The following is a 57,671-nucleotide window of genomic DNA, read 5'->3' as shown; positions in this document are numbered from 1 at the left end:
TATTCTTAAGCAAGACGTTAATACCCCCGAAGTAAGTTCCGATCCACATATTGTCGTCCTTATCAGATAAAATTGTATAAACAGCATTGTCATTCAATTTATTATTGTCCACAAAGTCTTGTTGAAGTATCTCCGAAGTGCCATTACCATTAAGTACCGTAACTCCTTTTTCTGTCCCAAGCCAAATCCGACCTTTTTTATCTTCTGTTATTGTACGCACTGTTCCATCGGACAATATGGATAAATCAGGAATATTAATCGAATCTGATTTCAAATCAATATTCATTACCCCCTTTCCATTTCTTCCGATCCAAAGGACTCCTTTGGAATCAAAGAACAAAGGAATGATAGCATCATTCTCCGGAAGGAATTCTGAAAAATAGGCCGGATTTATCTGAGTCGTCTTCGAAAAGGAAATATCATAATAAAAGATAGAATGGCTGGTCGATATAAAGAGCCTGTCTTCTGTATCTACAGCCATCGATATAATAAAATGAGGGTCTTGTCGTGGCTGTAATACAAATTCATCCGTCTGCTCATTATATATATATAGTTGGTCTCCTCCGCAAATAATCTTTCCAGTACTGGTTTCAACAATAGAAAAAACTTTCGGACCGGACAAACTGTAACATTTGAAGTCATCCGTAGCAGGTTGATATCTGCATATTCCTTCGTATGTACCAATCCATATCCGCTTCTTGCTATCTTGATACAATGCTTTAATAAAATTATGACTCAGTGAGTAGGGATTGTCTTTTTGATTAAAATAACTGACAATATTATACCCATCATAACATGACAGACCATTGCGTGTTCCTATCCATAATCTTCCTTTATCATCCTGCATTATCTTTTCAATTTGTTGATGTGGAAGTCCCTCTTTGCTCGTGATGTGCATAAAACGATTACTTGCTCCCAGCGTTAGTTGCATAGAGACCGAAAAAAGAATAAGAAATAACAATCTGTACATATTGCCAGCTATTAATAATAAAACAAAAGTCTAACACCTACTTTATACTAACTTTAATGAACGATACCGCTTGCATAACCGGATTATCCGGTACAGACGATACCAGACGATAGGTTACCCCATTGCTAAAGTCAACCATAGACACTCCCGATATCTGCTCCACATCTCCGATATATACTTTGTCTGTAGCTGAATACATTGTAAATTCGGGTACAAGCGTGCGAATATCCGTGCCTACTGGAAGGGTCACATTCATTTCGAACATATTATAATCAAATTCTGAACGGGAAAGTACCCCCTTAACACCAGCCAATGAAAAGCCATTGAACTCTGGATAATATAACGTATATAATTTATAAGGACGGACAGTTCCGTAATTCGATTTCACCTCAATATCAATTGGAGAAGCCAGATCGTACTTAGCGACAGCCGAATACTCTTTTCCATTGAGAGAAACCTTCGCCGAGTCTGAAGGTATATAAAAACGTAATCTCTGTGAAAGAGATATGGAAGGAGTAGATGTACTATATTTCACTTTGCGCGGAAGCGTCATCAACCATTCATCATTCTCCATTCTTTTGGCAAAAACTTCATCATACAATACTTGTGGACATGATAGTCTTTCGATCTCGGTTTCGTCATCAACAACCGTAACTATATAAGAACAGGTATCCTGCTTTAAATCCGTAGCAAGATCCGTGTAAGTAGAAGCTACGCATACTACTTTGTATACCCCAGGTACAGAATAGGCATATGTAAACAAATCCTTGTTCATCACAAATCCGGTATTGCTCTGATCACGAAGGTTATAATCATGCATATCATCACCCGTATAAACAACAGCCTGATCGGCCGTACCGGTAAAGTTGACAACCATTGACTCGTTGATCATCAGTTGTAATTTATTGATATTAATTTCAGCACGAGGTAGACGGGCAGTCTCCTCCTCACAGGAAACCATGAATAGAAAGAGACACATACCCAACAATAGTTTTATACTTATCTTCATTTTACAATAGATTTAATTAATAGCCAGGATTTTGTTTCACAACTCCATTAGAAATATCAATCTCGCTCTGCGGTATCGGAAATAACTCATTAACTCCTTCCCGGAAAAAATAACCGCGTTTATTGGACTGTTTAGCACCAAATGTTTTAAGTATACTTGCCGCTCTTTTCTGACGAACCAAATCAAAAAAACGATCCCATTCGTAACTGAGTTCAATACGGCGTTCTTTCCATATCTGATCTCGCATATAACCATAGCCTCCGCCGATATAGAGAGTAGCACTGTTATTTATAGTATTAGCCTGCGCCTTACTCTTATTCAGTTGAACTAACGCTCGTGCACCTTGATGACACTCATTCAATGCTTCCGCATACATTAGTACAACCTCTACATATCGAATCAAACGCCTGTTTTTACCATTATCACCACCGTATTGTGGACGATCCTTTAGAGGCGTATACCATTTCAGCGAAACAATCTTGCCCGGACCACAATTGTTTATTTCACCATCGGGAGCATAGTCCTGATGTGCACTAACACTTGCGATACGAGGATCATTGCCGAATAATTCTGCCCTTATATCACTTTTTATCCACAACATGGTACTTGGGACAGCATAAAGTTTGTTGTATATAGAGGAGCCTTCATTCGTATCACCCGTAGAACCATCTGCAGATTCTTTAAATACAACTTCAAAAACAGATCCTTTACAAAACTCGCCAACCTGATAAAACTGATCATGATAGGCGATAGCATTACCATAATAGTCCTTATACTCCAACGAATAAGCATTTTGCAGTGATACCAGCTCTGTGTCTACAGTTTCATAAGGGTCTGTCTGAGCATTCAATTCTTTCGGCATAAACCAAAGACGTTTACGAAGTGCTTCCCAATCCTCCTTTGATGCATCAAATTTAAGTATTTCTCCAAAAGTCATCTTTTTACCTTCTACAAAATATTCACCCAAACTCACCATTTCCTGCCACTTCTCAGATTCTACTCCTGGAGTGGCCTGATACATAAGCACCTTCATCAATAATGCAACAGCCGCGCCACAACTTGCCTGTCCTGCATCTGTCCCCATATAGCGTGCCGGCAACATGATAGCAGCTTCTCTCAAGTCTTTCTCGATATAAGCATATACTTCGGCAGCAGAACTACGAGGGATGACAAAATGATCCATTGTCTCTACCTCTTCACGGATAGGCACTCCACCATATGTCTTCACTAAATTAAAATAGAACAAAGCTCTCAGAAACTTTGCCTGCCCCAATATCTCGCGTACAGCTTTGTGAGAGGCATAATCATAAATCGATAACTTCACTCGATGCGCATTTGCTATTACTTGATTGGCACGTTGCACTCCTTTATAATTAATCTCATACCTATTTTCTATCCAAGTGTTAGATGTATTAAATCGGAACTGGACCAATTGTCCCATTTGGGTACTCAGACTTTCGTCACCTCCAATCACATCATCACCACAAGCCTCACCAAAACGACATTCACATTCATTGAAAAGATCCATTTGTAGCACATCATAAGTTGCATTCAAAGCAGCTTTCAATTTATATTGTGTATCATAAAAATTCTCGTCCGTAGGGTTTCCGAGAACCTCTTTTTCCAAAAAGTCACCACACCCAGTCAGAAATACCGACGAAAAGCTTAGGATAAACAGTATATTCAATAAATTCTTATTCATAAGTCAACAGTTTATAGTTACAAAACAATTTTAAATCCTATCGTAAATGTGCGTGCTTGCGGATAGTTTCCATGATCTACTCCCATATTGAGATTATTACTTTCCGTTCCCACTATCTTACCGACCTCCGGATCAAATCCATTATATCCTGTGAACGTCACCAAATTGTAAGCTCCTACATACAGGGACAAATTCGACAGATACAACCGAGAACATACTGCTTCCGTAAAATTGTATGTAAAACGAAGTTCCTGAAGACGAATGTAAGAACCGTCTTTTACGTAAAAATCAGATGCCCTAAAATTACGAGGCATATCATTAGGATCAAGATCAGGCACAGAGGCATCAAGATTTCTCGGAAAGAATTTCCTGTCATCTATCAATTGACCAGACCAATGTTTGTTTCGTATATCCGCATAAACATTACCCGAACTCGCGTTATTCAGATAGTAATCCATCACGTTAAATATCTTATTTCCCGCCTGTCCTTGAAAGAAAAGACTTAAGTCAAAATTACCATAACTGAAAGAAAGTGGAATTCCGAAAACGAAATCGGGAAGCGGAGATCCCAGATATGTCCGATCTTCTGCCGTAATACGGCCATCACCGTTCAAATCTTTAAAACGGAAGTCACCCGGGCGTGTGATCTGATCGAGAGCATTCTTCCCTGGCTCATATTGTGCACTTGCCTTTACCTCTTCGTATGTGTTAAAAATCCCATCAGTTACATACCCGAAGAAACTACCAATCGGTTTTCCCACAGCCGTTTTAGTTACAAAGTCAACAATACTCGATTCATCTAAGTGAGCTCCGTAAATAGGTTCGTTACCTGTGCCTAAACTCGTGACCTTATTCTTAATATAAGATACGTTAAATCCCACTTCATATCTGAATTTGCCAATGTTGTTTTTATGATTAACAATCAACTCCACCCCCCGATTCTGCACAGAACCAGCATTTGTCATCGGAGCATCGTCAAGTCCAGCCGATAAAGTAACAGGAACACGCAGTAGCATATCGGTAGTCTGTTTATTAAAAAATTCCAACCCGATGGTCAGTTTATTTTTAAAAAGCCCCATATCAAGACCGATATTAACAGTTTCCGTTTTTTCCCAACGAATATTAGGGTTTCCAATAGCCGTAGCAGTAATACCCGGATAAAGAATATGATTGCCTATGCCATACGGATAATTATATTGTGTATTCAGCAATGTATAACGAGACATTTCATCAATTCTGTTATTCCCTAACTGTCCCCATCCTACGCGTAGTTTACCCAATGTAAGCCAATCGACATTTTTCATAAAAGATTCGGATGAAAATTTCCATCCTAAAGAAACAGAAGGGAAGAAACCCCATCTTTCTTGTTTTGCAAAGATGGAGGAAGCATCGGTACGGAAATTCGCTTGAAACAGATAGCGATCCAAAAAATTGTAATTTACACGTCCGACAAAACCCAATGCACTCCAATGCCGATCGCGTCCATAAGTTTTATCACCTGTATAGGCACTCGACAAATACCAAAGATCAGACGAGTTGCTTACAGTACCTTTTCTGTTCGATTCCTGAAAACTATAGCGGTATCCCTCGGCCGTCTGACCGACCATGAGTGTAAGATCATGTACTTTATTGTTCCAAATAAATGTGAGTAGATTATTGATCTCCCACTTATTAGTCAGATTCTGACGTCTATACACGGTAGTGAGATCATTAGGCATCTGAAAGTCTTCCTCTAGTTTATTCACTTCGTAAAAGTTAGAAAGTGTTTCAGGAACAATATAGTCTGATACTTTGAACTGATAAGTCAATCTTTTTAAAATTTGAGTTGTAAGACTTAAGTTCATATCTATACGATGTCTGCTCATTTTATTATGATTACGTTCCAATACGGCAATCGGATGGTTTTCGGAAAAATATCCTTTCGAATCGTACGTATAAATCATCGGATTTTGAAACAGTGCTTGTTTTAGAATACTACTTTTTCCTTCGGGAACAATTTGACGGTTTTCATTTGTATACAAGATATTCGCATTCATACTTAACCAGGATGTCAATTTGCTATTCATGTTAATACGTGTATTGAAACGCCTGTATCCGGACGTCTTTACGATGCCATTTTCATCATAAAAGCTTCCACTGACCATGTATTTATGTTTATCACTCCCTCCGGACACCGAAAGGTTATATTGTTGTCTAAATCCGGTTTGGGTAACTGCATCCCACCAATTAGCAGGAGAATTGTTTCTGATTGTGTCAACAAGGAAATATTTGTATTTATCGTAATAAAGTTCCCCTGATGAATTTTTGGAATAATACAGTTGTCCTTCAACGGAATAGTTAGATAATCCGTTAATATAGTCTTGCATAAGGGCATATTGTTCTACATCCATCACTGATATTTTCTTCCAAGGTGCAGAAACTCCGACAAAGCTATCAAATGAAATTTTCATGCCTCCCTTTTCACCGCTCTTGGTAGTTATCAAAACAACGCCATTGGCACTACGTGCACCATATACAGCACTTGAAGCTGCATCTTTCAATATTTCAACATTGGCAATATCATTCGGACTTAAATGATCTATCCTGTCAACAATAAATCCGTCCACTACATAAAGTGGATCAGCATCATTGACCGTACCTGTTCCTCGGATCTTAATGGTTGTATTACCTCCAGGTGCTCCGGTATTTTGAATAATGTTCACACCGGAAGCTTTTCCTTGTAAAGCTTGAAGTGCCGATGCAACCGGCACACTGTTTATCGCATCTCCTGAAACGGAAGAAATAGCTCCTGTTATATCACTCTTTTTCTGAACACCATACCCAACCACAACCACCTCGTCCAATAGCCTACTTTCTTCTTCCAACAATATTGTTAAGTATTGATTATTGGTAACAGTAATTTTCTTACTTGTGTACCCCATGTAACTGACACGTAGAATGGCATTAGATGCTACTTTTAAAACGAACTTCCCGTCCAGATCTGTTGCTGTACCGTTTGTAGTACCTTCTTCCACCACAGTAACGCCTATAAGCGGTTCTTTGTTTTTACTATCCAATACGGTTCCTGATAGCGAAATAACATTCTGCCCATATAAAACAAGCGTAAAAAACAAGACTACAAAAAGCGCCGTCATTCTGGAAAATTGATGCTTATCCATTCAATAATTAAATTTTAAATAATAATTCATCTAATAGACTAATATAGCTTTTACCACAGAGAACATCCGAGAACTCTATGTCCTCTGTGGCGGAAACTAAACCAAAACAATTGTTACTTATTTAGTTTACAAGTAACTTAGAAACAAAAGAACCTTCTGTACCAGTGAACAATACTTGATAAACTCCTTTGGGAAGAGAAGATATATCAACCGTATTTTCAGTCAACTGTGTTTCCTCTTTTAGCAACCGTCCAGACACATCATATATTTTTACACTTATTATTGTTCCATGAATATTGAAACTAAATTTTTCAGATGCAGGATTCGGATATATAACTGTTTCTTCTGCTATTGGAGTCGTTTTAATACCTGTTCCTTCCATTTCTGCACGAGTTCTGAACTCTAAACATTTATCCAAATCATCAGCATCTTTTATTGGATCAAAACCTTCTTTACGATAATGATAAATATACAATGCCTTATTTTCATCATTCGTAGCAAATAAAAGATCACCATTCAGATTACGTAAAGTATGAACTTTATCGCCGGCCGGATTAAAATTAGTAACACGAACCGGAAATTGCTCCTTATTGTCTATCCTAAACAGCTTTTCTTTATCTTCAGCTACTGCACCACCTGCATTCCACCAGTACAAACTACCGGAAACCACAGTAAGATCCTTTACCCAGTGACTTAATGAACCAGGAGCTCTATCTGATTGCATAGTAACTGTTTTGCCATCGGTATAATGCAATTCTCCACCGAAATTATTCGGTTTTGCCGCATCGTTACCGGTATCGGCACAAAACATATATACTCCATCAAATTCAGTACCGGGATCTGCAAAACCATTCTTCTCATTCGTTGGCTCGTTCACATTTATATCAAAAGTGATATAATCTTCTTTCTCCAGATTGGTACATGCCAATTCGAATCCTTTTGCCGGATCATAGCCACGATAATATACTTTTCCGTTATACGGATATACACCTGGGCAAGAAACTCCTCCACTACGAGGTTTTGAATTTGCATCTAATGAAGGGTCTGTGTCTTTAATTTCATACGTACCTTCGGGAGTACCGTCACTAGCCCATGGCTCAGCACCGTGCTCAATAGACCATGCTTTAAAAAATAATTTCTCATTATAGAAATTAACAAGATTATCAAGAGCAGAACCGGCTGTTCCGGTTGTTAATACTTCCGTATTGATATCCATAACCAATTTAGTACCTTCGCGAGTACCGTCTGTTACCCAAAGTTCTTCACCTATGGTACCATCCATATTATCGGCTTTAAAAAAAACCTTTCTTCCAACGCGACAATAAGGGGTGGTCCAAGTAGTTCCATAAGACTGTCCGGGGAATCTTGTATCACACTCGTAAATTAATTCCGTTCCTTCCTCAGTTCCGTCACTGACGTACAGCCACCATTGTGGACCTCGAGCTGTATCATAGTTCTCGCTATCAAAATTTTTAGCTCCGAAAATAAATTGGGTTTCATTGACTTGCGTAAATCCACGTGGATCAGAAGAAGCAAACTCATGTACATTTTTCACCATATAGGTTCCTTCTGCCGTTCCGTCCGAAATCCATAATTCCATACCATTTTCACCATCATCAGCACCAAAAACAACTTTATCATTGAAGCGCGTCAAATAATTCACATTTGATCCAGAACTTCCCGGCCAGATATCTTTCACCATGTGGGTACCTTGTTTCGTTCCGTCAGTCACCCATAATTCTTCGCCATTAACCGCATCCGAAGCTGCAAAAAAGGCCTTATAACCTTTTGATTTTTCACCTGCAACTACCAGATCTTTCTTTTTACTACCTTTCTGTTCAGTCGCAATATTTGCCTTTACTCCCTCGGGGAGAAGACTCGTCATACCTTCCGGAAGAGTTTGTGATACCGCACCTCCTGCTACCAATATAGTAGTCAGAAGTAAAAAAGTACTCTTTTTCATGTTTTAATTAATTTAAATGTTAACAATTCGATTTTATATAAAATAATCCAACTTTTCTATACTCGTGTGAACTTATTTGTTATTTTCATATTTAGAAACTCTTTCATCCAGCATCTTTTTGACCTCCTTTTTAGCTTGGTCACGGGGTTTTGAAAATATCTGCCGGATACGTTTCATATCGAACTTTTCATTCCGGTCATACGTATAAATTCCATTTTTCTCCAGTTCTACATCAACAATCTGTGTGTAACAGAATCCTGTGATATGGTCAAGACTCAGAATAACATTAACTTGCTCTTCCAACCTTTGATAAAATTCTTCTAAGGTCTTGGGAGGAACACCATATCCCCAAAACTTCTTTTGGTCACTGACCTCTGATACTTCCATCTCCTTAATCCACTGTATCCCCCCAAACTCATCAATCATATATGCCTCACCTTTATAAGGAGCACTTTTATCGGGACGAAACACATAAGGATAGCCCTCTTCATTTAATGCCAACTGTTTATATAGCTGAATAGGATCCTGAACATAAGTGTGTTCTGCATAAATATCGGTAAAACCAGTATGGTATCCACCACTTGCAGTTACCACAGGACGAGTACGGTCCATACGTTTCGTAGTAAAATAAAGATCGTTCGTCAAACGGACCCGTTGGCCATCAACATCATCTTTCCAAGTTTCATTTAAAGGCGACCAAGCTACGAGAGACGGAGCATTATAGTCGCGATATATACACTCTTCCCATTCGGTTATCATATTACGAGCTGCCACTTGGTCTTCCCATTTCACCCCCCAACTGGCAGATTCTCCCCAAGTAAGATATCCCAGTTTGTCAGCCCAATAGAAGTATCGTTGTTCAAATACCTTCTGGTGCAGACGGGCACCATTGAATCCAGCTTTCTTACTCAATATGATATCCCTTTTTAATTGAGTGTCATTAGGAGCAGTCCATTGCCCGTCAGGATAGTATCCTTGATCAAGAACCAAACGTTGATAATATGGCTGATTATTAAGATAAAATGTTTTCCCGCGAAGTTCTACCTTTCGCATCCCCGCATATGAATTTACTCTGTCAATAACTTGTCCTTGAGCGTCCAATACAGTAAATTCAATATCATAAAGGAAAGGGGATTCAGGCGACCATGTCTTTACATTTTTCAGTTTAGCGATAATGAAAGAACTTTGGCTTGAAGGAACTTGTTGCACGAAAACTTCTTTCCCATTATCAAAGATACGAACTCTAAACGAAGTTTTTTGATCTATATTATAGAATACTGGTTCAAAAACAAACATTTTGTTATCCAAATCAGGAGTAATGTAACAGTTTTTCAAACCTTCTTTTGCTATAGCTTCCATCCAGACAGTTTGCCAAATACCGGTAACACGCGTGTAACGAGAGCCATAAGAATTCAGGCGAAACGATTGCTTTCCAGCCGTTTGTAATCCTTGTCGCAAATTATCTTCCACATATACCACCAAATTACTTGTAGAACCGGGATTAACATAAGAAGTAATATCTACAGAAAAAGAAGAAGATCCTCCATAATGAACAAAAACTTGTTGCCCATCAATATATATAATTGATTTATAATCCACCCCACCGAAGTTAAGCAGAATGCGTTTTCCTTTCCAGACAACCGGTATGGAAATTTTACGCTGATACCACATTGCATGAATGAAATCCTTATGACCGACTCCAGAAAGCGAACTTTCCGGACAAAAAGGAACCATAATAGTCTGCCCGAATCCCTCGGAAGCATATAGAGAGCGTTCCATACCACTTTTAGAAAAATCAAATGTATAGCTCCATATTCCATTTAAATTTATCCAGTCTTTTCTTTCAAATTGTGGACGGGGATATTCAGGACGGGGAATGTCCATTGCATAACAGAATGGAATAATTACAGGAAAAAATAATCCCAAAAACAGAACAATTTTTTTCTTCATATTTTAGTGCTTTACATTATAAATATTAGATATCATATCAACTAAATCATACCGCAAATATAGCGTCAAAAAACTCTTTGCACAGGTAAAAATGTACTGAAAAAAGGGACTATTGTCTTAATGATCATTTTACAAAAGACCTAATAATCACATTTACCATTTTTACGTGCAAAAGAAAAAATATCCTTCTCCCTTTGCTCGAAATATAGAAGATTCAATCCACTAATATCAGCCATACTACCAACAAGTAATAATTGATGAATTGGTTAAAAGCAATACACCCAAACCTTTGGCATGCCATTTGATTTTTTATAGATGAGATGTCACAGCAAAGAAGAGTCTACTAATTGTATAATCCGCTTTATAACAGCATTTTTCGATTATAGTTCGAAAATAAGAAACATCTCTCCCTCCTTTTCATTTTGATAAAAACGAACTGAAATGAAAAGGTGGTTATGAAAATAAAAACAAGAATAACCGTATTAAAAAACAAGAAACAATGAAAGTCTGTAAATTTGGTGGAACCTCTGTCGGTTCTGTAGAAAGAATGAAGAATGTAGCAAATCTGATTAGTGATGATCATCCTAAAATAGTTGTACTCTCCGCCACAGCAGGCACCACAGACCATCTGGAGAAAATAGTTTCGTACATCTTCAACAGAGAAATAGACGAGGCTCACAACGAAATCACTAAGCTTGAATTCTATTTTGTGGATTTTGCCAACAAATTATTAAAAGATGATTGTATAAAGCGACAAGCCATAGATCATATTCTGGATCGCTTTCGCTTACTTTGGAATTTCACCCGCAACTCATTTACAGTTGCCGATGAAAAAGAAATAGTTGCACAAGGCGAACTCATCAGTACAGCATTAATGAGCTTTTATTTGAAAGAACAAAAAAAAAGCAATGTACTCCTTTCCGCTTTCGACTTTATGCGTATAGGCCCCGATGGTGAACCGGATATGGAATACATTGAAAAACATTTGTCGGAACTAATAAAGAAATACAAAGGAATTCCACTATTTATCACCCAAGGGTTCATCTGTAAAAACGCCTACAACGAAACAGATAACCTCAAACGGGGTGGAAGCGACTACACCGCTTCACTCATCGGAGCAGCTATCAATGCTGAAGAAATTCAAATATGGACTGATATAGACGGTATGCACAATAACGACCCGCGTATCGTAAAAAATACCACTCCCATAAAGAAACTGAGTTTTGAAGAAGCTGAACGTCTGGCATACTTCGGAGCAAAAATCCTCCATCCTTTTTGTATTGCACCGGCCCGTCAAAAAGACATTCCGGTACGATTGCTCAGTTCGATAGAACCTCAAGCCGAAGGCACACTTATTTCCAAAAGCCAAGACGATCGTATTATAAAAGCCATTGCCGCAAAGGACTCAATATTCTATCTTAAATTCGAATCCAATCATGCCTTGCGCCCTTATCTGTTCACCAGTAAGGTTTTCGACACATTTGCCAGATACCAGACATCATTGTGTCTGCTCACCTCCTCCAGTACCGATATTTCTATTGCGACGGACAACAACGAAGCATTGCCACGCATCATCCGCGAATTATCGAAATATGCAAACGTCACAGTAGAAGATCATATGTCCATCATCTCCGTCGTAGGTAACATGAAATGGCAATATACCGGATTCGAAGCAAAAATTATGGAAGCATTGAAAGACATCCCGCTACGCATGATCTCTTATGGGAGTACCAACAACGACGTATCCGTTGTTGTGAAAACCAGTGATAAGAAAAAAGCGCTACAAGCTCTCAGCAATTCTTTATTTGAGGATAAAATGCTTGTGTAGTTGGAAGTTGAAAATTGAGAGTTGGAAGTTAAGTGTTGGGAATTGAAAGCCGAGAACCTAAAAATTAGGGATCGAGAGCTGAAAGCTGAAAGTATTTTCCGTAGTTCATGAACTTTTTATATTTATTGAACGTTATTATTTCCAAAGGAAACTATTTACAATTAAAATAAATATGAAAATTATCATCATTGGAGGTGTAGCAGGTGGAGCAACCACTGCCGCCCGAATCAGAAGAATGGACGAAACATCGGAAATCATTCTCCTTGAAAAAGGTAAGTACATTTCTTACGCTAACTGTGGATTACCTTATTATATCGGAGATGTGATAACCGATCGTGAAAAGTTATTCGTACAGACTCCCGAAGCCTTTTCCGTACGTTTTCGTGTGGATGTACGTACAGAAAATGAAGTTATCTTTATCGACCGCAAGAAAAAAACAGTGACCGTACGTCTCAACAGTGAGGATACATACGAAGAAAGTTACGACAAATTATTGATCTCTACCGGTGCAATACCGGTCAGACCACCTCTGCCGGGGATCGATTCCGACGGAATCTTTACACTCAGAAATGTCTATGATACGGACCGGATAAAAAAATATATCCATGAACACCCTGTTCGTAAAGCAGTGGTTATCGGGGCCGGATTTATCGGTCTGGAAATGGCAGAAAACTTACATGCGTTGGGAGCTAAGGTCTCGATCGTAGAGATGGCCAATCAGGTAATGACTCCTATCGATTTCTCGATGGCTTCCCTCGTACATCAGCATCTGATGGATAAAGGGGTGAATTTATATCTGGAACAAGCGGTTGCCTCCTTTGAGAGAACAGGAAAAGAACTGAAAGTAATATTCAAAAACGGGCAATCGATTCAGGCGGATATCGTCATACTCTCCATCGGCGTACGTCCGGAAACGACATTGGCACGTGCTGCCGGACTGACAATCGGAGAAGCCGGCGGTATTGCCGTAAATGACTTCCTGCAAACCTCAGATGAAGCGATCTATGCAATCGGCGATGCCATTGAATACCACCATCCGATCACGGGAAAACCCTGGTTGAATTACCTCGCAGGCCCTGCCAACAGACAAGGCCGTATCGTTGCCGACAATCTTTTAGGAGCAAAAATCAAGTATGAAGGAGCTATCGGTACTTCCATTGCCAAAGTATTCGACCTCACCGTAGCGACCACCGGATTGCCCGGTAAACGCCTGCGACAAGCAGAAATAGCCTACGCCTCATCAACTACTCATTCTTCTTCACATGCCGGTTATTATCCGGATGCTACCCAGATGAGTATCAAAATCACGTTTGATAAAAAAAGCGGTAAACTATACGGTGCACAGATTGTCGGCTACGACGGAGTTGACAAGCGTATCGATGAATTTGCACTTATTATCAAACATCAAGGCACCATCTACGACCTGATGCAAGTGGAACAGGCATATGCACCTCCGTTCTCATCGGCCAAAGATCCGGTAGCCATTGCAGGTTACGTGGCCGAAGATATCATTGCAGAAAAAGTGAAGCTTGTTTATTGGCGCGATCTGCGCGATATCCGGCTGGAACACGAATTTCTATTGGACGTACGGACATCCGACGAATTCTCTTTAGGATCATTGCCGGGCGCAGTCAACATACCATTGGATGAAATACGCGACCGCATTGACGAAATTCCCAAAGACAGACCCGTATACGTGTTCTGTGCCGTCGGCCTAAGAGGATATTTAGCCTACCGTATACTTTCTCAGCATGGATACGATAAAGTGCGCAACCTTTCCGGCGGATTAAAAATTTATAAGGCGGCTACCGCACCCATTGTTCTGAACGAAGAAAATGACATTCAACACACTGATAATAAGGTAACTCCTACTACCGTCACCCCTTCTCCGCAGCCGTCAGCAAACACCGATTCATCAGCACGTGTCATTCGGGTGGATGCCTGTGGTATGCAGTGTCCCGGACCTATCCTGAAAATGAAAAAAACAATGGATACACTCACTCCCGGCGAACGGGTAGAGGTCATTTCCACTGATCCCGGTTTTGCGCGCGATGCGTCTGCATGGTGCAATTCTACAGGGAACAAACTGATTTCTAAAGAAAGTTCAGGTGGAAAATCGGTGGTGATTATTGAAAAGGAGGAACCGAAAGCCTGTAATCTGGTGACTTCCTGTGAAGGTAAAGGCAAAACTTTTATCATGTTCAGCGATGATCTTGATAAAGCATTAGCCACCTTTGTGCTGGCAAACGGTGCAGCAGCAACCGGACAAAAAGTAACTATCTTCTTCACCTTTTGGGGACTGAACGTTATAAAACGGCTTAGCAAGCCCAAAGTAGAAAAGGATATTTTTGGAAAAATGTTCGGTATGATGTTACCTTCCAGTTCACTAAAGCTGAAATTATCCAAAATGAGTATGGGAGGCATAGGAGGAAAAATGATGCGGTCCATAATGAAGCACAAAGGCATAGACTCACTGGAATCTCTGCGCCGGCAAGCATTGGAGAATGGTGTGGAATTTATTGCTTGTCAAATGTCTATGGACGTAATGGGAGTGAAAAAAGAAGAATTATTGGATGAAGTAACCATTGGCGGAGTAGCCACGTATATGGAACGCGCCGACAATGCGAACATTAACCTGTTTATATAAAAAAATAAATGAAAACAATATGCATAATGCGCGATATTTACAAAGCCCTCGCGGGCTTTGAAGCGCAGTTTGAAGAAGTATACGGTTTATCACTTAATGAAGCAATGATACTGTGTGCCCTGCAGGAAGCCCAAAAGGAGATGACATCCACAGATTTGTCTGCCCGTACTGAAATGGGAACTTCCCACACTTCTAAAGTCATCAGAACCGTGGAAGAAAAGGGATTGATAAAAAGAGCCTTAGGGGAAACGGATAAAAGACAAATGTATTTCAGTTTGACCCCGGAGGGGAAGAAACAATTGGAAGCCATTAACCTCGAAAAAGTGGAAGTGCCGAAAATACTCAAACCTCTTCTATAAATAATTTAAACTGGCTCTGAAAGCATGAGTGTAAACAGTAAAAATAGCACACATTCCATCATTTTTATAAGTCATTGTATATCAATATACTAAGACACGTCTTCTTTTTCTCTACGAGGAACTTACCGTTCCTCGTAGAGTTTCCCTTCGTTTTTCGTAGAGGAACAACGCCTTCCTCGTAGAGGAACACGACAAAGACTCATAAAATACAACAAAACGAACAAAAAACATCTATTCGTCCAGCCACTTTTGTATCTGCGAAATCACATGCATTCTCATGCTCTCCGGTAATGTGCTGATCCGTGCCAAATGGCTTCCACCGGGTTGAACAAACACCGACACATTTTTCTTCCCTTTTAGCCAAGTCACACCGGCGGCTGTCCAAGGATCATTTTGCCCGTAGATAAATATCATCTTCGGATCATTGTCCTTCAGAAAGTTCACTATTTTCCGACCAAGCTTTTTATGAAATTTCATATGCCGTAATTCTTTCGGAAGCATCAACCTCCGCAAATAATGCTTGCTGCTTTTAATAGAAAGATATTCTCTGAACGGTTCGATATCATAACCGTAGTATCCCAATTCACGGGCCGCTTGTACAAAGAAAGAAACATTCGGACTATCGCAAGTAAAATAAGACGGGTCACTGACATCCAACAAATGCCGGAATATCTCTTCGTCCGATGCCGCAGAGGAAGGGATATTACTCACTTCCGTCCCCCATTGCCAGAGTGCAAACGAATACTCCAGCACACAAAAATCATAAATTTCATCTAACGGGGCACGAAAGACATACTTCTTTTCAGTGCAATAGGTTTCGAAACGGGGTAATAACCTGCTTTTTCGTTTCAACACTTCCAACTGGAAATCTTCGACCTTTTTCCGCTCTTCGGCCGTAGAAACCTGCTGCAGAAACGGCTCATGCCTGCCGTCTTCCACGCCATAACAAAGCGGTGCTACATAAGGAACCGAAATATCCACATCGTCCGGAAAAAAAGCACGATACAATAAGGAAGTCTGCCCTCCTTTGCTAATACCCGTGCTTATCCATTTCCCCGGATACATCGTCTTAAATGCAGCAGTCACGGCATGCAGGTCTTTGGCAGAATTTTCGGCAGTCAGATACTTCCAGTCTCTCGGTTCCGGAGTAGACTCCAGAAAAAAGCGATGTTCTACAAATATCATATTTGCATTAAACAAGCGTGATAACTCCTCACGATAGCCCGGACGCATGGCATAAGCGGCTCCATATCCCTCGGTAACGATCACCGTAGGACGGTCGAATCCGACGTGTGCCACAATAACACGTTGATGAAACGAACCTTTTTTCGGATGACGATGATCCAGAGGTTGAGAGAAATAAATAACGTATTTCTCTACAAATTCAGTTGTTTCCAACGGTTTCACACGATCGACAAGAGCCATATTTTCCACTTTTTCCAGTAAACCGGCCTGTGCCGATAAACGGGCGGACAGAAGCAAAAGTGAAAAAAACCAAAGTACTGCATAGCAGCGAGGTAACTGTTTCATACGTATCCGATTTTTAATTTCGTACAAAGATAACCCCTTTCCGGAGATAATCCGGCCCATACTTTAACATTTTAACATTCACCTCTGCGAACCTTTTATAACAGAAGTTGTTGTTTCTATCAAAAGCCTAAGGTACCAGGGCAGGATTTTTTTATTTAACCTAAACATTATAAAAGATATGAAGAGATTAATTCCTATTTTATTGGCGGTCTTTGCGTTCGCTGCTTGCGAAAAAGACCCCGACATGGACAAATTGGACAATGATTATTTGGTGTATACCAATTACGACAAGAAGGCTAACTTCAAAGAGTTCACCACTTACTACTTGCCGGACAAAATTCTCGTGATCAGCGATAAAGAAGAACCGGAATATCTGGAAGGAGAAGCTGCACAAGAAATTCTCGCCGCTTATAAAAGCAATATGGATCAAAGAGGTTACACAATGGCGGCTTCTAAAGAAGAGGCTCAATTGGGTATACAAGTAAGTTACATCAAAAGCACCTATTTCTTCACCGATTACGGACAACCGGAATGGTGGTGGGGCTATCCCGGATACTGGGGCTCAGGCTACTGGGGCAACTGGGGTGGCGGATGGTATTATCCATACGCAGTGAACTATAGTTATAGCACCAACTCATTCATCACGGAAATTGTAAATCTGGATGCACCGGAAGGACCAAAGGAAAAACTGCCTATCTTATGGACAAGTTACATGACCGGCTTGGTTTATTCCAGCAATATGAACAAAGCACTCGCTGTGAAAGGTGTTAACCAGGCATTTACACAATCACCTTATCTTACTAACAAATAACAACTAACATTAGAAACGTTATGAAGACAATAAAATATATTTCCTTCAGAGTGTTGGCCATCGCAGCCCTCGCTCTCGTCTTTGCCATGCCGGCAAAGGCACAATTATCAGATAATGGATATGCGAATATCGACTGGCAATTTAATGTACCGTTAAGCAATGGATTTGCAGATGATGCAAGTGGCTGGGGTATGAACTTCGAAGGTGGTTATTTCGTAACCCCCAACCTGGGATTAGGCCTCTTCCTAAACTATCACACCAACCATGAATATGTAGGCCGTGAAACCTTTTCGGTAAATGGCGGTAGCATGACCAGTGACCAGCAACACACCATCTTTCAGTTGCCTTTCGGTGCAGCAGCACGTTATCAGTTCAACCGTGGTGGAGCATGGCAACCTTATGCCGGTGTAAAACTCGGTACAGAATATGCCAAAGTCCGCTCTAACTATAACATCTTTGAATCCAGAAACGAAAACTGGGGTTTCTACGTATCACCGGAAGTCGGTTTGAATGTTTACCCATGGGCTTATGGTCCGGGATTGCATCTGGCCCTGTATTATAGCTATAGCACCAACAAAGCCGACAACGTATTGACTTACAATGTGGACAAACTGAACAACTTCGGTTTCCGTATCGGATTGTCGTTCTAAATAGTGATAAATGATTAGTAATTAGTGATAAGTGATTAGTACCCTGCAGCATCATCGCGCAGCCCACTAATCACTTATCACTTTATCACTAATTGCTTATCACTAATCTCTTATCACGAACCACCACTTATTTGTCTACTTCATCGCCTTATAAAGTACTTCCTGTATTCGAGGACGAATATCCAACTCCATTAATTTGCGGTTTGTTGCATCAGGATAGGTACGATTACTTAAAAAAACATAGATCAGTTCATTATCCGGATCGACCCAGGCACAAGTACCTGTAAAACCGGTATGCCCATATACAGAGGCCGGTGCAGATTTTGTACAAGGACTTTTATCAGGAGTTTTCATATCCGGCTTATCAAAACCAAGCCCGCGACGGCTGATTTTAGAGACCTCGGTAGTAAACAACTTACAGGTTTCGCGGCTCAAATAACGATGCCCATCCAATTCTCCTTCATTCAAAAGCATCTGATAAATACGAGCTATCTCACGGGCATTAGAAAATAATCCGGCATTACCGCCGACTCCTCCCTGAAATGCGGCACACTCATCATGAACAAACCCCTGCAGTACACTTTTTCGCAAAAACCGGTCATTGGCCGAGGGAATAATCTCTGACTTCGGAAGACGGCGCAAAGGAAGATACAACGTACGTTCCAATCCCATTGGCGCATAAAATTCTTTCGCTAAATATTCATTCATCGGCATATCCGCCAACCGGTCCACCAAAAAACGCAAAAGGATAAAGCCGATATCACTGTAACGATATTGTTTGGTTTTCAACGGTATCTCCGATATCTTTTCCTGTAAAACCTGTACGAAAGACTTATTAAGCCATAAACTGTCACTAATCTGCAAACGGCATTCGGAAGTACGAACTTTGGAAGTCATTCCCGGCAAAAAACGGAAATTAGGATTCGCCCATGTAGTAGCTCCCAAGCGCAATGGGTGCAGTGCATCCCGCCGTGCAGAAAACAGACGTCCTTTATAACTCTCTTTATCAATAGCTTCGGGATAAAGAACGATTCCGGCAGGTAATCCGGATTGGTGCAAGAATATTTCACGAATAGTTATGTCCTTTTTATCGGTTCCCTGTAACCACGGTAAATAATCGGAGAGCTTATCCGATAAATTAAAACGTCCCTTATCATAGAGCTTCATCAAAGCTAACAATGTTCCGGTTGTTTTTGAAAGTGAAGCAATGTCATACACATCGGCCGAATGCACCGGCGCACTGCCTTTTCCTGCATGAGTACCAAAACAGCGGTCATACAAAATCTGCCCCTCTTTCATCACCACAATCTGACAGCCGGGATAAGCTCCTGCTTTTATTCCCATCCGGGCAATGGAATCAATACGATCGAGCATTACAGAAGACATGCCGTATTCTTCCGGTTTAAAATGAGGAGGGGTATGCAGAGTAATCGTCACCCCGGCTCCCGTAGCAAATAATCCGCCAAGACTGGCAGAAAGCCGGCCGTCTGCCGAAGCACGGGCAAAAAGGATATCGGCTACCTGCCGTTGTACATCCTGCCCCGTAGAATGTGCCAGTACAACGGCTTGTGCCGTCGAAACAGCACGATGTATCTGCAACATCATCTTTCCGGGAGTAAAGAAAAGATAAACCGTCGGGGGATTTTTTTTATCAGTAGCCAATCCGGCAAAAAAGTTCTGAAAAGGAGCCAGCCGTTGTTCGCTTACCGCAACAATAACACGGCGATAACTGGAAAGCGAGTCTCTCAAAACCCTTTCCTGCGCTTCTGTCATCCCTTTACGAAGACGGAAACGCACCAGTGACGTATATTTTCCCAACCTGCCGGCAAGTGCATCCGTCTCTCCGGCATCGCCCACTTCCAGCAGAGCCATAGGCGGCATTTCTTTATCAGCATGAAGCGGCAGGATGTGTTCTTTATTATTCAAAACAGTTATGGCAGCCAGATTCAAGCGGCGGATCAGATCACGCGTCTGAGGTGTGTTGATCCGGGTTCCCAAACCGGAAAGCTGTATATTCGGTTTTCGGCTAAGTCCAAGGGCATATTTATAAGTAAGTACTTTCCGGCATTTACGATCCAATTCCTCACGCGAAAATTCACCACGCTCTACCGCTCCGATCACGGCCGGTACTTCTGCTTTCAAGTTTCTCGGAGCGAGAACCATATCATTCCCTGCCTTCAAAGCCTGCAAACAAAGATCGGCATTACCCGAAACGCCTTTCATTGCAAGCGCATCTGTAAAAATCAACCCTCTAAAGGCTAATTCTTCCGTCAATAAGCCATATACCACATTACGCGAAAGGGATGAAGGCAACCCACTCAAAGGCTCGATAACAGGCACTTGGAGATGCCCTACCATCATACCGCTCAACCCGGCCCGTATCGCTTCTTTAAACGGATACAGTTCCACGCTATCCAAGCGTTCACGCGTAAAAGGCAAGACAGGCAATGCCTTATGAGAATCCACATCCGTATCTCCATGTCCCGGAAAATGCTTACAAACAGAAAGAACACGTCCACTTTCCAAACCACTGGCATAAGCAATCACCTTATCCGACACACGCACAGGGTCCTCACCAAAAGAACGATTATTGATAACCGGATTTTGCGGATTGATATTCACATCCGCCACAGGGGCAAAATTGACCTGTACACCAAGCTCATGGCATTGACGAGCCATTTCACGGCCATACTCATAAATCAACTGATTATCCTGTATACATCCCAATACCATATTGCGCGGAAAAAGCGGAGTACCGCGAAGGCGCATCGACAATCCCCATTCCCCGTCAAAAGTAATCATCAACGGAAGACGTGCCATACGTTGCGCCTGATTGGTGAGGATAGCTTGTGTTTGCATTTTTCCACCGGAAAATAAAAGACCGCCTACTTTATAAGTATCCACCGCTTCGCGCAACAGTGCCTGATTGGCCTTGGTATCTACCGGAGCAATGGTATAAATAAACAGTTGCCCTACCTTCTCTTTCAAGCTGAGCCGGTTCATCACCGAATCCACCCATTGCCGGCAATGCGGATCTTGTTCTGCTTTATAAAGAAGAAGAGGATGTACATTTGTCTGACCGTACAAAAACTCACCGAAGCAAAAAAGCAGTAGAGGTATCAGGTATTTCTTCATCTCATCTAAATATATGATTGGCAAATTATCAGTTTAGCATCCGTTCCCTTATTCCCGTTCAAATGTCAAATCTATTTTCCCGACAAAAATGCCATTCTTACCCGTATGCGATACAGGGATTGATTCACCGTCCAGATTTTGGAAAAAGACCGGCTCCTGCATAAAAGTATGGGAATGGCCGCCAAGTACGACATCGATATTTCGTGTTTGATGTACCAGCATCTCATCTTCTTTTATTCCAAGATGCGACAAACAAACTACAGCATCACACCCTTCCACGTCTTTCAACTTCGCAGCCACCTCATTCGCCACCGATACGGGATCTTTGAACACTACGCCTTCGCACTTATCGGCCTGTACGAGCCCCTCCATTTTTGCACCAAGCCCGAATACTCCTATTTTCAACCCGTCACGTTCCAATATGACGTACGGCTTCACAAGACCTTCGAGCGCAGTACCCTCCATGCCATAATTGGCACAAACGATTGGAAAATCAGCCATTTTAAACAAATGCGCCATGTTTTCCAAACCAAAATCGAACTCATGATTACCGATAGTGGCTGCATCGTATTTCATCAGGTTCAACATTTTAATTTCCACCTCTCCCTTAAAAAGGTTGTAATAGGGTGTACCTTGCGAGAAGTCTCCGCAGTCGAACACTAAAACATCGGGATTATTTTCACGGAACTGATCCAACAGGGCAGCCCGACGCACAAAACCACCCATGCCGGCATATTTGTCGGCAGCGTGTACATCGATCGGCTCGATGCGGCTATGGGTATCACTGGTTTGCAACAATGTAAGTGTTTTAGTCTGCTGTGCAAATCCCGGAAGAAGCGCACATAGCAGAAAGAATATGGTTATTGATAATTGATACCTTTTCATTATCTGGTTATTTTGTAAATTCGTTATTCATGATCATTTTACTGTAATTCTTCCTTCCATACGAGAAGTAATCTTCTTTCCGGCCTTTGTCTGCTGCTCCACATAATCCATGAACAGTCCACGTAAAGTAGCTCCGGGAGGACACTCTCTGTTCTCGGCTTTCACCAATGGGGTCATTCCGTCATTTCCATCGGCCAAGTAATCGATGGTAGCTATCGTGTACAGCTTGTTATCATCCACCGGTTTTCCTCCGATAGTACCGTTCAGCAGTTCACCGTCTTTAGTAATATCCAGGCGAACCCCACTTACTCCCTCACCCCGGCAGGCAGCAATGGATGCAAACAGTTCCTTCAAGACACTCCCTTTCACTGTCACGACACAAAGGGAGTTTTCGAAAGGCAATATTTCATAAATGTTTCCACAAGTGATTTCACCTTCCGAAAGTATATTACGTAACCCGCCCATATTCATCAATCCCATATCGGCAGGCTTACCCAATACCTGTACGGCAGCTTCTCTCAACACATCCGCCACCAGATTGGATAACAAACTCTCCGGCGCTCCTTTGTCCATCGTCATTTCACTCGTACCTACCACCCGGTACATCATGCTATCTACCGAAGCCTTATACGGAGCTAACAACGCCACAGCGTCCGTATCCGGATGTACGTCCCATATTGAATCGATTGTAATCATGCTTCCATCAATTCTTGCCAGTTTATAAGGTGACTGACAGGAAGCAAGCATCAGAAGCCCCGTTAGGGCCACTCCCGAAAAGAGCTTTGCATAAGTTTGTTTCATATACTGTTTTTTTAATCGTTCTACAAATATAGATAAAAATGTTGGTAGTGTGCCAAAAAATTCGTTACTTTGCACCGCTTTCGCGCAATCGCTGTTAGGAGAGAGTTGCCTGATATGTTGCGTTGTAACGATAAAACAATTTAATAATAACAACAATGGATTTAATTAAAATTGCAGAAGAAGCATTTGCTACCGGTAAACAGCATCCGAACTTCAAAGCAGGTGACACAGTAACCGTAGCATATCGTATCATCGAGGGTAACAAAGAACGTGTACAGTTGTACCGTGGTGTTGTTATCAAAATTGCTGGTCACGGTGACAAGAAGCGTTTTACAGTACGCAAAATGTCTGGAACAGTAGGTGTAGAAAGAATTTTCCCGATCGAATCACCGGCTATCGACAGCATCGAAGTGAACAAGGTAGGTAAAGTTCGTCGCGCTAAATTGTATTATTTGCGTGCACTTACCGGTAAGAAAGCCAGAATCAAAGAAAAAAGAGTTAACGGTTAATTCCGATAATCTCCAATTCGAGATAAAAAAGAGAAAGTTCCGTAAGGAATTTTCTCTTTTTTATTTTCCAATATTACAAGATAATGAATGTTAGTATTACAATTATGGCTTCGCGGTTATTGTTCCAGTTGCGAAGTCCAATTCCAATGTCGCAGTAGGCGCGTCTTTCAGCAATATACCCAATACATCACCTTGCCAATACACGAACAAGGCTTCAAAAGCAGGAATATAATGCTGTATACCCGCTACGCTCGAATTCCATTGACGTTGGGTTTCCCATGCTTTCTCTAAAACATCCAACTCCTCTTCCAAATCACCGGAAATAGTATATTTAAAATGATCTGTTCCCTCCAAATTATAGAAATTATTGATCATCTTATCCCTGTTTTTAAGTAGGAAAGTCACCACGCAGCCTTGCCTGACTGTATTAAGCGTTATTGTCTTTTTACTATCAACCACAACACCATCCATATAAGCTACACCAAAAGCATTATAAACACCTACATTTTCCACACATATAACTGAGAATCCTTTAGTCTGAGTATCAAATGCCAACCAATTAAATTCTTTATCTCCCCTCACAAAATCACTCACAACTACAACCCTATATTCTCCCGGCTCCAATTCTCCGGTGGTATAAGAGGCTACATCTTTTACGTTAGAAACATAACGAGTATCCTTCGCAACAATAGAAACTTCTTCTTCACCTTGCTTCAAGACCAAATAAGTAAAGCGAAGTTGAAGCCCATCTGTCAACTCACCTGTAAAAAGCAGATTCCCATCCACACTTTTCAAACCTTTCACAACATCATAAGCCGATGTATTAACAGTCAGCTTGATCGCGTTATCCTCCTCGTCTTCACAAGACACCAAGGAGATGCACACGCATAGACATAGGAACAAATAAAATAATCCTTTCATTTTTCTTTTTTTCATTGTATTAGATATATTAGTTCTACATAAAAAAATTGTTATCTAAAAATGCCCGGGCAGCCGCTCTTTCAAAGCAGACTAACGCACCATTGAGTTAAAAAACACCTCATATTTATAAACAATAAAAGGATCCATTTATTGTTATGGGTACAAATAAAATCCCCGGACAAACAAACAGTTCACCCGGGGCTTTAGCTATATGATATTGAATAATAACCCGCTTATTTTGAAGTTACCTTGCCGGTTGCAAAATCCAATTCAAGAACCACATCTTTTCCATTGCCCAATTTTATTTTATAAGTATCGCCTTGCCAACCCAACGTCATGGGGTCTATTACCGCTCCGGTAGCAGCACAATAATGCTGAACAGCTGTCATGCCGGCAGTCCACTTGTGTTGCATCGCTTCTGTTCTGTAGCTAAAATCGTCACCAAATTTCCCATAAGCCGTATAAGTAAACTTTTCCATAGTCAAAGTATATGAATCATCGGTCATCTTGTCCGTATTTTTAAGCAGGAAAGTAACCAAACCGCCTTTTCGCACTGTATTAAGCGTTATTTCTTTTTTGCTATCCATCACGATATCACTCATATAAGCTGTACCGAAAGCATTATAGACTCCTGCACTTTGCAGACACTCAACCGACAGGCCCTTATACTGTTTGTTGATCGAGACCTGGTTATATTCAATATTTCCCTTTACAAAATCACTCGTAACGATCACACTATAATCACCCGGTTCCAATTCTTCTGTCGTATACGAAGCAATAGCACTTATATTAGAGAGATAACGGCTATCGTTCGCAACAATAGAGACGTCATTGCCTGCCTGCTTCACAACCAGAAAAGAAACACGAATCCGGAGACCGTCGGACAACTCATCCGTGAAATACAGATCGCCTTTCGCATCTTTCAAATCTTTCACTACATCGTATACCGATGTGTTGATTGTCAGCTTGATCGCATTATCCTCTTCTTCACACGAAACCAATGATACACAAGCATATACAAGCGCAAACAAATAAAACAACTTTTTCATTTTTACTTCTTTATAATGTTAATAATATTACTTCGCCATATAATCCAGCACTGTGTAAGGCTTCCATTTGCCCTCTTTATCCTTTATCAGTTCCATGGTTTCATTTTCTATCGCTATATCTCCCTCTTTAAAATTTTCCAAGATTTTGCCAAACGGAGTGATGTTGGTGAGAACAACTGTATAGTGAGCATATCCTTTATTTTCCCCGACATACTCCTTGCTAATCACCTTGCCCACCTTCTCATTGGCTCCTCTCATCGCAACAAACGCCACGCTTCCCTGCTTTAAAGGTGTGCCTTTCAGGTATTTTTCACCTTCTGGAGTCAAGCCGACAATGATACGATAAATCGCTCCTACCCGTTCCCTCTGCTCCACAGTAATCAAACCTGCTTCCTGCAAAGCTAAAAACTGTTCCATTTTCAGATTGCGCTCTCCCACAGATCCGTATTTAATGGTAGCCGATTCATCGAAAGTTACATCCCCTATCGGAAGATAGGCTGCTTTATACGCGGCTTGATCCGGTGTGGTACCTCCCAAAGTTAAAAGTGCATTTCCAGTATCTTCTATTACCCGATCAGATACTTTACCATCTCCACAAGATACCAGTAGGTAGAAACCTGCCAGCATCAACAAATAATTAACTGCTTTCATAATTTACAATTATCAGATTAAACAAAGATCTTATCAAGCTCTAAACAAATGCTTTATATCCTATTAAAGCATTGATAATATCATTAATTTATTTTAAAATAGGATATTGCAAAGATAGTATATAAGCAAACACTGACCTGTCACCCAAAAGGGTGTTTTTATTACCTAAAAAGACAAATACATCATAAAGTCCATACATACAAAATGACAACAAAAGCCCCGGACAAACAAATGTTCGCCCGGGGCTTTATTACCTTTATATAATAATGAAGTAGACTCTTAAAAAGATTACAAGTCTTTCAACTCCCAAGCCAATGCACTGGCACCCAGCACAGCAGCATCAGAATCTTTTAATTCGGAAACCAATAGCTTGGTTTTACCTTTATAGATATTAAGCAAATTATCTTCCATTGCTTTATGGATCGGTTTCATGATATAATCACCCGATTTTGCAAGACCACCGAACAACACAATTGCCTCCGGACTGGAGAATGCAATGAAATCTGCCAAAGCCTCACCAAGTATAGTACCTGTGAACTCAAAAATCTCCTGTGCCAATTTATCACCCTGCACTGCTGCATCATATACATCTTTGGAAGTAATGTTTTCTGCAGGAATATTACGCAAAAGGCTGGCATCCGTGCGTGCAGCCAAGAATTCACGAGCCGTACGGGCTACACCTGTAGCCGAGCAATACGTCTCCAGACAACCTTTACGTCCGCAACCGCACATACGTCCCGTACCGCGACGAACAATCACATGGCCCAACTCACCGGCAAAACCATCGTGACCATAAACCATCTGTCCGTTAATAACAATACCGCTACCGACACCTGTGCCCAATGTAATCATGATAAAATCCTTCATACCACGCGCAGCTCCATAGGTCATTTCACCTACACCGGCCGCATTGGCATCATTAGTCAAAGCCGTAGGGATGCCAAGACGTTCTTCAAACATGGCAGCCAAAGGAATAATACCTTTCCAAGGCAAGTTAGGAGCGAATTCGATTGTTCCGCTATAATAGTTTCCGTTAGGAGCACCGATACCGATACCTTTTATTTTTTCAACGCCACCTTGTGAGATGATAAGAGGAAGAAGATTTTTACATACTTCATCTACATATTCTTCTACTGTTTCATAAGCCTGAGTTTTTACAGAGCCGCTTGCAATAATAGTACCGCGTGCATCTACAATACCAAAGACAGAGTTTGTTCCGCCTATGTCAATACCTACTACGTAGGGTTTTTCCATGTTTGAATTCATGATAGTTCGTTTAAAAGGGTTAGCTTATTAATAATTTATTGCACACAAATTACGTAAAGAAGATTGAGTCTACAAAATGTTTTTTTAAAAAACTTCACTCTGTTTGCAACTTTTCGTATCTTCCGTGCGTCTAATAGGAGAAATTATAAGAAAAGCCAAACTAAATAAAAGAAATTGTGATACACCTCAAAGACATTAACAAGACTTACTACAATGGAGCTCCCCTCCATGTGCTCAAAGGTATCAACCTCGACATAAAACGTGGAGAGTTCGTTTCTATCATGGGAGCATCAGGATCGGGAAAGTCTACCTTACTAAACATACTGGGCATTCTTGACAACTATGATACCGGTGACTATTACCTGAATAACGTACTGATAAAAGACCTCAGCGAAACCAAAGCTGCAGAATACAGAAACCGGATGATAGGATTTATCTTCCAGTCCTTCAACTTGATTTCTTTTAAGAATGCTGTGGAGAATGTAGCCCTGCCACTATTCTACCAAGGAGTAAGCCGCAAAAAAAGGAATACCCTGGCATTGGAGTATCTGGATAAGTTGGGGTTGAAAGATTGGGCGCATCACATGCCAAACGAGATGAGTGGCGGGCAAAAACAACGCGTTGCCATTGCCCGCGCATTGATCACCCAACCCCAAATTATCTTGGCTGACGAACCGACCGGTGCGCTGGACAGCAAGACTTCCGTCGAGGTAATGCAAATATTAAAAGACCTCCACAAAACGGGAATGACCATCGTAGTAGTGACACATGAAAGCGGTGTAGCCAATCAAACGGATAAAATTATTCATATCAAGGACGGAATCATCGAACGGATTGAGGAGAACCTCGATCATGATGCATCTCCTTTCGGCCAACACGGAATAATGAAATAAGAAAAAAGAAAGGATTTACGATTAGACAATTGGCAATTTCCGATTAAAAATAGTCTTTGTTTGTTCATCTCTTTCCCATCTCAAAATATAAACCGATAATATCAATCGTAAATCGTAAACGTACCTATGTGTTCAAAGATTAAACAATGGTCATGACCGTAGGGAATAAATCTAAATAAAATCATGTTTGACATTTGGCAAGAAATATATGGTACCATCAAACGGAACAAATTGCGCACATTCCTCACAGGATTTGCCGTAGCATGGGGCATCTTTATGCTTATCGTACTGTTAGGGGCAGGCAACGGGCTGATCCACGCGTTCGAACAATCGTCTTCGGAACGGGCCTTGAATTCTATCAAGATATTTCCCGGGTGGACTACCAAATCGTATGAAGGGCTGAAAGAAGGACGAAGGGTTAAGCTGGATAACAAGGACTTAGACATAACCAAAGAACAGTTCCAAGAAAATGTAATCGAAGTCGGTGCAACCTTATATCAAAATAGTACCAATCTAAATTTTGGTAAAGAATATGTCAACCTAAGACTAACAGGAGTATTCCCGAATTTCCCGGAAGTAGAAACGGTAAAACTATCCAAAGGACGGTTCATTAATGAGATAGACATACGACAATGCAGGAAGGTGATTGTTCTCAATACCAAAACAGCCGAAATCCTTTTCGATAAAACTCATACAGAACCTATCGGACAAAACGTAAAAACAGGGGGGATTATCTATCAGGTAGTAGGGCTGTATAAAGACCAAGGAGACAACAGTTCAAGTGATGCATATATTCCTTTTACAACTCTACAACTCATTTATAATGAAGGAAATAAAGTAAACAATATCATTTTCACCACCAAAAATCTGAAGTCAATAGAAGACAACAAGGCTTTTGAAACTCAATACCGCAAAGTATTAGGAGCCCACCACCGCTTCGATCCTACTGACGAAAGTGCCATCTGGATATGGAACCGGTTTACCAATTACCTGCGCAACATGGGAGCCATGAATATGCTTCGGATAGCTATTTGGGTGATAGGTATCTTCACACTGCTGAGCGGAATTGTAGGAGTCTCGAATATCATGCTGATTACCGTAAAAGAACGAACCCGGGAATTCGGCATCCGCAAAGCATTGGGAGCAAAACCACGGTCTATCTTATGGCTCATTATCGTAGAGAGCGTTGCAATCACTACTTTTTTCGGATATATAGGAATGGTCAGCGGCATTGCAGTAACCGAATGGATGAACAGCGCTTTCGGAAACCAGCAAATGGATAACGGTATGTGGTCGGAAACCGTATTCTCTAATCCGACGGTAGATTTGGGAATTGCCATACAAGCCACTCTGACATTAGTCATAGCAGGCACTTTAGCCGGATTCTTCCCTGCCCGGAAAGCAGTAACCATCAGCCCGATAGAAGCGCTCAGAGCAGACTAATAATGTGCCAATTATTCAATGTGCCAATATGCCAATGGAAAAAATTGGGAAATTAGGAAATTGAATAATTGAATAACAAATTAAATAACTAAGTAATTAACCGTGCGCAGCCAATTGACACATTGGCACATTAGCACATTGGCAAATTATTCAAGATGCGAATAGACATAGACACGTGTGAGGAAATCCTTATCACGATAACAAGAAACAAAACCCGGAGCCTGCTTACGGCATTCGGAGTATTCTGGGGTATTTTCATGCTCGTGGCACTCATTGGAGGCGGACAGGGTATGCAAAATGCCATGCAGGTGCAGTTTGAAGGATTCGCCACAAACTCCGGTTTTGCATGGCCGCAGAAAACAGGCGAGGCCTACAAAGGATTCCGTAAAGGACGCTGGTGGAGCTTAAATATCGACGACATCGAACGTATACGCAAAAATGTAGACGGGATCGAGCTTATCACCCCTTCCATTGCCCGTTGGGGCTCTAAATCGGTATATGAAGACAAAAAATTCGATTGTATCGTGAAAGGACTACATCCCGAATATGAAAATATCGAAGCACAAGATATTTCCCTCGGGAGATTTATAAATGATGTGGATATACGCGAAGCGCGCAAAGTATGTGTCATCGGGAAACGTGTGTATGAAAGCCTGTTTACACCGGGCACCGATCCTTTGGGAAAATACATTCGCGTAGACGGAATTTACTATCGTGTCATCGGATTATCGGTGGCAGAAGGAAATATCAGCATCCAAGGGCAATCATCCGAATCTGTTATATTGCCTTTTACAACCATGCAACGGGCTTATAACCTGGGACGTAACATAGAGTTGGCCTGCTTTACTGTCAAACCGGGTTTGAAAGTGACAGATATACAGCCGGAAGTAGAACGTATTATCAAAGAAGCACACTTCATATCACCGGATGACAAACAAGCCATCATGGTATTAAACACAGAGGCTATGTTTTCAATGATGGATAACCTATTCACAGGTATACGCATTCTTATCTGGATGGTAGGATTGGGTACTCTGTTAGCAGGAGCCATCGGGGTATCAAACATCATGATGGTAACAGTGCGCGAACGTACTACCGAAATCGGTATTCGCCGTGCGATCGGTGCCCGTCCCAAGGATATACTCCAACAGATTCTTTCTGAAAGCATGGTGCTTACCACAATAGCCGGAATGATGGGAATCTCATTTGCCGTATTAGTACTTCAAGTGATGGATATGACCATCACCAGTGACAGTGGGAGGTCTTTCGGCTTCCAGGTTACATTCGGTTTGGCTGTGGGCACTTGTGCATTATTAATCACATTGGGCATGCTGGCAGGACTGGCACCCGCCTACCGGGCAATGGCCATTAAACCGATTGAAGCCATCCGTGACGAATAATCACAATTGGCAAATCAAAGAGAGATAAAAAAGAAAAATATAAAATCAAAAAATAAGACTAAGATGAAAAAGTTTCTGAAAATCACATTGCTGGTAGTCCTAACAGCCGGTATCATAGGGACATTTGTATTCCTGTGGATGAAATCAAGACCGAAAGTTGTTGTATACGAAACAGTAAACGCCGAGATCACCGATCTACAAAAAACAACAGTGGCCACGGGTAAAGTAGAGCCTCGCGATGAAATCCTCATCAAGCCTCAAATCTCGGGTATCATTGACGAAGTATACAAAGAAGCCGGACAGAGCATCCGCAAAGGTGAAGTGATTGCCAAAGTAAAGGTAATCCCGGAGTTAGGACAGGTAAACTCTGCCGAAAGCCGTGTACGCCTGGCGGAAATTAATGAGAAACAGGCACAGACGGATTTTGACCGCGTAGAGAAGTTGTTCAAAGACAAACTCATCAGCCGCGAAGACTTCGAAAAAAGCGAAGTGGCACTGAAACAGGCGCGTGTAGAAGTACAGACGGCTAAAGATGCACTTGAAATTATCAAAGAAGGGATTACTAAAAACAGCGCTTCACTCTCCAGTACTTTAATCCGTTCGACAATAGACGGGCTGATATTGGATGTCCCGGTAAAAGCCGGTAACTCCGTAATTATGAGTAATACGTTCAATGACGGAACAACCATCGCTACGGTGGCCAATATGAATGATTTGATTTTTAAAGGTAAGATAGACGAAACGGAAGTCGGACGTATTCACGAAGGAATGCCTGTAAAACTAACCATCGGCGCATTACAAAATCTGACATTCGATGCCAAACTGGAATATATTTCTCCTAAAGGGGTGGAGGAAAACGGCGCTAACCAATTTGAGATAAAAGCAGCAGTATCCGTGCCCGACAGCGTACAAATCCGTTCAGGCTATTCGGCAAATGCAGAAATTGTGCTTCAACGCGCCCAACAGACCTTAGCAGTGCCTGAAAGTGTTATTGAGTTCAGTGGCGACTCCACTTTTGTCTATGTAATGACAGATTCGGTACCGGAACAAAAATTCCAACGCAAACCAGTAACTGCCGGCATGAGCGATGGTATCAAAATAGAGATAAAAAGCGGCGTGACAGCGAAAGATAAAATCCGTGGGGCAGAAAAGAAAGATAAATAATAAAATCAATAACAGGAAATTATGAAAAAAGGACTTATTATATTCTCTCTTGCCACACTCTGCGTCACCAGCCAGGCGCAGGAAGGATGGACGCTACGCCAATGTATCGACTATGCCATCGAACACAATATCGAAATCCAGCAGACAGCCAATGAAGCTGAACAAAATGCCATAGAAGTAAATACGGCAAAATGGGCAAGGCTGCCGAATCTGAGCGGTTCGGCAGGGCAAAATTGGAGCTGGGGACGTTCACAGTCACCCAAAGACAATACATACAGTGATGTAAACAGTGGCAGTACACAATTCGGACTTAATACCAATGTTCCGTTGTTCACCGGACTGCAACTGCCCAATCAGTATGCACTTTCCAAACTGAACCTTAAAGCGGCAATCGAAGACCTGAACAAGGCTAAGGAGGACATTGCTATCAATGTAACTTCCTCTTATCTACAGGTTTTGTTCAATATGGAACTCAGTAAGGTAGCAGCCAGCCAGACGGAACTCAGTAAAGAACAATGCAAACGTATCATCCGCCTTGCCGAAGTAGGAAAGGCTTCGTCTGCCGAAGTAGCCGAAGCTAAAGCCCGTGTGGCACAAGACGAAATGAGCCTGGTACAAGCTGAAAACAATTACCAGCTGGCTCTGCTGGATCTAAGTCAGTTATTGGAACTGCCTACCCCCGAAGGATTTACACTCGCACAACCTGATACTGTAGTAAACTTCGTTCCGTTGACAGCACCGGACGATATATATACGGAAGCATTGAGCAATAAACCCGGTATCCGAGCTGCGCAATTCCGCTTGGAAGGAAGCGAAAAAAGCATACGCATAGCTCAAAGTAATTATTATCCACAACTTTCTTTCGGAGCAAGTATAGGAACAAATTTCTATACATTGAACGGTTCTGCCGAACACAGCTTCGGTTCTCAATTGAAAAATAATCTGAATAAAGGCATCGGATTCAATCTGAGTGTGCCATTATTCAACCGCTTGGCTACCCGTAACCGTGTTCGCAGTGCCCGGTTGCAGCAAACCAACCTTGCCCTGCAACTGGACAACACCAAGAAGGTGCTTTACAAAGAAATTCAACAGGCATGGTACAACGCTGTAGCTGCCGAAAGTAAATTCAATAGCAGTATGGCAGCCGTTACCGCCAATGAAGAATCTTTCCGTCTGATGAGTGAGAAATTCGATAACGGGAAAGCCACTTTTGTGGAATACAATGAAGCCAAACAAAATCTAACAAAATCATTATCAGACAAAATACAGGCAAAATATGACTACCTGTTCCGCACCAAGATTCTCGACTTCTACAAAGGAAAAGCAATCGAATAATCAATAATATCAGTTATCTTTGCTTCATAAACTAAAAAAGACAAGTATATGAAGCAAAGATTTGAAAATAGCCAGTTTCAACTTAAACTTTTATATATCGGACAGTTCCTTATGGAATTCCCAATATGGTGCAGCCAATCAAGCCGAGTTCACAAGGCAACGTACAAAAATCCTTGCCGCCCTTAAAGCCATGAATGCAGATATATATGCTCTTTGCGAGGTTGGTGAAGGAAGAACGGCCGTACAAGATATAGTAAACGGACTAAATGAAGCAGACGGAACGGATAAATATGCTTATATAGATAGCGGAGATAGCCACGAAAGTACCTACACTAAAAATGTATTTGTTTACAACACAACCAAAGTAACACCCTACAAAGAATTCCGTACCATCGGCTCGTACCTTAAACTCCGCCATGTGGCACAAGCTTTTGATCTGAAAGAGAATCAGGAAAGATTGATAATCTCATTAAATCACTTCAAATCAAAGTCAAGCGGTAGCGGAAGCAATGCCGATCAATACGACGGGCAAGGAAGCTCAAATATTCAACGGCAATCCGAGGCTCGTACACTCGTCAATGAATTGAATGCCCTGATCAGCTATTACGAGGATCCGGATATATTGATATTGGGTGATTTAAACGCATACTCAAAAGAAGACCCCATCCGAATATTAACAAACGCTTCTTTGATAAATCTGCTCGAACAATTCTCTCCCCGGGATTATAGCTATGTTTATAACGGAGCTACCGGTTATCTGGATCATTCAATTGCTTCTATCAGCATGAGTAAACAAGTAACAGATGCATTCCCCTGGCATATTAACGCAGATGAACAAAGTAAATTCGGTTATAAATATGCTGCAGATTATTCTCCGGACCCATACCGTTGTTCCGACCATGATCCGATCATCACAACCTTGATGTTAGGACAAACAACAGGAAACGGTCATCAGGAAGCCACCGCCAAAAACAGAATTCAAATCTTCGGTAATCCCCGCGACGGTTACTTAACCTTGAAAGGAGAAAATATAAATAAGGTAGAAGTTCTTTCTGTCAACGGACAAATCATTGTCACGAATACGGTTCACCCATCCGAAAGTTATTTTATTCTGCCAACAGATGTTTTAGCTGAAGGATTCTATTTAATACGTGTATATAATGGAGGATCGTATACCACGCTTAAAATTATAATTCCATAATAAAAGGCTTCGTATAACCTTTCGGAAATACGAAGCCTGACATTTCTTTCTATTTTTATTACAATATAGTTTAATAAGCAATGGCTATCAGTTCAAAATCATTGTCGCATTTATTCAAAGTATTCAAACTCCAGTCTTTCCCTGCTTCATTCCACTTGTAATTTACATATGCCACCGGCATATTATCCGCATTAAGCTCATAAACACTTTTCTCTACCGAATCAATGTAAGCTTTATGACGTTCATTCCAGCGGGCGTATTCCATAGTTATTTCATTGCCGCCATATAAATAAGTTATCTTAAAATAAGGCACCCATTTATCACGACTTCCATCCCATTTAAATGCTTCTTTAGCAGTCATTCTCTTCTGGTTATCATAAGAAAAATCGTATTTCATATGTCTGTAAAGAGAACCATCCATTCTATAAATCACTTTTGAAGTAACAAGATCACCATCTTTAATTTCATTAGTTACGAAGTTTTCTTCCTGAGCTTTCAACTCTGCATTTGTAATGCCTATAACTGCCATAGCTGCCAAAACAATCATTCTGAAAAATACTGTTGCTTTCATAATCGTATCTATTTATTTAGTTAAACTTTTTCCCATTTATACATTAGACGTATCTATTCATTCAAAGGTTGCATCATTTTCTGTTTTTTTTCTACTCTTTTTTGATGCTTGTCTTCATGTGTATGAATGCAAGTAATATGCCAAAGCAATAACACACTGGTTATCAGCAATTAATCAAAAATCTAATATGTACGAAAATGAACACATGTACGCTTATATGCGGACAGTATACTATTTTTAATTATCTTTGTCTCCCGCTTTATGGAACAACAAAAAGAATATAGAAGTATCGTAAAAACCACTGCCCTCTTTGGGGGAGTGCAAGCTTTTCAAGTTCTGCTAACTTTGGTACGTACCAAAGTGGTAGCATTGCTTCTTGGAGTAGACGGTGTAGGATTATTAGGACTGTTGAATAATACCATAAGCATGGTGCAAAGCATTACAGGATTGGGGATTAATCAAGGTGGAGTAAAAAGTATATCTGCCGCAGGCAATCCCCAGAAGGCGGCACAAACAGCTTCTTTGGTGAGACAAATGAGTTTGTATGCCGGACTATTCGGCTCAGCAGTGATATTAACTCTTTCCCCATGGTTATCACAGTGGAGCTTCGGTAACCGGGATTTTACAGGAGCTTATATGTGGTTAGCCTGCACATTACTATTTGATACGCTAACGAAAGGCGAATTGGCCATCTTCCAAGGCTTCCGGCGTCTCCGGATTCTGGCACAAGCCAATTTAATCGGTGCATCCGCAGGCCTGTTAATCTCCCTACCTATATATTACATATGGAGAACAGATGGCATTGTAGCCGCCATTATCCTTTCCTCTATCTGCGGTTATTTCGCTACTTTACTATTTCGTGACAAGCAAAAGACTCCTCCCCTCCCCATCTGCCAAGAAGGTAAAAGCATCATTACCATCGGAGCGATACTCACAATCAGCGGTTTTGCCAGTACATTAGTCAGTTATTTATTTAATATTTACCTCAGAAGTCATGGTGGTCTGCAAGATGTAGGTATCTATCAATCCGGGTTCGGGTTAATTGATAAGTATGTAGGTCTTATTTTTGTGGCAATGAGTACAGACTATTATCCGCGTCTGGCAGCAGTCCACACCCAAAACACGAAATTAAGTTCCATCATGAATCAACAGACAGTAGTATCATTATTGATATTATGCCCGGTAATTGCCATCTTTCTGCCTACCGCTCCTTTAATCGTACAGTTACTCCTTACAAAGTCTTTCTTACCAGTCATTCCCTTTCTGTCATGGGCTATATTGGGAATGATTTTCAAAGTAACTTCAACCTGTTTAGGATATATACTTATCGTTAAAGGAGCACATCGTTTATTTCTCGGTACCGAACTATTATCTTCAATAATCATTTTAAGTAGCAATATTATAGGATATACTTTAGCTGGAATCAAAGGTATTGGCATTGCTTTCCTTATTAGTTATATTTGTTATTTTATTGTAGTAGGCAGCATTTGCCGCTACAAATTTAACATTAAATTCAACAAAGAAGTTATTAGATTGTTTTTTTTCACAATGACAACTTCAATAGTCAGTTTTATTACAATCTATTATGGGATACCAATAAATCCATGGGCAGGATATACATTCTGCAGTTTATTAATATTAATAAACTGTATTTTTTCTCTTAGAAGACTATGGCTACATATTAAATAAAACAATTATATTTGTATTCATGAATCCTCAATTAAGCATCATTATCCCATTCTATGGAAAAGCTGACAAGACTTTGTTGCAGTACTGTATCGATTCCATTAACAATCAAGCTATACCATTAGAAAAATATGAACTGATTATTGCAGATGGTAATGGAAAAAATTTAGGTGCAGGTGCAGCCCGTAATAATGGTATTCTTCAAGCTAATGGAGAATATATTCTTTTCGTAGATGCAGACGACTATTTATTTCCTAATTCTTTACTTCATTGTCTCGATTTCTTAGAAAAAGAACATCCTGATGTCTTATCTTTTAAGTTCCAAAAAGTAATACAAGCCAATCAATCTCAAAAAAAGAAAAAGTGTCGACACACAATATACACATCAGGAGCAGAATTTATGGCTAAATGCAATTTTATGGGAGCCGCCTGTATCCATTTTGTGCGAAAGGAACTATTAATAAAACATCAACTTTTTTTCCCAGAAAATACATATCATGAAGATGAGGCTTTTGTTGCTTTGCTATATTTTTATGCTCAAAAAACGATTATTACCAATTGGCATATATATGCATATTTTCAACACCCTCAATCTATTACTTATCAAAGAGACGAGGAACAAGGGCTAAAGCACGTAAAAGATTTCTACAATATTTTATCCTATTTACGTAGCTTTTTAGAAACAGAGTACAAGGTGACTCCGCTTCAGCAAAAAGCTCTACAACGAAGAATACATTTTTTAACAATAGACTATATACAGCAACTTATACTTAACCGGCGTTCACTCTCTTTTATTCTGTCTGAAATAAAGAAACTTGCAGTAGACAAATATATTCCACTTCCAGCGAATAAATATTCTTGGAAATACACCATTGCTCAAACAATTATTAATTTATTAACGCATTTATGAAAATACTACTTCTCGGAGAATTCAGTAATTTGCATTGGACACTAGCGGAAGGACTTCGTAAGTTAGGACACGAAGTATGTGTTGTCTCCAACGGAGACCGTTGGAGAAATTATCAACGTGATATTTCTCTCACAAGACAATCTGATAGTATATTAGACGGCATACAATATGTACTACAATTACTTCGTGTTCTTCCTCTATTAAAAGGATACGATGTGGTGCAATTAATCAATCCATGTTTCCTACATCTAAAAGCTCAAAAATGTTTGTATATCTACCAATACCTGCGTAAGCACAATAAAAAAGTTTTTTTGGGTGCTTTTGGAAATGACTTTTATTGGACCAGTTTATGTATGAAAACAAATGCCCTTCGCTATTCAGAATTCAAAATCGGAGATAAAGAACGCTATACTGCAAACAATCACAATATCCTTCAAGAATGCCTTTATGGGAATACAGCTTATACAACAAAAGAAATTGCCCAAACCTGTAACGGCATTATAGCTTGCCTATGGGAATACTATGTAGCCTATATTCCCTATTTTCCCGATAAAACGACTTTTATTCCCCTCCCTATCGATTACTCCAACATTACGAGCCGTGTACGGACAGAGCCTGAGAAAGTAAACTTTTTCATTGGCATCCAGTCTGCACGGAGCGATATAAAAGGAACGGATATTATGTATCCCGTCTTAAAAGAGATACAAAAAAAATACCCGGACCAATGTCGTATCACAGAAGCGATCGATGCTCCGTACGCGATTTATCAAAAATTAATGGATGATGCTGATGTACAATTAGACCAGCTCTACTCATACACTCCTTCCATGAATTCATTATTAGCCATGGCAAAAGGAGTGATTGTGCTGGGCGGCGGAGAAGAAGAAAATTATGAAATAATAAATGAAAAAGAGCTACGTCCCATTATCAATGTATATCCCTCCGAAGAAGATATCTTCCAAAAATTAGAATACATCGTATTAAACAAGGAACGTATTCCGGAATTATCAGCGCAAAGTATCGAATATGTAAGAAAACATCATAACTATGTAAAGGTGGCACAGCAATATGTTGATTTTTGGGAAGCACATTAAAAAACTGTACTCTTTTTCTTACACAAACCGGTTCAGTGCGGCAATTACCGTATCGACCTCTTCATCCGTCATCAGCGGAGACATCGGCAGACTGAGTTCTTCCCGATGTATTCGTTCAGTCACCGGCAATGACAGAGAGCTATATTCGGTAAAGGCTTCCTGTTTATGCGGAGGTATCGGATAGTGTATCTGTGCCTGTATTCCCTCCGCTGCAAGAAAGGCTTGCAATCTGTCACGACAAGAAGAAAAAACCGGAAAAATGTGAAATACATGTTGTTTCCAGTCATCGACAGACGGTAAAGTCAACAGAGGATTTTTAATTCCATCAAGATATCGGCAGGCAATATTTCGGCGTCGCTCATTATCGACATCCAGACGAGCCAATTTAAGCCGAAGCACAGCAGCCTGCAGCTCGTCAAGGCGACTGTTAATTCCCTTGCAAAGATGAACATACTTGGCAGAAGAACCATAATTGGCAATAGAACGTATCATCGCAGCAAGCTGTTGGTCATTCGTTGTCACTGCACCGCCATCTCCCAAAGCTCCAAGATTTTTTGCCGGATAGAAACTGAATCCGGCCGCATCTCCAAGATTACCGGTACGTTTTCCATGATAAACCGCCCCATGCGATTGTGCAGCATCCTCCACAACTTTCAGACGATAAGATGCCGCTATATTCAATATAGGTTGCATATCAGCACATCTTCCATATAAATGTACGGGAAGTATCGCTTTAGTCCGGGAATTAATCAAAGTTTCTATCGCTTCGGGCGCTATATTACAGGAATCAAAAGAAGGCTCGCAAAACACGGGTTTCAGCCCGGCACGAACCACTGACAAAATAGAAGCAATATATGTATTGGCAGGAACAATCACTTCATCTCCCGGCTGCATCTCTCCCAACTCGCGATAAGCCATAAAAATAAGGGTCAAGGCATCCAAACCATTTCCTACACCAATACAATATCGGGTTCCGCAATATCCGGCAAAAGCCTCTTCAAAAGCACGGGTCTCTTCTCCTTGAAGATACCAACCGGAACGGGTTACACGAACCACCGTTTCCGATAGCTCCGGTTCAAAAGAGTCACTAATACGCTGTAAATCAAAATACTTAATCATTTAGTACAGATTTTAAAGAAAGTTCATACGTATCATACATCACCGCACGTCCGCCAAATCCCTCTTTCTGAAAGATCAACCCTTCATTCAAGTAACGGCCTCCATCCTCCACAGAGACCCCGAAATCAAAATACTTCCTATCGGTATAAATTTGATGAATCAAATAATCAAATAAGATATCGAGTGCCCCCATTTCCCGGCCTTGTCCGGTAGAAGCAATATACTGAACATGAGCTACTTCTCCGGTAAGATACATTACACATCCTCCTACAGTCTCTTCACCGTCCAACACCCGGTAAAGTTTTATTTCTTCCGGGAAAAGACGACTCAAACAGACCATTTCTTTCAAAGAATGAACAGGCAATCTGTCGTGACGTTGTTGGAGATTTTGTTCCAAAACCGGCCAAAAAGCATCAAAATTTTCATCCTGGCAGACTTTCAGTCCATGATTACGAGCCTGTTTCAACTTACGGCGACGGAGAGTACTGAATGGGTATCCTTTTTCCGGTATTACCACAGAAGATATTTTCCGCTCTGTCAAACGGGCATTCAACCGAAAAAGGGCATACAAATCCTCTTCCGACGGATAATTATGATAAATAAATGGAATGGTACGATAAACGATCCTACCAACTCCGGCAGTCCCCTTTAAATAGCGGCATAAGAGGTAAAACGCCTCCAACACTACCGTTGCAGTGGCATGATAAGAAAGAATAAACCCGCCGTATGTCAGCCCGCCATGCGAATAATAAGTATCATCACTCTCATTGCCGGGCAATAAAGCTATCAACCGCCCTCCTTTGTAAAACATCAGAGAATGATCTGCAAAACGATCTGCATGATAATCCATATAATCACGCATAAACAAAAACGTACCGTTTTTAGAGGTAGCAACAAAACTATCCCAAACAGTCTTCTGCTCCGCTGTATAACGAACTATATTCAACTGCAAGTCTTGGGTAGCGGGTATCATTTCTTTATATATTCCAGAAAATCGTCGTATGAATTAATATAATTGTCCAGGCAATAAGGATGAGAAGCTAAAACCAGCACAACAGCGTCCGATGAAAAATTACTCATTACTTTCCACATTCCCGGAGGAATCAACAAGCCTTCGGAAGGAGAAGACAAATGATAATATTTACGTCCCGTTTCATCTTCCGTCCAGATATCGAAACTACCACTTACAGCCACAATATACTCGGATAATTCCGTATTAGCATGTTGTCCCCGTTCTTGTCCTTCAGGTACATTATGTATCCAGAATACACGTGCCACTTCAAAAGGTATATCCTGACCTACTTCAAGAAGAGTCAGACTTCCTCGTTTATCTGTAAATGTCTTTAAACGTTCCATAACTTTATAGAATAACGATATTTAGCTGATATTATTATACGAATGACCGTTTATAGTTGCCTATACACCCGGAAGATTAGGATCCGGATTAGTTTCAACATATTGAAACCACTTGCTTCATCCAGATGAAACACATTGTGCCAACCGGATGGAACACATTGTGCCAATAAGATGAAACCCATCGTTTCTTCCTATTGAAACGATGGGCTCCTTTACCTAAACGGGCACTTAGGTCCGTACACATATATTATTAGTATTAGTTATCTTCTTGACGAACTGCTTCCCCGTTCGGAAGAATTTGAAGAAGAACTTCTCCGGCTGCTACTGCCGGAAGAAGAACTTGAAGCAGAAGAACCGCGACTGGATTGTCCGTTGGATACCGAACTGCTACGAGTACTGCTACGCGTAGTACTACGGTTGGAGTTTGAGCTACTACTGCTTGGAGATGTAGTTGTCCGGCTTGTTGAAGAACTGCTACTGCGCCTGCTACTCCCAGAATTTGTGTTATTATTTACCGGTGTACTGCTGCCCGAACTGTTATTTTCCCTTCGGCTACTTGACGAGTTCTCCCGGCTCGATGATGACGAAGAGGTATTACTCGGGCGGGTAGTAGTCGTACCTGTACTCGGACGGGTTGTAGTACTCGGACGGGTACTCGCGCCCGTGCTCGGACGGGTTGTACCGGTACTCGGGCGAGTAGACACACTGGGACGAGTGGTTGTTGTACCCGGTCTCGAACTCGGTCTTGTGCTTGTATTCGGACGAATATTTACCGAACCGAAATCGGAACGGCGATTCGTATGATATACCCGATCATTTCTCACACTATAATCTCCTCTATAATAATTATGGTTATACCTTCCACGATAATAGCTTACATTGTGAAAATGCGTCCGGTAGTGTCCTCCCGAATAGCTACGATAATGGTAGGGTTTCGGAAAATAGAAATAGTTACGATTGGTATAAGTAATGTAGACACGGAAATTCCATCCGCCACCACTTGCATAGATCGGACGATAGAAATAATCGGCTTGCAGAAAACGTCGATACTGCGCATCGCTCAATACCCAACGCAAGTCGTCGTTACGTACATCCAGATAATTATAATAATCATCCAACGCCCATTCGTATCCACGTATCACGTCATCCATCAGATAGCGGATGGAATAGATAAAATCGAAATTGATCTCGTAGACATCATTATACTGGGCAGTATTCAGGTTCAGTTCATACGCCATCTTATCTGTCAGGAAACGCGTCTCCTTACGAACTCTGCTATTGCTCATAGCGGCCATACTCACACTGCTCATGGCAGTTATCCCGATGGCAAATAATATTAAAATAATTCGTTTCATAATCAGTAAGTCTTTTTAGTTATTATTCTCATGATATACCTTTATAAACTGATTTACCTCCTCCTTATCCGAACTAAAGGTCAGTTTATCCAATGCCCGGAAGAAATTCGCCTTATCGGCAATCCTCGGATATATTTTCTTAAGGAACGGTTTCTTTTCACTGTCAAATGTATAAAATTCCAGTAACCGTATACATTGGTCGGTAGTAAAATACGAACTTATCAATGCATTGTCAAGTAAAGCGTTACGGTCGGATTCAAAAGGCTGCTTTTTCAATGAGCTCATGAACTGATTGAAAGAGCTGTCGCTCATCACCGGCTCCCTGGAATTGAAACCATCCGGCCGGTGTCCGGGTTTATCCGGCCTGCCCGGTCTGTGCTCCGGTCTGTCCGGACCATCGATGACGATCTCCTTCACCTCCCTACCCGAACAATAAACACGCTCATCAAACAATAAGTTCTCTCTTTCAAAGCGGTTTCCACGACGGGCGGCATATACCTCCACCCGATAACTGCCACCATGCAGGTTAGCGATAAAACAACTATATGTAGGCCGGCACACCTGCTTCCCATCAATAAATACCACCACCTGTTCTCTTGGGCTTTCAACAGAGAGGCCCTCCAAAGAGAAAGCACTTGCCGGAAACATTGCCAGCAGAAAACAAAAACCGAGTATCAATTTGCGTATCATATCTTTTCTATTTTATTATTTTCCGTTCTGGTATGGCAATCTTTGTCTCTCTCCAAATAAGATTTCATCTCCGTCACTTTACCATCCACAAAACGTACCCGGACAACCGACCATCCGGAGAGTACCATTACACGGAATTCCCACTCTTCGCCTTTATCATCAAAACTCCTGTAAGCAGGCGCTCCGAGTACCTCCTTAACCTGTTCCAGTGTCATCCCCCTATGGATACCGGACAATTGTTCATTCGTAAACCCGGCACCGGCAGTGACACAGCTGACAAGCATCATCATCAACAACAGAATGCCAAAAGTATGTATCTTTTTCATAACCTATATCTTAAAAGTGAAACTTTTTTAGGAAAACATCCCATTTTTAATGTATACAAGGTGCCGGCGGCAGAGGATGTTCTTGGAAATCCCGCGTCGTAAATGTATCCATACCCGAAACCCTTCCATCCTCAAACGTTATCACCACCACTTTATACTCTCCCGAAATAAGAGACAGGCTTCGATATTCCCACTCTTCCATTCCCCTGTCAAAACGGCGGTATTCCGGTGTCCCGAAAATCTTTGAGATCTCCTGTCTGCTCATACCCTCCTGCACTTTCATCAACCGGTTTACAGAAACACAACTTGTGCTCAACACCAGAAACAATAACATCCATAAAACATGTATCTTTTTCATATCCTATATACATTTAAGTAATTCAACTTCCGTGTTTTCTTATACCACAAAAATAGGGTGAGGAAACTCCCCACCCTAATGATTATCTATATTCGTATATAGGGATTTCCCTATTGCAGTTAGGAGGACGCCAACCAGATACCGTCTTCCTGTAGCACAACCAAATGTTTTTTATACAAATCGCCCACCGCTTTCTTGAATGTCTTTTTACTTACACCGAAAGCAGCGTATATATCATCTGCAGGACTTTTATCATTCAGAGATGTATACCCGTCGTGCTCACGGATATATTCCAGCAGAGTCTTCGAGAAGTCATCCACCTTTTCAAATCCCGGTTTCTGAAGCACCAAGTCTATCTTGCCATCCTCACGTATTTGCTTTACATATGCTTTCAGCACCATACCGGTATGCAAAGGCTGAAAGATCTCACTATCATAAAGCAATCCGCCGAACTTGTTTTCTATAATAGCCTTAAAGCCTAAATCCGTCTTCTGCCAAATCAGAATATTCACCTCTTCACCCGGCTGATACTCTGCCTTTTCTTTCGAAAGATAACGATCCACCTTGGCGGAAGCCACAATACGGTAACTTTCATCATCCAGATGGGCATGAACGATATATTTCTTACCAACCTGCATTTTCATCTTCTGCTCGCTAAAGGGCACAAACAAATCCTTCATCAACCCCCAGTTGAGAAAGGCTCCAAACTGATTGACCCATGCCACCTCCAAACAAGCAAATTCACCGACCTGTACGAGAGGGGTCAATGTGGTGGCAATCAATCTCTCTTCACTATCAAGATAAAGAAACACATTCAACATATCTCCTATCTGGCAATCTTCGGGTACATAACGGGCAGGCAACAGGATTTCCCCTTCGTCACCCCCATCCAGATACATTCCAAAATCAACCTCTTTCACAACCGCAAGACGGTTGAACTTTCCTAATTCAATGGACATAATTATTCAGCAGTAATTTGTTAGTAGTAATTTGTTAGTAGTAAGTAGTCAGTAGTTAAGTAGTAAGTAGATGGTAGTCAGAAACAGGTTATCAGTAGTTAGAAACAATGCAACATATCGGCGTTGTTATACTGAAAAGGTCTCCAACCACCAGCTACTTACAACTTCACGATTTAGCTACTTACTACTTAACTACTATCTACTTACTACTACTTACTAACTATCTACTTACTACTAAAACAAACTTCTAAATCACTGCAAAGATAGTTTATTTCAATCATATCTCCCCTCCCGATATAACTTTTCATTATCAGCCAAAACTTTTTTCAATGAACAATCTGGCTGATAAGTCGTTATCTTTGTATCGTCAATAGAGAAACAGTATATTCATTTACAAAAAACAGATAAGATTATGGAATTCTTAACCAACGAGAAATTAACGATTGTAGGAGCCGCCGGAATGATTGGCTCAAATATGGCACAAACCGCCATGATGATGAAATTAACTCCCAACATCTGCTTGTATGACCCATACGCTCCGGCACTGGAAGGTGTAGCCGAAGAGTTATACCACTGCGGATTCGAAGGGGTCAATCTCACCTATACCTCCGATATCAAGGAGGCGCTGACCGGTGCAGCTTATATCGTATCGTCCGGTGGTGCAGCCCGTAAAGCCGGTATGACGCGTGAAGATCTGCTGAAAGGCAATGCCGAGATTGCCGCCCAGTTCGGTAAAGACATCCGCCAATACTGCCCGGACGTGAAACACGTAGTGGTAGTATTCAACCCGGCCGACATTACCGGCCTGATCACCTTGCTTTATTCAGGATTGAAGCCTTCACAAGTCTCTACACTTGCAGCATTGGACAGTACCCGTCTGCAAAATGAGTTAGCGAAGTTCTTCAAAATACCTGCTTCCAAAATACAAAACTGCCGCACATACGGCGGACACGGAGAGCAAATGGCCGTATTTGCTTCAACAACTACAGTCGATGGCGATACGTTGATCAACTGGATCGGTACTACCCGCCTGCCGCAAACCGAATGGGATGCTATCAAGCAACGTGTTATTCAAGGCGGAAAACACATTATCGACCTGCGCGGACGTTCCTCTTTCCAAAGTCCGGCCTATCTTTCTATCGAAATGATCGCTGCTGCTATGGGCGGTGCACCTTTCCGATGGCCTGCCGGAACCTATGTTTCCGATGGAAAATTCAACCACATCATGATGGCGATGGAAACCTCCATCACTAAAAACGGCATCAGCTACAAGCAGGTGGAAGGTACCCCTATCGAAGAAGAAGAGCTGGAAAACAGTTACAAGCACCTCTGCAAATTACGTGATGAGGTTATCGAGATGGGTATCATTCCTGCTATCGAAGACTGGCACACCTTAAACCCGAATATCAAATAATCAGCGCTCCGAAGCTGAATGTGTTCCTCACAGGAAAAAGCAAGAAGCTATTTTTGCACATATTACCGCACCCGTCACGGAAAGAACGATTCCTGTCGGGTGCGTTCATGATACTCCTGTGTTTTTACCGACAGCGAGGGAAACCATGTCGGATTGTACGCCGATAAATAAGTTTTTCGTATCTTTGCCACATCATCTGATCTATAAATACCCGATTGTTCAACACATGAAATGGCAAATTTGCAGATAGCTACGCTCAGAATGAAATAATAGAGAGTTTATTTATTCATTCTGCGGGAATGACTGAAAAGGTCATCCTCCTAACGTTATTTGCAATTAAACCATGAATTTTACTTATAAACAAATCTGGCTCATCAACTTTCCGGTGATGATGAGCCTGTTGATGGAACAACTCATCAACCTCACCGATACCGTTTTCTTAGGACATGTAGGCGAAATAGAATTAGGCGCTTCGGCCCTGGCAGGAATGTATTACATCGCTATTTATATGCTTGGCTTCGGCTTCAGCTTAGGATTACAGGTAGTCGTTGCCCGGAGAAACGGAGAAGGAAACTTAGCCCAAACGGGAGAAATTTTCTGGCAAGGACTGCTTTTCCTTGTTTCATTATCAATATTGACTTTCGCTTTATCTAAAGTAGCCTCCCCACTCATTTTGCGGAAAGTAATATCATCCGGAGAGATCTATCAAGCAGTGATGAAATATATCGACTGGCGGGATTACAGTTTCTTGTTTGTATTTCCGATACTGGCATACAGGGCGTTCTTCGTCGGAATAACCCAAACCAAGGTACTGACGGCAAACTCCATCCTGTTAGTGACCACCAACGCGGCTTTAAACTACCTGCTCATTTTCGGAGTATGCGGTTTCCCGCGCTTGGGCATAGCAGGAGCGGCCATCGCCTCCTCTTTGGCTGAAATAGCAGCCCTGATACACATCGTAATTTACACCCATCTAAAGATAGATAAAAAGAAATACGGCTGGCGGCCGACAGTCAATCTTCCACTGCTCGGTCAATTATTCCGGATTTCCAGTTGGACAATGGTACGTTCTTTTTTCTGTATCGCCCCCTGGTTCCTGTTTTTCATTGCCATAGAGCATTTGGGAGAGAGACAACTGGCAGCAGGTAATGTAGTGAGAAGCGTATCCGTGATGCTGTTTGTAATCGTCAACTCGTTTGCAACGACCGGTATATCTCTGGTTAGTAATTTAATCGGGGCAAAACAGGTAAACAATGTGTTACCCATATGTTGGAAAACCGTCAAGCTGAGTTACGCGGTAGGTACTCCTTTCGTATTGGCGGCAGCACTCCTTTCCAAACCCATCTTAGGGATCTATACCAACAGCAGCGAAGTAATCGAAACAGCCTATGCTCCTTTTTTACTGATGCTATCCACTTTTTTTCTGGCTGCTCCTGCCTATACCTATTGCAATGCAATTATCGGGACAGGAAAAACCAAAACGGCATTCGTATTTCAAATAATCACAATCATCGTCTATCTGGTGTATTTGTACGGGCTATCCATCCGCGAACAGTTACCATTAATCATGTACTGGACGGCAGAGCAGCTTTATGCTCTATTGCTTCTGGGTTTATCTCTTTATTATCTGAAAAGAGGGAATTGGAAAGAGTAAAGAGAAAAGTCCATGGGGATCTGTCCTAAAACTCCCCTTTCAACGAAATCACCCACGTCACCAAAGGTGAATCGCCCCAAAAGTTGGATGGGTTTAAATAGTACCCGATTATAGGAAGAGTCCGGTATTGCGCCGGGCTCTCTCATTTTGGTATGGCCTTATCTTTACTCTCCGCCACTTCTACCAGATAAACCCCGACACAAATAAAAAGAATAGCAAAGGTCTGCGTCCAACTGAACCGGTCTTGCCCCAAAATCAAGGAAGCTATGGTAGCCACGATCAATATCAGATAACCATAAATGGCAACCACTGTCGTCTTCAAATATTTCAACCCGACTGGCAACAGCATATAACTGAGGGTCGTAGGGAAAATAAGCACGAACATCAATACCGCAAAAGGAAGCCAATGGAAAGGCATTGAAAGTACCGGAGCATCAAATCCGGTAATCAGTGAAACAATTATACCGGAAAAGGCCGCACCACTAAAAGTATATTTCAGCATCGTGACAGGCCCTACCGCCGAAAGAATACGCTGGCTTGCCACCAAATAAACGGCATAGACCACCGAACTGAAAAGGCACAACATATTTCCCGTAAAAGCATCTGAGGCCAGATCATCGCTCTGCTGAGTCAAAATACAGACAAGGGCACCCACCAAAGCAATAGATATGCCGATAATTTTCGGAGCAGTAGCCTTCTCATGGAAGAAAAAGATCATGATAAGAAACACCCAGATCGGTTGTAAACTCGTAAAAATAGAACTCGATACAGGAGTAGTCTTGCTAAGACCTACCAGATAAAGAAACATAAAGCCATAAAGCCCCACTACTCCCAAAAGAAACAACAGCCACTTATCCTTCCGACTTGTTTTTTCTTCCGGTGCGGAGAACCACCCGATTGCCCAAAAAGCAACTGCTGCAAAAGTACAACGAATCGTAGCTCCCGTCAATGGACTCATCCAAAGAGGAAGCAGAAATTTAAGGGCATTCATATTCAACCCACTGAATACTTTCGATATAGCCATGCTAAGATTAGCTTCCAATTTTTTATTCTTCATACTTATTAATTTTAATAAATTGCCAATTTAATAATGTGCCAATTGGCCAATATGCCAATGTGCCAATTGGCTGCGCTATCATGCCGCATGGTAATTGGCACATTGACACATTAGCATATTGGCAAATTATTCATTATTCCTTAAACAAGAAAGTGTTCCGTTTGCAATAAGCCCATATCAAAGCTACCAATGTGATACAAAGATTGAACACAAAAGCGAACTGCTGAGACTTGATGTGGAATACCGTCGATTGGAAGAAATCGATAATAAACGGACAGAGTAAAATGGCTAAATAATTCATCATCATCACAAAAGCCAACGCCAGCGTCGCTTTCTTCGGAACAGCCGTATGGGTGGTCTTATCGTATATGACAGGTTGTATCACCCCATACCCCAATCCCACAAGAATACATCCCGGAGCTATCACCCACTCTTTCGGAGATATCCAGATCAGTGCCAGCCCGACAGCAATACACAGCAAACTATAAAACTTTGTTTTCTCACGAAAAAGCCCCACAATACGGTTCAAGAAAAGACCGGGAGCCATAATAGCGAGAAAAAAGAGCGAAATCATAACACCGGAATCACCGCTCGAAAAGTGATATTCTTCCATTAAAAAAGGAAGATTGAAAGTTACGATAAGCGCCAGATAAGTAGACAACCCGTAGAACATCATAACCTGCAAAAGATGTTTGATATTCACTCCGTATTTGGACTTCCCGACTTCCGGATCGATCGGTGGCACACCAGTCTCCTCCTTTTCGTCATTCGCAATCGAAGCACTCCCTTCCTCACTGATCATGCTGCGCCGGAGATAAACCGACAATACCAACGATACCAAAGGAAACAGATAAACCACAAACGGTAAATGCCAGTTTACCTCAGCCAGATACCCGGTAACGGCAGTAGCTACCACCAATGTTATGTTCGTAATGGCAGAACTGAGCCCGAACTGTTTCACCCGGTACGGACCGACAAAGTATTTGGAAATAAGTCCGGTAGAGAGTGGTATGATCATCCCCGAACCAACACCGAGCATGGCACTGATAGCGATAAGTTGCCACATCTTACCGGCAAACAAATAAAGAATACCACTTAAAGCAAAAATAGCGAGCCCCACCTGTAACAGGCGGATAAAGTTCACTTTCTCCGTCAGTTTTCCCGCCAGAATGATAAACGGGATAATCAAAAGAGAGGGTAAGGATGAAAGCATCTGCACATCCAGTTCGGTAGAATGAGGAAAGATGACAGATAGTTTCCCGAGGATAGGCGTAACGGCTAAACCGGGCAAAGCATTAAGAGCCGAAATGGACCAAATGCCGATAAGCGTTATAAGAGGAATCGTTCCCCTTCCTGTTTGTATTCTCATATTCGCTTCTATATTTGAGGTTTGGATTTGAAAAGAACAACGTGATATCCAGAATGTTCAACTCCGCACGGGAAGTACAATAAACGCAAAATAATGCAAAACGGCTAAACTTTAAAAAACCGGTGCTGTTGTTGTGGGAAATTCGACGGGGAAAATCCCCATCGCCTAAACCTAACTAAAAACAATAGTAAAATGGAAGATTTAAATTTTAGAAACGGTGATGCCAAGACTGATGTATTTGGTTCAAACAGAATGTTGCAACCCTCTCCGGTAGAAAAAATACCTGACGGACCGACTACTCCGGAAATTGCCTACCAAATGGTAAAAGATGAAACATTCGCACAGACTCAGCCCCGGCTGAACTTAGCTACTTTCGTCACCACTTACATGGACGAATATGCCACCAAGCTGATGAATGAAGCCATCAATATCAACTACATCGATGAAACAGAATATCCCCGTATCGCTGTAATGAACGGTAAATGCATCAACATCATGGCCAACCTGTGGAATACTCCGGAAAAAGACGACTGGAAAACCGGTGCATTAGCTATCGGTTCTTCAGAAGCTTGTATGTTGGGTGGTGTCGCTGCATGGTTACGCTGGCGCAAAAAACGTCAGGCTCAGGGTAAACCCGTAGACAAACCGAATTTTGTTATTTCTACCGGCTTCCAGGTAGTATGGGAAAAATTTGCCCAACTGTGGCAGATCGAAATGCGCGAAGTGCCTTTGACACTGGAAAAAACAACCCTTGATCCGGAAGAAGCACTGAAGATGTGTGATGAAAACACCATCTGCATTGTTCCTATCCAGGGCGTTACATGGACAGGATTGAATGACGACGTAGAAGCGCTTGACAAAGCGCTCGATGCTTACAATGCCAAAACCGGCTACGACATTCCTATCCACGTAGATGCTGCAAGTGGCGGTTTTATCCTTCCGTTCCTGTATCCGGAAATCAAATGGGACTTCCGTTTGAAATGGGTGCTCTCTATCAGTACCTCCGGTCATAAGTTCGGTCTGGTTTATCCGGGTCTCGGTTGGGTTTGCTGGAAAGGCAAAGAATATCTTCCCGAAGAAATGTCATTCAGCGTAAATTACTTAGGTGCCAACATCACACAGGTAGGTCTGAACTTCTCTCGCCCGGCTGCCCAGATTTTGGGACAATACTATCAATTTATCCGTTTGGGATTCCAAGGATACAAAGAAGTACAATACAACTCATTGATGATCGCCAAGTATCTACACGGTGAGATTGCCAAGATGACTCCGTTCGTCAACTACTCTGAAGACGTAGTGAACCCATTGTTTATCTGGTACATGAAACCGGAATATGCCAAAGATGCCAAATGGACTTTGTATGATTTGCAAGACAAACTGGCTCAGAGCGGATGGATGGTTCCGGCTTATACCTTGCCGTCCAAATTAGAAGATTATGTAGTGATGCGTATCGTTGTCCGTCAAGGATTCAGCCGTGATATGGCAGATATGCTGTTAGGTGACATCAAGAACGCCATTACCGAATTGGAAAAACTGGAATATCCTACTACCACACGTATCGCCCAAGATAAGAATCTGCCGGTAGCCACAAAGGTATTCAACCATACAGGTAAGCCACAAGCGACTAAAAAATAAAATTATTTACAATTAGACAATTTACGATTTACGATTGGAGTATCTTTAAAGTGAAGTGATGAACGATTGGAGTATCTCTGTAGAATCATTTCAAGGAGTGCTTTCAACCGTAAATCGTCAATCGTCCAATCGTAAATCCAAAAATGTTTTATCTTATGAAAAAGATTTCTATATCTCAAATAAAAGAGGTGGCACAACAGGCTTATGAGCAGGTGAAAGGCAACACGGACGGAAAGAATGCCGACTACATCCCCTACCTTGCCAATATCGACAAGAACCTGTTCGGTATTAGTATCTGCCTGCTGAATGGCCAGAAAATCACAATAGGTGATTATAATTACCGTTTCGGCATAGAATCGGTATCCAAAGTCCATACGGCCATTCTGGTTCTCCGTCAATACGGTGCTCAGAAGATATTGGATATGATCGGTGCCGATGCCACCGGATTGCCCTTCAACTCTATCATCGCTATCCTTCTGGAAAACGATCATCCCTCTACACCGTTGGTCAATGCGGGAGCGATTTCCGCTTGCTCTATGGTGCAACCGGTCGGTGAAGCTACCCAAAAATGGAATGCGATCGTAGAGAATATTACGGATCTTTGCGGCGATGCTCCGCAATTGATTGACGAACTGTACAAATCCGAATCTGCCACCAACTTCAACAACCGGTCGATAGCCTGGTTATTGAAGAACTACAATCGAATTTACGATGATCCGGATATGTCGCTCGATCTGTACACGCGTCAATGTTCACTGGGCGTTACAGCAGAAATGTTGTCCGTAGCTGCCGGTACGATAGCAAATCACGGGGTAAATCCTGTGACAAACAAACAGGTTTTCGAAGCCGAACTGACTCCGAAGATTACGTCGATGATCGCCTCCGTGGGCTTCTATGAGCATACGGGCGACTGGATGTATACCTCCGGTATTCCAGCTAAAACCGGTGTAGGCGGTGGTGTAATGGGTGTATTGCCGGGCGTAATGGGAGTTTCCGCTTTTGCACCTCCACTGGATGGTTCGGGCAACTCCGTAAAGGCTCAATTGGCAATCAAATTTATTATGAATAAGCTGGGGTTGAATATATTCAACGGCGAGCAAGTTACTGTAGTTGAATAAAAGTTCTGTCCTTTTTTTTTGTAGAGGTTACTGCCCGATAAGGGCAGTAGCCTCTCTTTAGTATCATTCTTCCTATACAGAGCTATCCTCTATATGCTTCCCATTTACAAATTGTCAAAATGGTATTCCTATCCCTGCAGAATCCATTCATCAGGAACAATATAAGCAGACCTTTCAAAAACGACCGCCATTTCCATCTTTACTCATTCAGATTGCACGAAATACAATCAATAATACAACAGATAGCTCTCCATCATCTACAACAGCTATACTATTTATTACAAATTCAGGTTTATACCCTACTTTTTCACATTCGGTTACAAGCAAGACTCCGTAACCAACCAGCGTAAAAAAGCGTTCTTTATGAAGGAATTTACTTTTCCCGTAGAGCTTCTTATGGTTTCCCGTAGAGTTTCGGACCGTTCCTCGTAGAGGAACCGAGCCTAACATACCGGGATAATCGAGTTAACACACTGGGACAAATCGCATATTTATCCGGATAAGATCTAAAATATACAAGAAAGAACAACTATTATTCATTTTGTTATGCAGTTTATTCTCCAGTTGCAATCATATCCGCAAAGTACCCGTCACAAAACGCCGTAATACACCAGCAAAAAGACAGATTAGTCACGTATTTAATATCTTTTCCTCAAATCCGCTTTTCATCCCCGGATACATCGGCGCATCGACACATCAACGAATTGGCACATTGGCATATTAGCTTATTGGCATATGATTATTTATCAGCTACCGGCTGTTGTTGCTGTTGCTGCTGTTGTTTTTCACTCGCCAACTGTTCATAATACTCATCCTTCTCTTTATTCTTCTTCTGAATCAAGCTGGTGACATAAACTGTGAATATCGGAAACATCATCATTCCCAATGCAGCCAACAGTACAGACAAAACCCGTCCGGTAGCAGTCACCGCAATAATATTGGAACCGACCGTCGTCACATCCATAAACGCCCACCAAAGAGCATCTCCATAACCCACTACCAACGGATTCACTTTATGCTCCATCACGAAGAATGCCAGACTGGCAAAATAAACCGTAGCCAATAGCATCGTCAGATAAGAAATAAACAGGCTGGATGCTTTGTTATACGTCAGCCATCCCACTACGATTGCCATTGCATATCCTCCCCGCACCAAGGGAATGAACCGGAGCATGTAGGTAATCTCCGGCGAAAATGTCCAACCCATATAAGCTATAATATTCTGATACGGGATAGCTACCAATAGAAAAAGAAAATGTGTGCCGAAATAACGCAGTTTGTCCTTCGACAAAAAAAGTTCGAGAATAAAGTCGAACAGAAACAGGATACAAATCCATAACTGTACCTTCATGTACAGAGACTGTGTGTAAAACGGGATACCTTTGAATGTATCCACAGAAATGCTGATAACCAAGAAGAGGGACAGTAACAGTATGATGACATGCAAAATGCCATATATCCCCCTCTTTTGCAGCGCAAAATCAGTAAGGGCAGTTTTCATAAACTTACTTATTTAGTAATTATACATCTTATTCTTGCAATGCAGAAGAAACAACTATATGCCCGCTTTGTTTAGAGCTTACCTTATGTTAATTAACCAAGTTTGACGCTATCCTCCAAAAACATCTCTTGCCTAATGTTGTTATAAAGCAGACTTAAAAATATTTTTCACTTAAAACCTTAACTTATGGCAAATATTAAACAAGTAGCAAAATTAGGGGTATTCACCCTGGCTATCATGAATGTAACGGCAGTAGTATCCCTACGCGGACTTCCTGCCGAGGCCGTGTACGGTATGAGTTCGGCCTTCTACTATCTTTTCGCAGCCATTGTCTTTTTGATACCGACTTCGCTCGTTGCAGCGGAACTGGCTGCCATGTTTCAAGACAAGCAAGGCGGTGTATTCCGCTGGGTAGGTGAAGCCTACGGCAAAAAGTTCGGTTTCCTGGCTATCTGGGTGCAATGGATCGAAAGTACCATCTGGTATCCTACCGTTCTGACATTCGGTGCCGTTTCCATCGCCTTCATCGGAATGAATGACGCTCACGACATGTCACTGGCAAGTAATAAATACTATACGCTGGCCGTCGTACTGATCATCTACTGGCTTGCCACTTTCATCTCTCTTAAAGGTATGGGATGGGTAGGTAAAGTTGCGAAAATCGGCGGTATGGTCGGTACCATCATCCCGGCAGCCCTGCTGATTATTCTCGGCATCGTCTATCTGGCTACCGGTGGACACTCCAACCTGGACTTCCACAGCAGTTTCTTCCCCGACTTCACGAAATTCGACAATGTAGTTCTTGCAGCAAGTATCTTCCTTTTTTATGCCGGTATGGAAATGGGCGGTATCCACGTAAAAGATGTGGAAAACCCTACTAAGAACTATCCGAAAGCCGTATTTATCGGTGCTTTGATTACAGTAGTCATCTTCGTATTGGGAACTTTCGCATTAGGTATCATCATCCCCGCCAATGACATCAGTCTGACACAAAGCTTGCTGGTCGGTTTTGATAACTATTTCAAATACATCCACGCTTCCTGGTTGTCACCGATCATCGCCATCGCATTGGCATTCGGTGTGTTGGCCGGTGTATTGACATGGGTTGCCGGTCCGTCAAAAGGTATCTTTGCCGTAGGTAAGGCCGGTTATATGCCTCCGTTCTTCCAGAAGACCAACAAGGTAGGCGTACAGAAAAACATTCTTTTCGTACAAGGTATTGCCGTAACCGTATTGAGTCTTCTTTTCGTCGTCATGCCTTCCGTACAGAGCTTTTACCAGATTCTGTCACAGTTGACAGTAATCCTTTATCTGGTCATGTACCTGCTCATGTTCTCCGGCGCCATCTATCTGCGTTATAACATGAAAAAGACAGATCGTCCGTTCCGTATCGGTAAGAAAGGCAACGGCCTGATGTGGCTTATCGGCGGTCTCGGTTTCTGCGGTTCATTACTCGCATTCATATTGAGCTTTATTCCGCCCAGCCAGATTTCCACAGGTAGCAACACCGTATGGTTCACCGTTCTTATTGTCGGCGCAATTGTCGTAGTGGTAGCTCCGTTTATCATCTACGCTTCCAAAAAGCCGTCATGGGTAGATCCGAACAGCAACTTCGAGCCTTTCCATTGGGAAGAACAAGCTCAAGTTCAATCACAAGCAGCCACAGCAACGGTAACCGCCGCTACTACAACTGCTACCACGGCTAAAGCAGCTCCGGCAACCAGTGCAGCAACCGATGCGCCGGTAGCATCGTCCACCTCTACAAACAACGTTGGAAACAATGCTGCAAGCAAGGATAATACTCCCAAAACATAAACTTACTATTTGGCATGAAGAAAAAGGAGGTATACCTGAGTTTGTTTAGGTATACCTCCTTTTCTTATTGGATATGAAAAATACCGATAGCTCTTAAAAAGATTATATAACCAAAATATTACATTTTTTCCCTCCAGATATTGCAGTATTAAAAAATATACCTATCTTTGCACCCGCAAACAAGAAAGGTGCCATAGCTCAGTTGGTAGAGCAAAGGACTGAAAATCCTTGTGTCCCCGGTTCGATTCCTGGTGGCACCACTTTCAAGAGCGGAATGTAGCGCAGTTGGTAGCGCACTACGTTCGGGACGTAGGGGTCGGGCGTTCGAGTCGCCTCATTCCGACAGAAAACGACAAACGAGCAAAATCGTTTGTCGTTTTTCTTTTTTTACTGTGTTCTGAGTGCGTTGATTCCGGATCAAGGATCAACGTAAAAACCTGAGGGATTTTCTTTT

Annotated in this window: 45 protein-coding genes, 2 tRNA genes and 2 pseudogenes (1 of these 49 running past the window's edge); 23 read left to right on the top strand and 26 right to left on the bottom strand. The window is 41.6% G+C overall.

Going from position 1 to position 57,671, the window contains the following annotated elements; all coding sequences use genetic code 11:
- The 6 genes from QVP90_RS12130 to QVP90_RS12105 all read right to left on the bottom strand — a co-directional run.
- Positions 1 to 898 carry the beginning of a two-component regulator propeller domain-containing protein gene (locus QVP90_RS12130; protein WP_264381112.1) on the bottom strand. The gene continues 3,047 nt to the left of window position 1, outside the view, so the window shows 898 of its 3,945 coding nt (coding positions 1–898); it begins with the start codon at positions 896 to 898; its stop codon lies beyond the left edge, outside the window.
- Between the two features lie 109 nt (positions 899 to 1,007).
- On the bottom strand, positions 1,008 to 1,979 hold the full coding sequence (locus QVP90_RS12125; protein ID WP_021936581.1) for a hypothetical protein: 972 nt from the start codon (positions 1,977 to 1,979) through the stop codon (positions 1,008 to 1,010).
- Between the two features lie 16 nt (positions 1,980 to 1,995).
- Entirely contained in the window at positions 1,996 to 3,681 is a 1,686-nt protein-coding gene (locus tag QVP90_RS12120) for a RagB/SusD family nutrient uptake outer membrane protein (RefSeq protein ID WP_021936580.1), read from the bottom strand.
- Positions 3,682 to 3,698: 17 nt separating this feature from the next.
- Positions 3,699 to 6,839 (bottom strand): SusC/RagA family TonB-linked outer membrane protein, encoded by a 3,141-nt coding sequence (locus QVP90_RS12115; RefSeq protein ID WP_021936579.1) that lies wholly within the window; start codon positions 6,837 to 6,839, stop codon positions 3,699 to 3,701.
- Between the two features lie 121 nt (positions 6,840 to 6,960).
- Positions 6,961 to 8,802 (bottom strand): ELWxxDGT repeat protein, encoded by a 1,842-nt coding sequence (locus tag QVP90_RS12110; RefSeq protein WP_021936578.1) that lies wholly within the window; start codon positions 8,800 to 8,802, stop codon positions 6,961 to 6,963.
- 72 nt (positions 8,803 to 8,874) lie between these two features.
- The gene (locus tag QVP90_RS12105) at positions 8,875 to 10,752 is read right to left on the bottom strand and encodes a glycoside hydrolase family 2 protein (protein WP_021936577.1); all 1,878 of its coding nucleotides are present in this window, start codon (positions 10,750 to 10,752) and stop codon (positions 8,875 to 8,877) included.
- Between the two features lie 499 nt (positions 10,753 to 11,251).
- Here QVP90_RS12105 and QVP90_RS12100 point away from each other — a divergent pair, with 499 nt between their 5' ends.
- The 4 genes and pseudogenes from QVP90_RS12100 to QVP90_RS12090 all read left to right on the top strand — a co-directional run bounded on the left by QVP90_RS12100 (position 11,252) and on the right by QVP90_RS12090 (position 15,586).
- Positions 11,252 to 12,580: an aspartate kinase gene (locus QVP90_RS12100; RefSeq protein WP_021936576.1), complete on the top strand. Its 1,329-nt coding sequence runs from the start codon at positions 11,252 to 11,254 to the stop codon at positions 12,578 to 12,580.
- Positions 12,581 to 12,752: 172 nt separating this feature from the next.
- Positions 12,753 to 14,421 (top strand): annotated as a pseudogene (locus tag QVP90_RS12095) (FAD-dependent oxidoreductase); the annotation flags it as partial.
- An 83-nt stretch (positions 14,422 to 14,504) separates the two neighbouring features.
- Positions 14,505 to 15,227 (top strand): annotated as a pseudogene (locus QVP90_RS19965) (DsrE/DsrF/DrsH-like family protein); the annotation flags it as partial.
- 8 nt (positions 15,228 to 15,235) lie between these two features.
- A complete protein-coding gene (locus tag QVP90_RS12090; RefSeq protein WP_264380971.1) occupies positions 15,236 to 15,586 on the top strand; it encodes a MarR family winged helix-turn-helix transcriptional regulator in 351 nt (116 codons plus the stop codon).
- 231 nt (positions 15,587 to 15,817) lie between these two features.
- On the opposite strand, the gene QVP90_RS12085 is transcribed toward QVP90_RS12090, so the two are convergent.
- The gene (locus tag QVP90_RS12085) at positions 15,818 to 17,116 is read right to left on the bottom strand and encodes a S28 family serine protease (RefSeq protein WP_021936573.1); all 1,299 of its coding nucleotides are present in this window, start codon (positions 17,114 to 17,116) and stop codon (positions 15,818 to 15,820) included.
- Between the two features lie 178 nt (positions 17,117 to 17,294).
- On the opposite strand from QVP90_RS12085, the gene QVP90_RS12080 reads away from it, so the two are divergent.
- Together QVP90_RS12080 and QVP90_RS12075 are read left to right on the top strand one after the other, a co-directional pair.
- The gene (locus QVP90_RS12080) at positions 17,295 to 17,927 is read left to right on the top strand and encodes a DUF4136 domain-containing protein (RefSeq protein WP_021936572.1); all 633 of its coding nucleotides are present in this window, start codon (positions 17,295 to 17,297) and stop codon (positions 17,925 to 17,927) included.
- Positions 17,928 to 17,947: 20 nt separating this feature from the next.
- The gene (locus tag QVP90_RS12075; RefSeq protein WP_021936571.1) at positions 17,948 to 18,577 is read left to right on the top strand and encodes a porin family protein; all 630 of its coding nucleotides are present in this window, start codon (positions 17,948 to 17,950) and stop codon (positions 18,575 to 18,577) included.
- A gap of 135 nt (positions 18,578 to 18,712) precedes the next feature.
- On the opposite strand, the gene QVP90_RS12070 is transcribed toward QVP90_RS12075, so the two are convergent.
- The 3 genes from QVP90_RS12070 to QVP90_RS12060 are packed head-to-tail and all read right to left on the bottom strand — an operon-like array spanning position 18,713 to position 23,398.
- Positions 18,713 to 21,712, bottom strand: coding sequence for a glycoside hydrolase family 3 N-terminal domain-containing protein (locus QVP90_RS12070; protein WP_021936570.1), 3,000 nt, complete (start codon positions 21,710 to 21,712; stop codon positions 18,713 to 18,715).
- Positions 21,713 to 21,760: 48 nt separating this feature from the next.
- Complete coding sequence (locus QVP90_RS12065) at positions 21,761 to 22,597, bottom strand: bifunctional metallophosphatase/5'-nucleotidase (protein ID WP_021936569.1); 837 nt, start codon at positions 22,595 to 22,597, stop codon at positions 21,761 to 21,763.
- Between the two features lie 33 nt (positions 22,598 to 22,630).
- Entirely contained in the window at positions 22,631 to 23,398 is a 768-nt protein-coding gene (locus QVP90_RS12060) for a 5'-nucleotidase C-terminal domain-containing protein (RefSeq protein ID WP_021936568.1), read from the bottom strand.
- Between the two features lie 155 nt (positions 23,399 to 23,553).
- On the opposite strand from QVP90_RS12060, the gene rplS reads away from it, so the two are divergent.
- Positions 23,554 to 23,907 carry a 50S ribosomal protein L19 gene (gene rplS / locus QVP90_RS12055; RefSeq protein WP_005926460.1) on the top strand — a complete coding sequence of 118 codons (354 nt, stop codon included), beginning with the start codon at positions 23,554 to 23,556 and terminating at the stop codon, positions 23,905 to 23,907.
- A gap of 102 nt (positions 23,908 to 24,009) precedes the next feature.
- Here the strand turns inward: rplS and QVP90_RS12050 are convergent, their stop codons facing one another.
- From QVP90_RS12050 to QVP90_RS12035, 4 genes are all read right to left on the bottom strand, one after another.
- Positions 24,010 to 24,843 (bottom strand): hypothetical protein, encoded by an 834-nt coding sequence (locus tag QVP90_RS12050; protein ID WP_264380114.1) that lies wholly within the window; start codon positions 24,841 to 24,843, stop codon positions 24,010 to 24,012.
- Between the two features lie 218 nt (positions 24,844 to 25,061).
- Positions 25,062 to 25,877, bottom strand: a complete 816-nt coding sequence (locus tag QVP90_RS12045) for a hypothetical protein (RefSeq protein ID WP_021936566.1) — start codon at positions 25,875 to 25,877, stop codon at positions 25,062 to 25,064.
- Positions 25,878 to 25,904: 27 nt separating this feature from the next.
- The gene (locus tag QVP90_RS12040; RefSeq protein WP_021936565.1) at positions 25,905 to 26,528 is read right to left on the bottom strand and encodes a hypothetical protein; all 624 of its coding nucleotides are present in this window, start codon (positions 26,526 to 26,528) and stop codon (positions 25,905 to 25,907) included.
- A 288-nt stretch (positions 26,529 to 26,816) separates the two neighbouring features.
- On the bottom strand, positions 26,817 to 27,794 hold the full coding sequence (locus QVP90_RS12035) for an ROK family protein (protein WP_005926469.1): 978 nt from the start codon (positions 27,792 to 27,794) through the stop codon (positions 26,817 to 26,819).
- A gap of 176 nt (positions 27,795 to 27,970) precedes the next feature.
- On the opposite strand from QVP90_RS12035, the gene QVP90_RS12030 reads away from it, so the two are divergent.
- The 6 genes from QVP90_RS12030 (at position 27,971) to QVP90_RS12005 (ending at position 35,230) form a co-directional block, all read left to right on the top strand.
- Positions 27,971 to 28,687 (top strand): ABC transporter ATP-binding protein, encoded by a 717-nt coding sequence (locus QVP90_RS12030; RefSeq protein WP_021936564.1) that lies wholly within the window; start codon positions 27,971 to 27,973, stop codon positions 28,685 to 28,687.
- Positions 28,688 to 28,870: 183 nt separating this feature from the next.
- On the top strand, positions 28,871 to 30,130 hold the full coding sequence (locus tag QVP90_RS12025; protein ID WP_007478881.1) for an ABC transporter permease: 1,260 nt from the start codon (positions 28,871 to 28,873) through the stop codon (positions 30,128 to 30,130).
- A 155-nt stretch (positions 30,131 to 30,285) separates the two neighbouring features.
- Entirely contained in the window at positions 30,286 to 31,530 is a 1,245-nt protein-coding gene (locus QVP90_RS12020; RefSeq protein WP_005926479.1) for an ABC transporter permease, read from the top strand.
- 63 nt (positions 31,531 to 31,593) lie between these two features.
- Positions 31,594 to 32,694, top strand: a complete 1,101-nt coding sequence (locus tag QVP90_RS12015) for an efflux RND transporter periplasmic adaptor subunit (RefSeq protein ID WP_007478889.1) — start codon at positions 31,594 to 31,596, stop codon at positions 32,692 to 32,694.
- A gap of 21 nt (positions 32,695 to 32,715) precedes the next feature.
- Positions 32,716 to 34,029 carry a TolC family protein gene (locus QVP90_RS12010; protein WP_021936563.1) on the top strand — a complete coding sequence of 438 codons (1,314 nt, stop codon included), beginning with the start codon at positions 32,716 to 32,718 and terminating at the stop codon, positions 34,027 to 34,029.
- A gap of 61 nt (positions 34,030 to 34,090) precedes the next feature.
- Entirely contained in the window at positions 34,091 to 35,230 is a 1,140-nt protein-coding gene (locus tag QVP90_RS12005) for an endonuclease/exonuclease/phosphatase family protein (protein ID WP_264380969.1), read from the top strand.
- 70 nt (positions 35,231 to 35,300) lie between these two features.
- On the opposite strand, the gene QVP90_RS12000 is transcribed toward QVP90_RS12005, so the two are convergent.
- A complete protein-coding gene (locus QVP90_RS12000; protein ID WP_005926491.1) occupies positions 35,301 to 35,801 on the bottom strand; it encodes a DUF3836 domain-containing protein in 501 nt (166 codons plus the stop codon).
- Positions 35,802 to 36,062: 261 nt separating this feature from the next.
- Here QVP90_RS12000 and QVP90_RS11995 point away from each other — a divergent pair, with 261 nt between their 5' ends.
- Genes QVP90_RS11995 through QVP90_RS11985 form a run of 3 tightly spaced genes read left to right on the top strand, consistent with a single transcriptional unit; the run spans position 36,063 to position 39,491 of the window.
- The gene (locus QVP90_RS11995; protein WP_005926494.1) at positions 36,063 to 37,490 is read left to right on the top strand and encodes an O-antigen translocase; all 1,428 of its coding nucleotides are present in this window, start codon (positions 36,063 to 36,065) and stop codon (positions 37,488 to 37,490) included.
- Positions 37,491 to 37,509: 19 nt separating this feature from the next.
- Positions 37,510 to 38,397, top strand: coding sequence for a glycosyltransferase family 2 protein (locus QVP90_RS11990; RefSeq protein WP_021936561.1), 888 nt, complete (start codon positions 37,510 to 37,512; stop codon positions 38,395 to 38,397).
- Positions 38,394 to 39,491: a glycosyltransferase family protein gene (locus QVP90_RS11985; protein ID WP_005926500.1), complete on the top strand. Its 1,098-nt coding sequence runs from the start codon at positions 38,394 to 38,396 to the stop codon at positions 39,489 to 39,491. The genes QVP90_RS11990 and QVP90_RS11985 overlap by 4 nt, the downstream gene beginning before the upstream one ends.
- A gap of 18 nt (positions 39,492 to 39,509) precedes the next feature.
- Here QVP90_RS11985 and QVP90_RS11980 read toward each other — a convergent pair whose 3' ends face one another.
- From QVP90_RS11980 to QVP90_RS11945, 8 genes are all read right to left on the bottom strand, one after another.
- Complete coding sequence (locus QVP90_RS11980) at positions 39,510 to 40,610, bottom strand: DegT/DnrJ/EryC1/StrS family aminotransferase (RefSeq protein WP_021936560.1); 1,101 nt, start codon at positions 40,608 to 40,610, stop codon at positions 39,510 to 39,512.
- Positions 40,603 to 41,583, bottom strand: a complete 981-nt coding sequence (locus QVP90_RS11975) for a GNAT family N-acetyltransferase (protein ID WP_005926505.1) — start codon at positions 41,581 to 41,583, stop codon at positions 40,603 to 40,605. Before QVP90_RS11975 ends, QVP90_RS11980 begins: the two co-directional genes overlap by 8 nt.
- Entirely contained in the window at positions 41,580 to 41,966 is a 387-nt protein-coding gene (locus tag QVP90_RS11970; protein ID WP_021936559.1) for a sugar 3,4-ketoisomerase, read from the bottom strand. The genes QVP90_RS11975 and QVP90_RS11970 overlap by 4 nt, the downstream gene beginning before the upstream one ends.
- Before the next feature lie 260 nt (positions 41,967 to 42,226).
- The gene (locus QVP90_RS11965) at positions 42,227 to 43,321 is read right to left on the bottom strand and encodes a hypothetical protein (RefSeq protein ID WP_021936558.1); all 1,095 of its coding nucleotides are present in this window, start codon (positions 43,319 to 43,321) and stop codon (positions 42,227 to 42,229) included.
- A 15-nt stretch (positions 43,322 to 43,336) separates the two neighbouring features.
- Positions 43,337 to 44,011, bottom strand: a complete 675-nt coding sequence (locus QVP90_RS11960) for a DUF4476 domain-containing protein (RefSeq protein ID WP_007478900.1) — start codon at positions 44,009 to 44,011, stop codon at positions 43,337 to 43,339.
- Positions 44,008 to 44,337: a hypothetical protein gene (locus QVP90_RS11955; protein WP_005926515.1), complete on the bottom strand. Its 330-nt coding sequence runs from the start codon at positions 44,335 to 44,337 to the stop codon at positions 44,008 to 44,010. The genes QVP90_RS11960 and QVP90_RS11955 overlap by 4 nt, the downstream gene beginning before the upstream one ends.
- Positions 44,338 to 44,383: 46 nt before the next feature.
- Positions 44,384 to 44,695, bottom strand: a complete 312-nt coding sequence (bamE, locus tag QVP90_RS11950; RefSeq protein ID WP_005926518.1) for an outer membrane protein assembly factor BamE domain-containing protein — start codon at positions 44,693 to 44,695, stop codon at positions 44,384 to 44,386.
- 119 nt (positions 44,696 to 44,814) lie between these two features.
- On the bottom strand, positions 44,815 to 45,654 hold the full coding sequence (locus tag QVP90_RS11945) for a CvfB family protein (protein WP_021936557.1): 840 nt from the start codon (positions 45,652 to 45,654) through the stop codon (positions 44,815 to 44,817).
- A gap of 412 nt (positions 45,655 to 46,066) precedes the next feature.
- Here QVP90_RS11945 and QVP90_RS11940 point away from each other — a divergent pair, with 412 nt between their 5' ends.
- Complete coding sequence (locus QVP90_RS11940) at positions 46,067 to 47,068, top strand: malate dehydrogenase (protein ID WP_005926525.1); 1,002 nt, start codon at positions 46,067 to 46,069, stop codon at positions 47,066 to 47,068.
- 343 nt (positions 47,069 to 47,411) lie between these two features.
- Positions 47,412 to 48,722 (top strand): MATE family efflux transporter, encoded by a 1,311-nt coding sequence (locus QVP90_RS11935; RefSeq protein WP_021936556.1) that lies wholly within the window; start codon positions 47,412 to 47,414, stop codon positions 48,720 to 48,722.
- 142 nt (positions 48,723 to 48,864) lie between these two features.
- On the opposite strand, the gene QVP90_RS11930 is transcribed toward QVP90_RS11935, so the two are convergent.
- Together QVP90_RS11930 and QVP90_RS11925 are read right to left on the bottom strand one after the other, a co-directional pair.
- Positions 48,865 to 49,779, bottom strand: a complete 915-nt coding sequence (locus tag QVP90_RS11930) for a DMT family transporter (protein ID WP_021936555.1) — start codon at positions 49,777 to 49,779, stop codon at positions 48,865 to 48,867.
- 133 nt (positions 49,780 to 49,912) lie between these two features.
- On the bottom strand, positions 49,913 to 51,148 hold the full coding sequence (locus QVP90_RS11925) for an MFS transporter (protein ID WP_021936554.1): 1,236 nt from the start codon (positions 51,146 to 51,148) through the stop codon (positions 49,913 to 49,915).
- Between the two features lie 192 nt (positions 51,149 to 51,340).
- On the opposite strand from QVP90_RS11925, the gene QVP90_RS11920 reads away from it, so the two are divergent.
- Positions 51,341 to 52,783, top strand: a complete 1,443-nt coding sequence (locus QVP90_RS11920; protein WP_007478907.1) for a glutamate decarboxylase — start codon at positions 51,341 to 51,343, stop codon at positions 52,781 to 52,783.
- 155 nt (positions 52,784 to 52,938) lie between these two features.
- Positions 52,939 to 53,901 carry a glutaminase A gene (gene glsA, locus QVP90_RS11915; RefSeq protein WP_021936553.1) on the top strand — a complete coding sequence of 321 codons (963 nt, stop codon included), beginning with the start codon at positions 52,939 to 52,941 and terminating at the stop codon, positions 53,899 to 53,901.
- A gap of 739 nt (positions 53,902 to 54,640) precedes the next feature.
- Here glsA and QVP90_RS11910 read toward each other — a convergent pair.
- Positions 54,641 to 55,402, bottom strand: a complete 762-nt coding sequence (locus QVP90_RS11910; protein WP_005926550.1) for a potassium channel family protein — start codon at positions 55,400 to 55,402, stop codon at positions 54,641 to 54,643.
- 186 nt (positions 55,403 to 55,588) lie between these two features.
- On the opposite strand from QVP90_RS11910, the gene gadC reads away from it, so the two are divergent.
- The 3 genes from gadC to QVP90_RS11895 all read left to right on the top strand — a co-directional run bounded on the left by gadC (position 55,589) and on the right by QVP90_RS11895 (position 57,560).
- Positions 55,589 to 57,217 carry a putative glutamine/gamma-aminobutyrate antiporter GadC gene (gene gadC, locus QVP90_RS11905; RefSeq protein ID WP_021936552.1) on the top strand — a complete coding sequence of 543 codons (1,629 nt, stop codon included), beginning with the start codon at positions 55,589 to 55,591 and terminating at the stop codon, positions 57,215 to 57,217.
- 187 nt (positions 57,218 to 57,404) lie between these two features.
- A tRNA-Phe gene (locus QVP90_RS11900) sits at positions 57,405 to 57,477 on the top strand.
- Between the two features lie 10 nt (positions 57,478 to 57,487).
- A tRNA-Pro gene (locus QVP90_RS11895) sits at positions 57,488 to 57,560 on the top strand.
- Positions 57,561 to 57,671 lie beyond the last annotated feature (111 nt).

Origin of the sequence: Bacteroides sp. CAG:189 (assembly GCF_000432295.1) — a bacterium.
GTDB classification, from domain to species: domain Bacteria; phylum Bacteroidota; class Bacteroidia; order Bacteroidales; family Bacteroidaceae; genus Bacteroides; species Bacteroides salyersiae.
Note: the sequence above shows the minus strand (reverse complement) of the source record. Positions and strands in the feature narration are given on the sequence as shown.

What these genes read in the sequence shown, in the direction of transcription:
- QVP90_RS12125 (WP_021936581.1), bottom strand. Translation starts at nt 1,979, where the DNA reads ATGAAGATAAGTATAAAACTATTGTTGGGTATGTGTCTCTTTCTATTC.
- QVP90_RS12120 (WP_021936580.1), bottom strand. Translation starts at nt 3,681, where the DNA reads ATGAATAAGAATTTATTGAATATACTGTTTATCCTAAGCTTTTCGTCG.
- QVP90_RS12115 (WP_021936579.1), bottom strand. Translation starts at nt 6,839, where the DNA reads ATGGATAAGCATCAATTTTCCAGAATGACGGCGCTTTTTGTAGTCTTG.
- QVP90_RS12110 (WP_021936578.1), bottom strand. Translation starts at nt 8,802, where the DNA reads ATGAAAAAGAGTACTTTTTTACTTCTGACTACTATATTGGTAGCAGGA.
- QVP90_RS12105 (WP_021936577.1), bottom strand. Translation starts at nt 10,752, where the DNA reads ATGAAGAAAAAAATTGTTCTGTTTTTGGGATTATTTTTTCCTGTAATT.
- QVP90_RS12100 (WP_021936576.1), top strand. Translation starts at nt 11,252, where the DNA reads ATGAAAGTCTGTAAATTTGGTGGAACCTCTGTCGGTTCTGTAGAAAGA.
- QVP90_RS12090 (WP_264380971.1), top strand. Translation starts at nt 15,236, where the DNA reads ATGAAAACAATATGCATAATGCGCGATATTTACAAAGCCCTCGCGGGC.
- QVP90_RS12085 (WP_021936573.1), bottom strand. Translation starts at nt 17,116, where the DNA reads ATGAAACAGTTACCTCGCTGCTATGCAGTACTTTGGTTTTTTTCACTT.
- QVP90_RS12080 (WP_021936572.1), top strand. Translation starts at nt 17,295, where the DNA reads ATGAAGAGATTAATTCCTATTTTATTGGCGGTCTTTGCGTTCGCTGCT.
- QVP90_RS12075 (WP_021936571.1), top strand. Translation starts at nt 17,948, where the DNA reads ATGAAGACAATAAAATATATTTCCTTCAGAGTGTTGGCCATCGCAGCC.
- QVP90_RS12070 (WP_021936570.1), bottom strand. Translation starts at nt 21,712, where the DNA reads ATGAAGAAATACCTGATACCTCTACTGCTTTTTTGCTTCGGTGAGTTT.
- QVP90_RS12065 (WP_021936569.1), bottom strand. Translation starts at nt 22,597, where the DNA reads ATGAAAAGGTATCAATTATCAATAACCATATTCTTTCTGCTATGTGCG.
- QVP90_RS12060 (WP_021936568.1), bottom strand. Translation starts at nt 23,398, where the DNA reads ATGAAACAAACTTATGCAAAGCTCTTTTCGGGAGTGGCCCTAACGGGG.
- rplS (WP_005926460.1), top strand. Translation starts at nt 23,554, where the DNA reads ATGGATTTAATTAAAATTGCAGAAGAAGCATTTGCTACCGGTAAACAG.
- QVP90_RS12050 (WP_264380114.1), bottom strand. Translation starts at nt 24,843, where the DNA reads ATGAAAAAAAGAAAAATGAAAGGATTATTTTATTTGTTCCTATGTCTA.
- QVP90_RS12045 (WP_021936566.1), bottom strand. Translation starts at nt 25,877, where the DNA reads ATGAAAAAGTTGTTTTATTTGTTTGCGCTTGTATATGCTTGTGTATCA.
- QVP90_RS12040 (WP_021936565.1), bottom strand. Translation starts at nt 26,528, where the DNA reads ATGAAAGCAGTTAATTATTTGTTGATGCTGGCAGGTTTCTACCTACTG.
- QVP90_RS12035 (WP_005926469.1), bottom strand. Translation starts at nt 27,794, where the DNA reads ATGAATTCAAACATGGAAAAACCCTACGTAGTAGGTATTGACATAGGC.
- QVP90_RS12025 (WP_007478881.1), top strand. Translation starts at nt 28,871, where the DNA reads ATGTTTGACATTTGGCAAGAAATATATGGTACCATCAAACGGAACAAA.
- QVP90_RS12020 (WP_005926479.1), top strand. Translation starts at nt 30,286, where the DNA reads ATGCGAATAGACATAGACACGTGTGAGGAAATCCTTATCACGATAACA.
- QVP90_RS12015 (WP_007478889.1), top strand. Translation starts at nt 31,594, where the DNA reads ATGAAAAAGTTTCTGAAAATCACATTGCTGGTAGTCCTAACAGCCGGT.
- QVP90_RS12010 (WP_021936563.1), top strand. Translation starts at nt 32,716, where the DNA reads ATGAAAAAAGGACTTATTATATTCTCTCTTGCCACACTCTGCGTCACC.
- QVP90_RS12000 (WP_005926491.1), bottom strand. Translation starts at nt 35,801, where the DNA reads ATGAAAGCAACAGTATTTTTCAGAATGATTGTTTTGGCAGCTATGGCA.
- QVP90_RS11995 (WP_005926494.1), top strand. Translation starts at nt 36,063, where the DNA reads ATGGAACAACAAAAAGAATATAGAAGTATCGTAAAAACCACTGCCCTC.
- QVP90_RS11990 (WP_021936561.1), top strand. Translation starts at nt 37,510, where the DNA reads ATGAATCCTCAATTAAGCATCATTATCCCATTCTATGGAAAAGCTGAC.
- QVP90_RS11985 (WP_005926500.1), top strand. Translation starts at nt 38,394, where the DNA reads ATGAAAATACTACTTCTCGGAGAATTCAGTAATTTGCATTGGACACTA.
- QVP90_RS11980 (WP_021936560.1), bottom strand. Translation starts at nt 40,610, where the DNA reads ATGATTAAGTATTTTGATTTACAGCGTATTAGTGACTCTTTTGAACCG.
- QVP90_RS11975 (WP_005926505.1), bottom strand. Translation starts at nt 41,583, where the DNA reads ATGATACCCGCTACCCAAGACTTGCAGTTGAATATAGTTCGTTATACA.
- QVP90_RS11970 (WP_021936559.1), bottom strand. Translation starts at nt 41,966, where the DNA reads ATGGAACGTTTAAAGACATTTACAGATAAACGAGGAAGTCTGACTCTT.
- QVP90_RS11965 (WP_021936558.1), bottom strand. Translation starts at nt 43,321, where the DNA reads ATGAAACGAATTATTTTAATATTATTTGCCATCGGGATAACTGCCATG.
- QVP90_RS11960 (WP_007478900.1), bottom strand. Translation starts at nt 44,011, where the DNA reads ATGATACGCAAATTGATACTCGGTTTTTGTTTTCTGCTGGCAATGTTT.
- QVP90_RS11955 (WP_005926515.1), bottom strand. Translation starts at nt 44,337, where the DNA reads ATGAAAAAGATACATACTTTTGGCATTCTGTTGTTGATGATGATGCTT.
- bamE (WP_005926518.1), bottom strand. Translation starts at nt 44,695, where the DNA reads ATGAAAAAGATACATGTTTTATGGATGTTATTGTTTCTGGTGTTGAGC.
- QVP90_RS11945 (WP_021936557.1), bottom strand. Translation starts at nt 45,654, where the DNA reads ATGTCCATTGAATTAGGAAAGTTCAACCGTCTTGCGGTTGTGAAAGAG.
- QVP90_RS11940 (WP_005926525.1), top strand. Translation starts at nt 46,067, where the DNA reads ATGGAATTCTTAACCAACGAGAAATTAACGATTGTAGGAGCCGCCGGA.
- QVP90_RS11935 (WP_021936556.1), top strand. Translation starts at nt 47,412, where the DNA reads ATGAATTTTACTTATAAACAAATCTGGCTCATCAACTTTCCGGTGATG.
- QVP90_RS11930 (WP_021936555.1), bottom strand. Translation starts at nt 49,779, where the DNA reads ATGAAGAATAAAAAATTGGAAGCTAATCTTAGCATGGCTATATCGAAA.
- QVP90_RS11925 (WP_021936554.1), bottom strand. Translation starts at nt 51,148, where the DNA reads ATGAGAATACAAACAGGAAGGGGAACGATTCCTCTTATAACGCTTATC.
- QVP90_RS11920 (WP_007478907.1), top strand. Translation starts at nt 51,341, where the DNA reads ATGGAAGATTTAAATTTTAGAAACGGTGATGCCAAGACTGATGTATTT.
- glsA (WP_021936553.1), top strand. Translation starts at nt 52,939, where the DNA reads ATGAAAAAGATTTCTATATCTCAAATAAAAGAGGTGGCACAACAGGCT.
- QVP90_RS11910 (WP_005926550.1), bottom strand. Translation starts at nt 55,402, where the DNA reads ATGAAAACTGCCCTTACTGATTTTGCGCTGCAAAAGAGGGGGATATAT.
- gadC (WP_021936552.1), top strand. Translation starts at nt 55,589, where the DNA reads ATGGCAAATATTAAACAAGTAGCAAAATTAGGGGTATTCACCCTGGCT.